General features: G+C 53.0%; 56 protein-coding genes (1 of these 56 cut by a window edge). 19 read left to right on the top strand and 37 right to left on the bottom strand.

All coding sequences use genetic code 11. From position 1 onward, the window contains the following. On the bottom strand, positions 1 to 935 hold the 5' portion of the coding sequence (locus PY990_RS12185; RefSeq protein ID WP_275271823.1) for an AraC family transcriptional regulator. The gene continues 70 nt to the left of window position 1, outside the view; only the first 935 of its 1,005 coding nucleotides appear in the window; it begins with the start codon at positions 933 to 935; the stop codon falls past the left edge of the window. Positions 936 to 1,060: 125 nt separating this feature from the next. On the opposite strand from PY990_RS12185, the gene PY990_RS12180 reads away from it, so the two are divergent. Beyond that, positions 1,061 to 1,939, top strand: coding sequence for a metal-dependent hydrolase (locus PY990_RS12180; RefSeq protein WP_275271822.1), 879 nt, complete (start codon positions 1,061 to 1,063; stop codon positions 1,937 to 1,939). Positions 1,940 to 2,002: 63 nt separating this feature from the next. Further along, positions 2,003 to 2,941, top strand: a complete 939-nt coding sequence (locus tag PY990_RS12175; RefSeq protein WP_275271821.1) for a hypothetical protein — start codon at positions 2,003 to 2,005, stop codon at positions 2,939 to 2,941. Here PY990_RS12175 and clpB read toward each other — a convergent pair. After that, positions 2,916 to 5,504, bottom strand: a complete 2,589-nt coding sequence (gene clpB / locus PY990_RS12170; RefSeq protein WP_275271820.1) for an ATP-dependent chaperone ClpB — start codon at positions 5,502 to 5,504, stop codon at positions 2,916 to 2,918. The genes PY990_RS12175 and clpB overlap by 26 nt on opposite strands. A gap of 97 nt (positions 5,505 to 5,601) precedes the next feature. Here clpB and PY990_RS12165 point away from each other — a divergent pair, with 97 nt between their 5' ends. Next, positions 5,602 to 6,153 (top strand): hypothetical protein, encoded by a 552-nt coding sequence (locus PY990_RS12165; protein ID WP_275271819.1) that lies wholly within the window; start codon positions 5,602 to 5,604, stop codon positions 6,151 to 6,153. 16 nt (positions 6,154 to 6,169) lie between these two features. On the opposite strand, the gene hemW is transcribed toward PY990_RS12165, so the two are convergent. The 4 genes from hemW to dinB are packed head-to-tail and all read right to left on the bottom strand — an operon-like array spanning position 6,170 to position 10,145. Continuing rightward, a complete protein-coding gene (gene hemW, locus PY990_RS12160) occupies positions 6,170 to 7,474 on the bottom strand; it encodes a radical SAM family heme chaperone HemW (RefSeq protein WP_275271818.1) in 1,305 nt (434 codons plus the stop codon). Between the two features lie 39 nt (positions 7,475 to 7,513). After that, entirely contained in the window at positions 7,514 to 8,143 is a 630-nt protein-coding gene (rdgB, locus tag PY990_RS12155) for an RdgB/HAM1 family non-canonical purine NTP pyrophosphatase (protein WP_275271817.1), read from the bottom strand. Positions 8,144 to 8,166: 23 nt separating this feature from the next. Next, positions 8,167 to 8,898, bottom strand: a complete 732-nt coding sequence (rph, locus tag PY990_RS12150) for a ribonuclease PH (protein WP_275271816.1) — start codon at positions 8,896 to 8,898, stop codon at positions 8,167 to 8,169. 38 nt (positions 8,899 to 8,936) lie between these two features. Further along, a complete protein-coding gene (gene dinB / locus PY990_RS12145) occupies positions 8,937 to 10,145 on the bottom strand; it encodes a DNA polymerase IV (protein ID WP_275271847.1) in 1,209 nt (402 codons plus the stop codon). A 71-nt stretch (positions 10,146 to 10,216) separates the two neighbouring features. Between dinB and PY990_RS12140 the strand changes: the two genes are divergently transcribed. The 8 genes from PY990_RS12140 to PY990_RS12105 all read left to right on the top strand — a co-directional run bounded on the left by PY990_RS12140 (position 10,217) and on the right by PY990_RS12105 (position 17,377). Beyond that, positions 10,217 to 11,146 (top strand): YicC/YloC family endoribonuclease, encoded by a 930-nt coding sequence (locus tag PY990_RS12140; RefSeq protein WP_275271815.1) that lies wholly within the window; start codon positions 10,217 to 10,219, stop codon positions 11,144 to 11,146. An 81-nt stretch (positions 11,147 to 11,227) separates the two neighbouring features. After that, a complete protein-coding gene (locus tag PY990_RS12135; RefSeq protein ID WP_275271814.1) occupies positions 11,228 to 12,133 on the top strand; it encodes a hypothetical protein in 906 nt (301 codons plus the stop codon). Positions 12,134 to 12,203: 70 nt separating this feature from the next. Next, complete coding sequence (gmk, locus tag PY990_RS12130) at positions 12,204 to 12,851, top strand: guanylate kinase (RefSeq protein ID WP_275271813.1); 648 nt, start codon at positions 12,204 to 12,206, stop codon at positions 12,849 to 12,851. Positions 12,852 to 12,860: 9 nt separating this feature from the next. After that, positions 12,861 to 13,067: a DNA-directed RNA polymerase subunit omega gene (gene rpoZ, locus PY990_RS12125; protein WP_008251793.1), complete on the top strand. Its 207-nt coding sequence runs from the start codon at positions 12,861 to 12,863 to the stop codon at positions 13,065 to 13,067. 118 nt (positions 13,068 to 13,185) lie between these two features. After that, complete coding sequence (gene minC / locus PY990_RS12120; protein WP_275271812.1) at positions 13,186 to 14,007, top strand: septum site-determining protein MinC; 822 nt, start codon at positions 13,186 to 13,188, stop codon at positions 14,005 to 14,007. 10 nt (positions 14,008 to 14,017) lie between these two features. Next, positions 14,018 to 14,830, top strand: coding sequence for a septum site-determining protein MinD (minD, locus tag PY990_RS12115; protein ID WP_008251789.1), 813 nt, complete (start codon positions 14,018 to 14,020; stop codon positions 14,828 to 14,830). A gap of 4 nt (positions 14,831 to 14,834) precedes the next feature. Beyond that, positions 14,835 to 15,089: a cell division topological specificity factor MinE gene (gene minE / locus PY990_RS12110; RefSeq protein WP_105028628.1), complete on the top strand. Its 255-nt coding sequence runs from the start codon at positions 14,835 to 14,837 to the stop codon at positions 15,087 to 15,089. Between the two features lie 59 nt (positions 15,090 to 15,148). Continuing rightward, positions 15,149 to 17,377 (top strand): RelA/SpoT family protein, encoded by a 2,229-nt coding sequence (locus PY990_RS12105; protein ID WP_275271811.1) that lies wholly within the window; start codon positions 15,149 to 15,151, stop codon positions 17,375 to 17,377. Between the two features lie 284 nt (positions 17,378 to 17,661). Here the strand turns inward: PY990_RS12105 and greB are convergent, their stop codons facing one another. Beyond that, entirely contained in the window at positions 17,662 to 18,219 is a 558-nt protein-coding gene (gene greB / locus PY990_RS12100) for a transcription elongation factor GreB (RefSeq protein ID WP_105028627.1), read from the bottom strand. Positions 18,220 to 18,321: 102 nt separating this feature from the next. On the opposite strand from greB, the gene PY990_RS12095 reads away from it, so the two are divergent. After that, positions 18,322 to 20,040 (top strand): putative bifunctional diguanylate cyclase/phosphodiesterase, encoded by a 1,719-nt coding sequence (locus PY990_RS12095; RefSeq protein ID WP_275271810.1) that lies wholly within the window; start codon positions 18,322 to 18,324, stop codon positions 20,038 to 20,040. Between the two features lies 1 nt (position 20,041). Here PY990_RS12095 and PY990_RS12090 read toward each other — a convergent pair whose 3' ends face one another. From PY990_RS12090 to PY990_RS12080, 3 genes are read right to left on the bottom strand one after another with little or no spacing between them, the layout of a single operon-like run. After that, the gene (locus PY990_RS12090; protein ID WP_171098296.1) at positions 20,042 to 21,181 is read right to left on the bottom strand and encodes a protein-glutamate methylesterase/protein-glutamine glutaminase; all 1,140 of its coding nucleotides are present in this window, start codon (positions 21,179 to 21,181) and stop codon (positions 20,042 to 20,044) included. A gap of 11 nt (positions 21,182 to 21,192) precedes the next feature. Next, positions 21,193 to 21,795, bottom strand: coding sequence for a chemoreceptor glutamine deamidase CheD (locus tag PY990_RS12085; RefSeq protein WP_275271809.1), 603 nt, complete (start codon positions 21,793 to 21,795; stop codon positions 21,193 to 21,195). Further along, on the bottom strand, positions 21,792 to 22,784 hold the full coding sequence (locus PY990_RS12080) for a CheR family methyltransferase (protein WP_240965905.1): 993 nt from the start codon (positions 22,782 to 22,784) through the stop codon (positions 21,792 to 21,794). The genes PY990_RS12085 and PY990_RS12080 overlap by 4 nt, the downstream gene beginning before the upstream one ends. Positions 22,785 to 22,964: 180 nt before the next feature. On the opposite strand from PY990_RS12080, the gene PY990_RS12075 reads away from it, so the two are divergent. Beyond that, complete coding sequence (locus PY990_RS12075) at positions 22,965 to 24,503, top strand: hybrid sensor histidine kinase/response regulator (protein WP_275271808.1); 1,539 nt, start codon at positions 22,965 to 22,967, stop codon at positions 24,501 to 24,503. Beyond that, positions 24,496 to 25,125 carry a response regulator gene (locus PY990_RS12070; RefSeq protein ID WP_275271807.1) on the top strand — a complete coding sequence of 210 codons (630 nt, stop codon included), beginning with the start codon at positions 24,496 to 24,498 and terminating at the stop codon, positions 25,123 to 25,125. The genes PY990_RS12075 and PY990_RS12070 overlap by 8 nt, the downstream gene beginning before the upstream one ends. A 625-nt stretch (positions 25,126 to 25,750) precedes the next feature. On the opposite strand, the gene flgL is transcribed toward PY990_RS12070, so the two are convergent. The 11 genes from flgL to flgB are packed head-to-tail and all read right to left on the bottom strand — an operon-like array spanning position 25,751 to position 35,300. After that, the gene (flgL, locus tag PY990_RS12065) at positions 25,751 to 26,728 is read right to left on the bottom strand and encodes a flagellar hook-associated protein FlgL (protein ID WP_171098288.1); all 978 of its coding nucleotides are present in this window, start codon (positions 26,726 to 26,728) and stop codon (positions 25,751 to 25,753) included. 20 nt (positions 26,729 to 26,748) lie between these two features. Beyond that, the gene (gene flgK / locus PY990_RS12060) at positions 26,749 to 28,482 is read right to left on the bottom strand and encodes a flagellar hook-associated protein FlgK (RefSeq protein WP_171098286.1); all 1,734 of its coding nucleotides are present in this window, start codon (positions 28,480 to 28,482) and stop codon (positions 26,749 to 26,751) included. A gap of 30 nt (positions 28,483 to 28,512) precedes the next feature. After that, on the bottom strand, positions 28,513 to 28,926 hold the full coding sequence (locus PY990_RS12055) for a rod-binding protein (protein WP_171098284.1): 414 nt from the start codon (positions 28,924 to 28,926) through the stop codon (positions 28,513 to 28,515). Continuing rightward, positions 28,927 to 30,072 carry a flagellar basal body P-ring protein FlgI gene (locus PY990_RS12050; protein ID WP_171098282.1) on the bottom strand — a complete coding sequence of 382 codons (1,146 nt, stop codon included), beginning with the start codon at positions 30,070 to 30,072 and terminating at the stop codon, positions 28,927 to 28,929. 13 nt (positions 30,073 to 30,085) lie between these two features. Then, the gene (locus PY990_RS12045) at positions 30,086 to 30,775 is read right to left on the bottom strand and encodes a flagellar basal body L-ring protein FlgH (RefSeq protein ID WP_275271806.1); all 690 of its coding nucleotides are present in this window, start codon (positions 30,773 to 30,775) and stop codon (positions 30,086 to 30,088) included. A 48-nt stretch (positions 30,776 to 30,823) separates the two neighbouring features. Next, on the bottom strand, positions 30,824 to 31,606 hold the full coding sequence (gene flgG / locus PY990_RS12040) for a flagellar basal-body rod protein FlgG (protein WP_275271805.1): 783 nt from the start codon (positions 31,604 to 31,606) through the stop codon (positions 30,824 to 30,826). A 13-nt stretch (positions 31,607 to 31,619) separates the two neighbouring features. Beyond that, on the bottom strand, positions 31,620 to 32,357 hold the full coding sequence (flgF, locus tag PY990_RS12035) for a flagellar basal-body rod protein FlgF (protein WP_171098277.1): 738 nt from the start codon (positions 32,355 to 32,357) through the stop codon (positions 31,620 to 31,622). A gap of 25 nt (positions 32,358 to 32,382) precedes the next feature. After that, positions 32,383 to 33,696: a flagellar hook protein FlgE gene (gene flgE, locus PY990_RS12030; protein ID WP_275271804.1), complete on the bottom strand. Its 1,314-nt coding sequence runs from the start codon at positions 33,694 to 33,696 to the stop codon at positions 32,383 to 32,385. A gap of 27 nt (positions 33,697 to 33,723) precedes the next feature. Further along, positions 33,724 to 34,395, bottom strand: coding sequence for a flagellar hook assembly protein FlgD (locus PY990_RS12025; protein ID WP_008251758.1), 672 nt, complete (start codon positions 34,393 to 34,395; stop codon positions 33,724 to 33,726). A gap of 13 nt (positions 34,396 to 34,408) precedes the next feature. After that, positions 34,409 to 34,831 carry a flagellar basal body rod protein FlgC gene (flgC, locus tag PY990_RS12020; protein ID WP_008251757.1) on the bottom strand — a complete coding sequence of 141 codons (423 nt, stop codon included), beginning with the start codon at positions 34,829 to 34,831 and terminating at the stop codon, positions 34,409 to 34,411. Between the two features lie 16 nt (positions 34,832 to 34,847). Continuing rightward, positions 34,848 to 35,300: a flagellar basal body rod protein FlgB gene (flgB, locus tag PY990_RS12015; protein ID WP_275271803.1), complete on the bottom strand. Its 453-nt coding sequence runs from the start codon at positions 35,298 to 35,300 to the stop codon at positions 34,848 to 34,850. Positions 35,301 to 35,491: 191 nt separating this feature from the next. Between flgB and flgA the strand changes: the two genes are divergently transcribed. From flgA to flgN, 3 genes are all read left to right on the top strand, one after another. Next, positions 35,492 to 36,196 (top strand): flagellar basal body P-ring formation chaperone FlgA, encoded by a 705-nt coding sequence (gene flgA / locus PY990_RS12010; RefSeq protein WP_105028610.1) that lies wholly within the window; start codon positions 35,492 to 35,494, stop codon positions 36,194 to 36,196. A gap of 114 nt (positions 36,197 to 36,310) precedes the next feature. Further along, positions 36,311 to 36,601: a flagellar biosynthesis anti-sigma factor FlgM gene (flgM, locus tag PY990_RS12005; RefSeq protein ID WP_275271802.1), complete on the top strand. Its 291-nt coding sequence runs from the start codon at positions 36,311 to 36,313 to the stop codon at positions 36,599 to 36,601. A 16-nt stretch (positions 36,602 to 36,617) separates the two neighbouring features. Further along, positions 36,618 to 37,133, top strand: a complete 516-nt coding sequence (flgN, locus tag PY990_RS12000) for a flagellar protein FlgN (RefSeq protein WP_275271801.1) — start codon at positions 36,618 to 36,620, stop codon at positions 37,131 to 37,133. Here the strand turns inward: flgN and PY990_RS11995 are convergent. From PY990_RS11995 to flhA, 6 genes are read right to left on the bottom strand one after another with little or no spacing between them, the layout of a single operon-like run. After that, entirely contained in the window at positions 37,108 to 37,548 is a 441-nt protein-coding gene (locus PY990_RS11995; protein ID WP_008251752.1) for a response regulator, read from the bottom strand. The two genes, flgN and PY990_RS11995, sit on opposite strands and share 26 nt — an antisense overlap. 13 nt (positions 37,549 to 37,561) lie before the next feature. After that, entirely contained in the window at positions 37,562 to 39,460 is a 1,899-nt protein-coding gene (locus PY990_RS11990) for a PAS domain-containing sensor histidine kinase (protein ID WP_275271800.1), read from the bottom strand. Positions 39,461 to 39,466: 6 nt separating this feature from the next. Beyond that, complete coding sequence (locus PY990_RS11985; protein WP_275271799.1) at positions 39,467 to 40,183, bottom strand: RNA polymerase sigma factor FliA; 717 nt, start codon at positions 40,181 to 40,183, stop codon at positions 39,467 to 39,469. A 25-nt stretch (positions 40,184 to 40,208) separates the two neighbouring features. Further along, on the bottom strand, positions 40,209 to 40,967 hold the full coding sequence (locus PY990_RS11980; RefSeq protein ID WP_275271798.1) for a hypothetical protein: 759 nt from the start codon (positions 40,965 to 40,967) through the stop codon (positions 40,209 to 40,211). Positions 40,968 to 40,990: 23 nt separating this feature from the next. Beyond that, positions 40,991 to 42,325 carry a flagellar biosynthesis protein FlhF gene (gene flhF / locus PY990_RS11975; protein ID WP_275271797.1) on the bottom strand — a complete coding sequence of 445 codons (1,335 nt, stop codon included), beginning with the start codon at positions 42,323 to 42,325 and terminating at the stop codon, positions 40,991 to 40,993. Beyond that, entirely contained in the window at positions 42,322 to 44,442 is a 2,121-nt protein-coding gene (gene flhA, locus PY990_RS11970; RefSeq protein WP_171098268.1) for a flagellar biosynthesis protein FlhA, read from the bottom strand. Before flhA ends, flhF begins: the two co-directional genes overlap by 4 nt. On the opposite strand from flhA, the gene PY990_RS11965 reads away from it, so the two are divergent. Continuing rightward, complete coding sequence (locus PY990_RS11965) at positions 44,399 to 44,818, top strand: hypothetical protein (protein ID WP_275271850.1); 420 nt, start codon at positions 44,399 to 44,401, stop codon at positions 44,816 to 44,818. The genes flhA and PY990_RS11965 overlap by 44 nt on opposite strands. 384 nt (positions 44,819 to 45,202) lie before the next feature. Here PY990_RS11965 and flhB read toward each other — a convergent pair whose 3' ends face one another. Then, on the bottom strand, positions 45,203 to 46,333 hold the full coding sequence (flhB, locus tag PY990_RS11960; protein WP_275271796.1) for a flagellar biosynthesis protein FlhB: 1,131 nt from the start codon (positions 46,331 to 46,333) through the stop codon (positions 45,203 to 45,205). A 109-nt stretch (positions 46,334 to 46,442) separates the two neighbouring features. Between flhB and PY990_RS11955 the strand changes: the two genes are divergently transcribed. Next, positions 46,443 to 46,796: an Hpt domain-containing protein gene (locus PY990_RS11955; RefSeq protein WP_275271795.1), complete on the top strand. Its 354-nt coding sequence runs from the start codon at positions 46,443 to 46,445 to the stop codon at positions 46,794 to 46,796. A gap of 47 nt (positions 46,797 to 46,843) precedes the next feature. Here the strand turns inward: PY990_RS11955 and PY990_RS11950 are convergent, their stop codons facing one another. The 9 genes from PY990_RS11950 to flhD all read right to left on the bottom strand — a co-directional run bounded on the left by PY990_RS11950 (position 46,844) and on the right by flhD (position 55,902). Then, positions 46,844 to 48,589: a methyl-accepting chemotaxis protein gene (locus PY990_RS11950; RefSeq protein ID WP_275271794.1), complete on the bottom strand. Its 1,746-nt coding sequence runs from the start codon at positions 48,587 to 48,589 to the stop codon at positions 46,844 to 46,846. 139 nt (positions 48,590 to 48,728) lie between these two features. Then, on the bottom strand, positions 48,729 to 50,567 hold the full coding sequence (locus tag PY990_RS11945; protein WP_275271793.1) for a chemotaxis protein CheA: 1,839 nt from the start codon (positions 50,565 to 50,567) through the stop codon (positions 48,729 to 48,731). 36 nt (positions 50,568 to 50,603) lie between these two features. After that, entirely contained in the window at positions 50,604 to 51,377 is a 774-nt protein-coding gene (locus PY990_RS11940; protein ID WP_275271792.1) for a protein phosphatase CheZ, read from the bottom strand. 33 nt (positions 51,378 to 51,410) lie between these two features. After that, complete coding sequence (cheY, locus tag PY990_RS11935; protein WP_105028596.1) at positions 51,411 to 51,800, bottom strand: chemotaxis response regulator CheY; 390 nt, start codon at positions 51,798 to 51,800, stop codon at positions 51,411 to 51,413. Positions 51,801 to 51,809: 9 nt separating this feature from the next. After that, a complete protein-coding gene (locus PY990_RS11930; protein ID WP_275271791.1) occupies positions 51,810 to 52,742 on the bottom strand; it encodes a chemotaxis protein in 933 nt (310 codons plus the stop codon). A gap of 28 nt (positions 52,743 to 52,770) precedes the next feature. Further along, entirely contained in the window at positions 52,771 to 53,739 is a 969-nt protein-coding gene (gene motB / locus PY990_RS11925; protein ID WP_171098255.1) for a flagellar motor protein MotB, read from the bottom strand. Positions 53,740 to 53,754: 15 nt separating this feature from the next. Beyond that, positions 53,755 to 54,618 (bottom strand): flagellar motor stator protein MotA, encoded by an 864-nt coding sequence (gene motA, locus PY990_RS11920; protein WP_275271790.1) that lies wholly within the window; start codon positions 54,616 to 54,618, stop codon positions 53,755 to 53,757. 320 nt (positions 54,619 to 54,938) lie between these two features. Then, the gene (gene flhC / locus PY990_RS11915) at positions 54,939 to 55,502 is read right to left on the bottom strand and encodes a flagellar transcriptional regulator FlhC (protein WP_105028593.1); all 564 of its coding nucleotides are present in this window, start codon (positions 55,500 to 55,502) and stop codon (positions 54,939 to 54,941) included. An 82-nt stretch (positions 55,503 to 55,584) separates the two neighbouring features. Then, positions 55,585 to 55,902, bottom strand: coding sequence for a flagellar transcriptional regulator FlhD (flhD, locus tag PY990_RS11910; protein ID WP_008253127.1), 318 nt, complete (start codon positions 55,900 to 55,902; stop codon positions 55,585 to 55,587). Between the last annotated feature and the right edge of the window lie 532 nt (positions 55,903 to 56,434).

Here is a 56,434-nt window from a genome sequence, read left to right as displayed (position 1 = left end):
CGATCAGAATAGCCAAGGTTTGCAGCGATGGTTTCAATGTCAAGCACCGAGCCTTTCAACATCTCGCAGGCCAGTTCATGGCGAACAGCCCCCAGAATTTCAGCATACGATTTACCCTCGCTTTTTAGCCTTCGCTGCAAGGTACGGGGGTGCATGTGCAGCACCTCGGCTATCGTCTGTATTGGTTCACTCAGCATACTCAAGCGCGACTTCAAAAGGCGCTTGATTTGTTTTTCAAGGGTTTGCTCCTCAACATCTGGCAACAGGCGGTTCAAAATTACAGCCTGCGCCTTGTGGTGTGCGGAAGGAATGCCGCCCGGCAAAGGCAAATCCAGTGCGGAAGAATCCACCACCAAACGGTTGTTGGCCTGCTCAAACAGCACCGTGGTTTTGAGCACATTCAGATAAGCCGACTCTTGGGTCAACGGCGCGTGACGAAATTCGATGCGCTTGATCAAGTGTGAACCGGGGCTGAGAAGGTGAATAAACTTCAGGACGGCCGACATGGCAGCTTCAACAAATCCGGGCAGGTCTTCGTTCACACCTTCCGGATCGGGTACCTTGATCTCCAGTGCAGCCTCGTCTCCCAAGTCAAGCGTAATGAAGTGCAAATTGGGGTGCAACAGCTTGGGCGACCAGTCCAGCACACGCATGGCCTCTTGCGGGGTTGAAGCGCTGGTCACAAAAGTGGCCAACTCGGGCAAGCCATCGAAGTTGAAAGAATCACCAAACACCAGCGGAAAGTGTTGGCTGGGCTCGCGTGCCTCAACCGCGGAGAACAAGGAACTGAAGCACGACAAAGACATGCGCCGACGTGGGTCCCCGCTCATGTCAATTTCCAGTTTCAGTTCTTGCATCACACTGTTCAAGTCAATGTCGCAGCGCCTTGCAGCATTAGCCAGGCTTGCAAGCATTTGAAAATTGATGGTTTCCACCAAACCTCCTGTGGCGTGATCAGATTAAATCTGTCGCGAATTCTTCCTTTTTTGTCATTTCAAATCATATCGTGTGTTGTGGTGATTCGGTAATCTTTATTCACACAATGCAGCAGGAGGCAGTCATGACAACAACATCGTTCAAAGAAGACATCGTGGTCCGGAAAGATCTGGATTTTGGAATCACTGACAAAGACATCCCTCGCTATTGGATGGGTGGCGACGCATTCAAAACCCGCGTGATTGATGGTGTTCAAATGAGTTTTCCGGACGGCGAGCGTTATTTCATCTCGAGCGTGCGGAATTTCAAAGACAAAATTACCGATCCTGATTTGTTGAAAGCAGTGAAAGACTTTTCCTTTCAGGAAGGTCAACACGGCAAAGTGCACACCGACTACAACAAGCGCCTGAAAGAGCAAGGTGTGCCCGTGGACAAAATGTTGCATGTGATTACGAAGATCATGAACCGCCGTTTGCAGGTGCTTTCGCCTGAATACAACCTGGCCATGACCGCAGCGCTGGAGCATTTCACGGCCATGATGGCCGAGATGTTTTTTGCCCGCAAAGAAGTGATGGCCGGCGCAGATCATCGGGTTCGTGCCATGTTGGCTTGGCACGCCATTGAAGAAATGGAACACAAGGCCGTGGCATTTGATGTCATGCAGAAAGTGGCCAAAGTAGGTTACTTCAAGCGAAGCCTTGCCATGGCCCACGCCATGTTCAACTTCACATTGCACACTCTGGTATTCACTTGGATCATTTTGGGCACCGATGGTTTCAAGGGCTGGACCCGGTTCAAAATGTACTCGAAAGGCCTGGTGTGGCTGTTGGGTCCCAAAGGGCTGTACAGCAGCCTGCTGCCCAAATTGTTGAACTACTTCAAACCAGGATTTCACCCCTGGCAAGACCCCACTGTTCATAACTATGGGATATGGCTTGAAACCTTTAACAAGACAGGCAACCCGGTCGCGGCTGGTGAAGCGATGTACGCTGCGGCGCATTGACAGGGAGAAACTAAAACCCGAGGCATGAACTTTTTCAGCCTCGGGTAACACAAAAAGGTATCGATGCCACTTTCTACCAGCGAAGTGATCTCCAATACCCCAGAATCCAGCCCACGCGCCAATTCCAAAGCGCTTTCCCAAAGCCAGCTTGACCAGCTTTCCCCCACAAAGCCAGCCACGGGTCAGGCCATATCCATTTCGGCAAAAGCCATTGCAAACCACTTTAACCAGCAGCAATCGAGTACAACCCTGCAACATTGCCTGGCGCAACAACCGCCCCTGCAAGAAACTGACAGCGGTGGAATCCGCGCCATGCTCTCAAAATTTGGCAGTTTGAAGGCGCTGCCCCAACTGCTGACAGCAATTGCCTGCCCGGCCCGCGTGAAACGTCACAACACCTCGTCCTGGATCACTGGAAGAATTCGCAGTGAGGATTACCGCCTCGCAAAAGTGCCGATCGACGTCATACGGTCACAGCACAGCATCGATGGAGTAGCCATTGAAAAAACTGCCCAGCGTGCCAGTTGCATACTGGAATGGTTAAAGTCCAACCCAACTGAAAAAACCATTGACCTTCAAACGATCAACTTGCTTGCTGGCTCCTCAGGTGCTTTAAAAGTTGGCTGTGCAGGACAAGACCGAATCATTACGCTGGATGGTGTGGGTCGTGTTGAGGCAATTCGACAAGCATTGAAGAGTCATCGCCTGGAAACAGGACACGATCATCCTTTGGAACATGTTGAGTGTTACGTTACGCGGCTGAAAGACGACGAGTATGAAAGCCTGTATAAAACCAGCAGGTACTTTCGAGATGATGCGGGCACTCAGCTGGAAGCACCCGAACATGATTTGATGCCCTACTCGGGCCTTCCCAGACTATTGGCAGGCCAGACAATGAATCTGGCCCGCCAATCTATAGAATCCAGCCTTTCGAGTTTATCGGATCAGTTCGACCGCCGCATTCCTGAACACTATTTCAGTGAACCACCCGCTCAAAGGTAAATGCACCTTCCTTGAAATCAACTGGCACCACATCGTTTGGCCCAAACCGGCCTTCCAGAATCATTTTTGAAACCGGGTTTTCGATGATCTGCTGAATGGCACGCTTTAAGGGTCGAGCACCGTACAGCGGATCAAAGCCAGCTTTCACCACTTCGGCCAAGGCTGCATCGCTCACCTCCAGGCGCATGTCGCGGCTGGCCAAACGCTGCTGCAAACGCTGCAACTGAATGCGGGCAATATTGGCGATGTGTGCATTGTCCAAAGCATGGAACACCACCAACTCGTCTACCCGGTTAATAAATTCCGGGCGGAAGTGTTGCTTCACTTCTTCCATCACAGCAGCCTTGATCACTTCACCATCTTGTCCGGCAAGGCGCTGAATTTCATGCGAACCCAGGTTGGATGTCATCACAATGACTGTATTTTTAAAGTCCACAGTGCGGCCCTGCCCATCGGTCAAACGCCCATCATCCAGCACTTGCAACAGCACGTTGAACACATCGGGGTGGGCTTTCTCCACCTCATCCAGCAAAATCACGCTGTAGGGTTTGCGGCGCACAGCCTCGGTCAAGTAACCGCCTTCGTCATAGCCCACATACCCCGGAGGCGCACCCACGAGCCGGCTCACACTGTGCTTCTCCATGAACTCACTCATGTCGATACGAATCAGATGGTCCTCCGAATCAAACAGGAAACCGGCCAGTGCCTTGCACAGCTCTGTTTTACCCACACCGGTGGGGCCCAGAAACAGGAACGAACCCAAGGGCTTGTTGGGGTCCGAAAGCCCAGCCCGTGAACGGCGAATAGCGTCGGATACCAAGGTGACGGCTTCGTCTTGCCCAACGACACGCATGTGCAAGGCAGCTTCCATTTGCAACAATTTGTCGCGTTCACCTTGCAGCATTTTGCTCACTGGAATGCCGGTTGCGCGGCTAACCACCTCTGCAATTTCTTCGGTACCAACCTGGGTGCGCAACAGCCTGTTCGGTTTTTTCTCGCCGCCCTCGTTGTCTTTCACGTCGTTCAGCTTTTTCTCCAGATCGGGCAATTTGCCATACTGAAGTTCAGACACTTTTTGCCAATCGCCCTTGCGTTTCCACTGCTCGATTTCTGCGCGAATGTGATCAATTTCTTCCTTGATGGCCGCACTGCCCTGCACTGCTGCTTTTTCACTTTTCCAGATTTCGTCGAGGTCTGCATACTCACGCTCAAGACGAACAATTTCCTCTTCGATCAGGGCGAGGCGCTTTTTAGAGGCGTCGTCTTGCTCGCGCTTCACAGCTTCTCGTTCAATTTTCAGCTGAATGATCCGACGATCGAGCTTGTCCATTTCCTCAGGCTTGGAATCAATTTCCATCTTGATTCGCGCGGCAGCCTCATCAATCAAGTCAATGGCTTTGTCGGGCAGGAAGCGATCGGTAATGTACCGGTGGCTAAGCTCCGCAGCCGCAACAATGGCGGGGTCGGTAATGTCCACGCCGTGGTGCAACTCATAGCGTTCCTGCAAACCACGCAGAATGGCAATGGTACTTTCAACACTGGGCTCGCCCACCAGCACTTTCTGGAAACGGCGTTCAAGTGCTGCATCTTTTTCAATGTACTTGCGGTATTCATCCAGCGTGGTGGCGCCAATACAATGCAATTCGCCGCGGGCCAGTGCAGGCTTCAACATATTGCCGGCATCAATTGCACCCTCGGCTTTGCCAGCACCCACCATGGTGTGAATTTCATCAATAAACACAATGGTTTGCCCCTCATCGGCGGCCACGTCTTTCAATACGGCTTTCAGGCGTTCTTCAAATTCGCCGCGGTACTTGGCACCGGCCAGCAACAAGGCCATGTCCAATACCAGCACACGCTTGTTTTTTAAGGTGTCAGGCACCTCGCCATTCACAATGCGCTGCGCCAGCCCTTCCACAATCGCGGTTTTACCCACACCAGGTTCGCCGATCAGCACAGGGTTGTTCTTGGTTCGGCGCTGCAGAATTTGAATGGCACGACGAATTTCGTCATCGCGACCGATGACGGGATCCAGCTTGCCCATCCGGGCGCGCTCGGTTAAATCAATGGTGTATTTTTTCAAAGCTTCGCGCTGGCTTTCACCCTCGGCGCTGTCGACAGCGGCGCCACCGCGCACCTGCTCAATTGCAGTGTTCAGCGACTGGGCATTCAAGCCCGCTTCTTTCATGACCTTGGCCAAGCCGGTGCTGTCTTGCAAACAAGCCAGCAAAAACAGTTCACTGGCAATAAACTGGTCGCCTCGCTTTTGCGCCTCTTTGTCGGTGAGGTTCAAGGCAGCCTGCAATTTGCTGCCAATCTGGATTTGACCCGCATTGTTGGCCACTTGAGGCAGGTTGTTCACTTCGGCCTCAACGCCTTTGACCAACACCTGCGGGTTACCGCCCGCTTTGCTGATGACGCCGCGAACAGACCCCTCGCCCTGCTTGAGCATGGCCAACAACACGTGTGCAGGTTCAACTGTGGGGTTGTCTTTTCCAACAGCCAGGCTTTGGGCGTCGGCCAAAGCTTCCTGAAACTTGGTGGTCAGTCGATCTAAACGCATGTGTGCAAACCCTTCTTAACAATTTTGAGTCACAATACCCATAAACCGTATGTGTGGGCGAGCGTGGTGATTTCAAGATAACGCCAACACAAATGACATGCACTATTTTTCCAAGTACGCTGCCATGCAAATCAAACAACTCCAAGTTGCTTACGCGCCCGAGCATGATCGCATCCTGATGCGAATCAATTCGGCTGAAAACCAGGAGGTACGGGTATGGCTGACGCGCCGCATGGTGCGCATGTTGATACCCAGCCTGGATGAGATGATGCAAAAACTACTGGCCAGCGACAGGCCGCTGAACGAGGCGGGCCGCAAAGCGCTGCTCGAAATGAGCCGCGAAGTGTCGCTGTACTCCGCTGATTTCAAAAGCCCGTTTCAAGACAAAAACACCACCACGCCACTGGGTGCCGACCCCCTTCTGATCACTCAGATTGAGCTGCGCCCCAGTGGCGAGGCGCACAACACCGATCTGGTGTTGAAATTGGTTGCAGGCAGTGGCAAAGGGTTCGAGATGCGAATGGCCGAACAGCTGCAGCACGGCTTTGCTGACTTGTTGATAAAAACCTGTGGGCAGGCTGATTGGGGTTTGCATTTCAAGAGTGTGCCCAGCATTATCGAGCGGCCAGAAACGCGCCACTTGAACTGAACCGGACAAAAAGCGCTTAACTGGCCAGGAACATTTCCTGAAGGTCATTCAGAAAACGAAAGCCCAATTCAGTGGGCTTGAACAGGCCAGGTTGGGTTTCAATCAAACCTTTGCTCAATGCCTGTTTCAAAGGCTTTTGCAAATCGCTCAATGGCCTGCCACAACGCTCCACGAACCAGCTTTCGGGTACACCATCGATTAAGCGCAAGGCGTTGAGCATGAACTCAAACGGCAACTCGTTCACGGCCAGGGTGCGCACCTCCAGCGGTTGCGCGGCACCCTCCATTTCTTCCATATAAGCCATGGGGTTGCGGTGGCGGGTTTCCCGTTCAATGCGGTTGGGGTAGCTTACTTTTGCGTGCGCCCCGGCACCAATACCTAGATAGTCGCCAAACCCCCAATAATTCAGGTTGTGCTGGCAGCGGTGTCCGGGTTTGGCAAAGGCCGAAATTTCGTATTGCTCAAAGCCTGCCTCCTTCGCAGCCTTGTGAACGGCCTCTTCGATGTCGATCAAGGTGTCGTCATCGGGCAGAGGCGGCGGTTTTGCCGCAAACAGCGTGTTGGGCTCCATGGTTAACTGGTACAGGCTAAGGTGCGTGCTGTCCAGCGCCACGGCCTGCGCCACATCGGCCAGTGCCTGCTCCACGTTTTGATTCGGCAAGGCATACATCAGATCAATGTTCACTTCATCGAACAAGGCCACGGCACTGCGCACTGCGGCCAAGGCCTGCCCGCTGTTGTGCACCCGTCCCAAGGCCTTCAAGTGAGAATCGGAGAAACTTTGCACACCGATCGACAAGCGGTTGATGCCCGCCTCTCGAAACCCTTCAAATCGCGCTTGTTCAAAAGTACCAGGATTGGCTTCCATGGTGATTTCGCCACTTTGTGGCATGCCCAAACGTGCACGCACTGCGCCCAACAGTTCATCAATCAACTCGGGCGCAAACAGGGAAGGTGTGCCACCACCGATGAAAATTGAGTACAACTTTCGGCCCCAGATTTTGGGCAATTGTTGGTCAAGATCGGCAATCAGGGCATGGAGGTAACGGCGTTGCAAGTCCATAGGCAGCGACTCTGCAAAACCCTGCTCACCAGCGATCGATAGATTCATGTCGACGCACTGAATATCCGACACCAGCGGTACGCCCACTTCACGCAGCTTGCTCTCCGGCGCCAAGTGACTGTTGAAATCACAGTAAGGGCATTTGCGCACACACCAAGGCAGGTGAATATAAAGAGCCAAAGGCGGCATGGCGGCAAATCGAAGTTCGCTGGGCATGAAGACACGGCCGACCAGGTTGCCAGCCGTGGTTGAAGCCATGAATCCCGGCTTGCCTGATTTGTCCTCGCCCTGCTCCACTTATGCAACCGCCTTTTTCAAACCCAGGCGCTGCTGCAATTCCTGCAACAGGGCTTGGGTGGCCAGCGCGCGGTGACTGAATTGGTTTTTCAATTCTTTGGGCATTTGCGCGGCCGTGCACTGATGCTCTGGCAACCAGAAGTGAGGGTCGTAACCAAAACCATGTTCACCTTGCGGCGTATCGATTACCTCACCCCACCACATTTTCTGGGCGATGGTGGGCGTAGGGTCATCCGCATGGGCCACCCACACCATGGCGCACACAAAATACGCGCGGCGGTCTTCAACACCCTGGAGCTTTTCAATCAAGCAGGCGTTGTTGTTGGCATCGCTTTTTTCTTGACCAAACAAGGTGGCATACCGGGCAGACAACACACCCGGCGCACCCGCAATCGCGGGCACACACAAACCCGAATCATCGGCCAGCGCAGGGCGGCCTGTAAGGCGGCTGGCATGGCGCGCCTTGGTGAGGGCATTCTCAACAAAGGTATGAAAGGGCTCCTCGGCATCGGGCACACCCAGTTCACCCTGTGCAACCCAATTCACGCCCCAAGGGGCAAACAGGTCTTGAAATTCCCGCAGTTTGCCTTTGTTGCCACTGGCCAATACCCATTCGCTGTTCGCCGCCATCGCTTTGTAATCCAACTTAGTTTTTATGCCTGTAAAGCCGCTTTCTGCAGGCGAACCAGCTCAGCAATTCCAGCTGCGGCCGAGTCCAGCATGCCATTCAATTCGTCCCGGCTAAAGGCATCGCCCTCGGCGGTGCCCTGCACTTCTACAAAGCCACCTTTCTCGGTCATCACCACATTCAAGTCGGTTTCGCAGGTGGAGTCTTCATCGTAATTCAAGTCAAGCACAACCTGGCCGTTGACCACACCCACCGACACGGCCGCTACGAACTGCTTGATCGGGTTTTCAGCCAAAGCGCCGCTGGCCACCAGTTTGCCAATTGCATCGGCCACAGCGACCATGGCGCCCGTGATCGATGCCGTGCGTGTGCCGCCATCGGCCTGGATCACATCGCAATCAATTTTCAAGGTACGTTCGCCCAGCTTGTTTAAATCGACTGCTGCGCGCAAGGCACGGCCAATCAGGCGCTGAATTTCCTGCGTACGGCCACTTTGCTTGCCCTTGGCCGCCTCGCGATCCATGCGGGAATGGGTAGAACGGGGCAACATGCCGTATTCGGCCGTCAACCAACCCTGGTTCTGTCCTTTCAAAAAGCCTGGCACTTTGTCTTCAACGCTGCAGGTGCACAACACATGGGTGTCGCCGAAACGCACCATGACTGAACCCTCGGCATGCTTTGTGTAATTGCGCTCCAGGCTGATATTGCGCAAGGTGTCAGGGCTTCGTCCATCGGGGCGGGCTTGGGTGGCGTTCATTCAAATTCTCCAGTGCGTGTGCTTTTGTAGTGCACGCATTATGGCGCATCTTCCAGGTCGAGAAACAATTGGGCTTGCCCTTTGGTTCGCCTGCTTTCCTCGGCGGCCTTTTCAAGCGCATCCTCCGCGGGGGTAATCAGATGGCTGGCTTTGATTCCCAACAGGCGAATGGTTGATCTGGCCCCTTTGTCTTCAAATGGAATTTTCTTCAGGCAAGCCCGAGTGGCTTGAAGAATTTCTTCCGCAGAGCTCACAGTCAAACCCGTGGTTATATCGCGCGTCAGCGATTTGAAATCAGCGAAGCGCACTTTCACACCGATGGTTTTTGCAAGACGCTGTTTGCGGGCAAGGTCTTGAGCAAGCTTGTCGGCAAGGTGCAGCAATACTTGCGTCAAGTTGTCGCGCTGCCGGCGCACATGCATGTCATTCTCAAACGTAGTTTCCCGACTGATGCTTTTCGGCTCTGAATACAAAGCGACTTCCCGACGGTCAATGCCATGGGCACTTTCATGCATCCAAAGCCCATAACTTTCGCCGAAACGTTCTCTCAGCAAATCGACAGGTTGGGCAGCCAGCTCGGCAATGCTGTTGACACCCATGGCTTTCAGCTTTTCCTGAGCCTTGGGCCCCACCCCATTGATTTTGCCCACCGGAAGCGGCCAGATTATTTCCTGAAACTGGTCGGGACGCACCACGCTTAGGCCATTTGGTTTTTGCAAGTCGGAGCAAATCTTGGAGGTCAACTTGTTCTCTGACAAACCCACTGAACAGGTCATGCCGCCAGTAGCCCGGGTTACCGCAGCCTTCAATCGGCGCGCCAGTTCAATGGCCGCCTCAAAATCCCCCCCGGTTTCCCCGGTCAAATCAATGTAGATTTCATCGATACCGCGATCTTCAACGTTGGGTGCCAATTCCCGCACGGCGGCCTTGAACTGTCTTGACAGGGTTTTGTACCAGTCGAAATCGGCAGGAAGTAATACAGCATGGGGTGCCAACTTGGCGGCCTTCATGGTCGGCATGGCCGAATGTAAACCCAGCGCACGGGCCTCGTAGTTGGCGGTGGTTAACACACCCCTGCCCTGGTACTGCGCCAAGGTCGGGAATTGCTGCCCGGGCAGCGGCTGCATGCCTCGGCGCCCTCCAACGGCCACCGGCAAACCCCGCAAAGCCGGGTTGCGCACCAATTCGGCATTGGCGTAGAAGGCGTCCATGTCCAAATGGGCAATGATTCGACCCGACAAAAACACCCCCGAATAAAACAAGCACCAGCCCAGAGTTTACAATCCATGCACCACTGACACACACGCACAGGCCGCAAATGAGCAAGGACAGCAAAAACACCGCAGCAGTACACAGCATGACAGGCTTTGCCAATGCACAAAGCACCACCCGTGCTGGCACCCTGAGCATGGAGTTGCGCAGCGTGAATTCCCGTTTTCTGGACCTGAACTTTCGCATGGCCGATGACCTGCGCATGGTGGAACCACTGATTCGCGAAAAACTGATGAACGCGCTGAGCCGTGGGAAGGTGGAATGCCGGATTTCCTGGGGACGTGCAGAGGGCGAAAAACGGATTCCGAAGGTTGACCTGGAACAAGTCAAACAATTGGCTGCGCTTGAGGCCAGCATTCAAAGCGCCTTGCCCAAGGCCAACGGCTTTCGCATTACCGAGGTGCTGAACTGGCCTGGTGTGGTCGAAGACAACAGCCTGAGCGGCGAAGAGTTGCAAGAGACCATTTCAGCCTTGTGCGACCAGGCCATTGTTGCCTTAAAGCAAAGCCGCGAACGTGAGGGTGCAGGCCTTGCTGCGGTGCTTCTGGAAAAAATCGACGGAATGGAAGCGATCGTGAACAGCCTGCTGCCGATGTTGCCCCAATTCTTGGCCCACTATGAGGGCAAGATTCGGGAACGCATGACCGAGGCCTTCGACAAAATCATTTCCGACAAAGCCAGCCACCTGACCGTGGAAGACCTTGAAGAACGCATCAAACACGAGGTGGCCTTGCACAGCGTACGCATCGATGTAAAAGAAGAAGTCGAGCGGCTGCAAACGCACTTCACTGAGGTGCGCCGTATTCTGAAAAAAGGCGGGGTTATTGGCAAACGGCTGGATTTTGTCACTCAAGAGCTAAATCGCGAGGCCAACACACTGGGCAGTAAAGCCCACGCAATTGCTCAAACCCAGGCCAGTATTGACTTGAAAGTACTGGTGGAACAGTTCCGCGAACAAGTTCAGAACATCGAATAGAATCCGAATACGGGGATACATTGAACCAATTTCAATCCTTGGGCACCCAATCGAACCTGTCCCTGTTCGAGACTTTGCCCAATGACAACTCCTATTTCTTCGCTGATCAACCAGCTCCTGAAACACGTGTTACCTCACGCAGCCAAGGACCCGCGCATTGCCGGTCTGCTGTTGGTCGCCAAAGGACAGTCAGTCTGTGCACAGGCCTTGTTGAGCCACCCCACACTGCGAATGCCACGCGGCGAACTCGCCGGGTTCAGGGTCGGTCAGGAAAAGCTGGCGGACATGGACCTCATCAAAAGCGGTCGGCTGGAAATTGGCAATTCCAGCGAGGGCGAGATTCCAAGAGTCAAAGTCGGGGGACACTACAAACTTGAGAATACCTTGACGGTCGAGGAACGAATCGAGGCACTTTCAGCACCACAAGCCCTACCCAATGCGCCTAAAGAGGGTCAGCAAGCGCTACCGGTCAGTGCAGCAGAGCGGTGCGTGCTTCGGGACTACATTGCAACTGACGGATATTCACAAGCCATGAACGAATTTTTGCGCGGTGATTTCAAAGGTTCCCCTCAATCACACTCGGACCTGCGAGAAAGAAGCCTGATACTGGTCAGCTTTTTGAATGCCTTGCCCGTGCAGTCTGCCGAGGCCCAGCATAACCTGAACCCTGCATCGCCCATGTTCCAAGCCATGTTGCAATCCGAGAAAACTGGCAAACCTTTTGTACCCGACTATTTTTTGAGCATGAGCAAGCGCAGTGACTGCTCAACCCCACTGATACCAAGCGTCTTTGGGGCAGTCAGCTGTATTGTTCAATCCGAGCTGGCCAAAGACATTTCTGTGTCAAATGCCTTGCTGCCCAATGAGCGAGAATTGATCGCCGCTCCCATTTCAAGCTACAAAGTCAGCAAAGGAAGTGGATTCGGCGATGAAAGTTCTACAAAACCGTGGTTTGTTCTGACCGAGCAGACGAAGCCTGCTGAATAAGCAATCGACATGGCGAGTCAAGAGGAAATCCCATAGAATCACGGCTTGTTGATCTTTGTTCGAGCGCTTCATGACCGCCTTGGCCCAACCCCAACACACGCCACAGTATTCCGGCAGCCTGTTTATCGTCAGTGCACCCTCTGGCGCGGGCAAGTCGTCTTTGGTGAAAGCGCTTCTGGCTGAAGTTCAGGGCATTGGTTTGTCGATCTCCAACACCACCCGCAACGCCCGCCCAGGCGAGGTGGACGGCAAAGACTATCATTTTATCTCCCAACCCGAGTTCGAAGCCATTCGCGATCAAGACGGATTCCTTGAGTGGGCACATGTACACGGCAATTACTACGGCACATCCCGCGCCTGGGTTGAAGGGCAAATGGCCATTGACCGTGATGTGCTTCTGGAAATCGACTGGCAAGGTGCCGAGCAAGTGGTGCGCAAGGTAGACAACGTGGTGTCCATCTTTATTCTTCCACCCAGCATGGAAGAACTCGAAAAAAGGCTGCGTGGGCGTGGCACAGACAGCGAAGAAGTCATTTTGAAGCGAATGGGTGCCGCACAACTCGAGATCGAGCAAGCGAGACGCTTTGATTATGTTATCCTTAACGATGATTTCACACAGGCTCTTTTGGAGCTGAAATCGATCGTCTTCGCATCCCGTTGCCGTTTCAACCAGCAAATGGCGCGCCACGGGGCGCAACTCAAAAGTATTGGACTGTAAGGACACCAGATGGCCCGCATCACCGTTGAAGATTGCTTGAAAAAGATCCCTAACCGTTTCGACATGGCCCTGTGCGCCACTTACCGCGCCCGCATGCTGGCCCAAGGCCACACACCCAAAGTCAAATCTGACAAAGACAAGCCCACCGTGACCGCACTGCGTGAAATAGCAGCTGGGGAAATTGGTATTGAAATGCTGAAACGCGTGCCCATCTAAGATCGGGCAATTGCGCATCTCAAAAAGCCCGAGACCGGCACACGGCTCGGGCTTTGTTCGTAAAATTGACTGAAAACTCAGCTGGCTGAAAACTCAGAATTCCCGGACCTCGATTACCTTGAACAAACCTTCCTCAGCATTGCTGGACATCAAATTTGCCAAAATCAAGGCAGTGACATTCGCTTTGCGCCCTGCTCCGCTGCAAGAAAGTATTGAGGCATTGAAGAAGCGCTTGGGCCCAACGCCCGGGGTGTATTCCGCCGAGCCTGCCGTGCTCGACTTTTCTGGCTGGAACAATGCTGAACTGAACGAACATGGCGTTGAATTGAAAGCCTACGCGGAAATGCTGAAGGCTGCTGGTGTGCTGTTGGTTGAAGTACGTGGCCAAAGTGAGGCCCTTGAAACCCAGGCAGAAGAATTGGGGGTTCGTTTCGAAACTGCAGAAGCTGATCAGGCTGAACCCGAAGCGGAATTGAAATCAGCACCACCGCCTGAAACACCTGAAGCAGCAATCACCGAGACACAAACGGCGGATGAGTCCGATTCCACCCCGGTCAGCCACCCGGCTGTGCCCAGTTTCGACAACCCCCGCCGAACCATGGTGATCGACCAATCGGTACGCAGCGGCCAGAAAATTTATGCCCAGGGAGCAGACCTGATCGTGATGGGCCAGGTGTCAGCCGGTGCGGAAGTCATCGCCGATGGCAATGTGCACGTTTACGGAGTATTACGTGGCCGCGCTTTGGCCGGCGCAGCGGGCGATACCCAAGCCAGAATCATCTCCACTTGTTTCGAAGCGGAACTGGTGGCCGTGGCTGGTTACTATTTAACATTCGAGGGCGGTTTTCCCGAAGAGAACCGTTCCAAACCCACATTAATTCATCTTGACCATGGCACTGAGCCGGCAGTATTGCGACTCAAGGCCATCAACATCCGCTAGGAGACCATTTGTGAGTCGAGTCATTGTTGTTACATCCGGTAAGGGTGGCGTTGGTAAAACTACCACCAGCGCAAGTTTTTCCGCAGGCTTGGCCTTGCGTGGTTTTAAAACAGTGGTGATCGACTTTGACGTGGGTTTGCGAAACCTGGACCTGATCATGGGTTGCGAGCGCCGGGTGGTTTATGACCTGGTCAACGTGATCAATGGCGAAGCGAGTCTGCAACAAACTTTGATCAAAGACAAACATTGCCCCATGCTGTCCATCCTTCCCGCCTCGCAAACACGCGACAAAGACGCTTTGACCGAAGAAGGCGTGGAGAAAGTGATCAAGGACCTAATCGAAATGGGGTTCGAGTACATTGTGTGCGACAGCCCGGCTGGCATTGAGCGTGGCGCCGTGATGGCCTTGACCTTTGCCGATGAAGCAATTGTGGTAACTAACCCGGAAGTGTCCTCGGTTCGCGATTCCGACCGGATCATTGGCATTCTGCAAGCCAAGAGCAAACGCGCCAAGGAAGGCGGTGAGCCGGTAAAAGAACACCTGCTGATTACGCGTTACTCGGCCAAGCGCGCCGCTGACGGCGAAATGTTGAGCTACACCGATGTGGCCGACCTGCTTCGCGTGCCTTTGCTGGGCGTAATTCCTGAAAGTGAAACTGTATTGCAGGCCTCAAACCAGGGCATGCCAGTGATTCACGCAGAGGAAAATGACGCTGCACTGGCCTACCAAGACTGCATTTCACGCTTTTTGGGTGAAACCAAACCCTTGCGATTCGTAGACTATGAAAAGCCAAGCCTGCTGAAGCGCTTGTTTGGAGGTTAAGGCCATGTCACTACTGAGCATGCTGTTTGGCGAGAAGAAAAAATCGGCCAATGTTGCAAAAGAACGACTGTCTTTGATCATTGCGCGCGAGCGTGTTGACCAGGACGGTCCCGACTTTTTGCCCCAAATGCGGGACGAATTGATGCAAGTCATTGCCAAATACGTCAAGATTGATCAACAAGACGTGAAGTTTAACCTTCAAAAACAAGGCAATATGGAGATGTTGGAAGTCAATATCGTCTTGCCGGACCAGAAGTAAGACTGCACAATAGAAGATCGTAGTTTTAGTTGTAACAGTGGTACAAAATGCGGGGGGCAATGCAAGCCAGAGAACTTCAACCTGAGCCAAACCGACCCGATGTGGTCTCTATCGCACAGCTTATCGGACTAGCCTCGACTTATCTGCCCGAGGCTGAGATTCGGCGCGTTCGCGAGGCTTACAAGTTTTCTGACGTTGCGCACCTGGGGCAGTTTCGCGCCACGGGTGAACCCTACGTAACCCACCCCATCGCGGTGGCTGAACTCTGCGCCAGCTGGCGCCTGGACAGCCAGGCCATTCAAGCCGCCCTGCTTCACGATGTGATGGAGGACTCGGGCACCACCAAAGAGGATTTGATCGAGCGCTTTGGTGGCTCGGTGGCCGATTTGGTCGACGGGCTTTCGAAGCTCGACAAAATGGAGTTTTCTTCCCGGGAAGAAGCCCAGGCTGAAAACTTCCGAAAAATGCTGCTGGCCATGGCCCGAGACCTGCGGGTTATTTTGGTGAAGTTGGCCGACCGTTTGCACAATATGCGAACGCTCGACATTATGAGCCCCGCCAAAAAACGCCGCATTGCACTTGAAACCCTCGAAATTTACGCCCCCATTGCCCACCGACTGGGCTTGAACGAAATTTTCCGCGAACTGCAAGAACTCAGCTTTCAGCATGCTTACCCCATGCGTTATGAAGTGCTAAAAAAAGCGGTGTTGGCAGCACGAGGCAACCGCCGTGAAGTGGTGGGCAAAATTCTGGAAGCTGTTGAAAAGTGCCTGAGCGACGCGAACATTGATTGTCAGGTGTATGGTCGCGAAAAAGCCCTGTACGGCATTTACCGAAAAATGATTGAAAAGCGCCTGAGCTTTTCTCAGGTGCTGGATGTGTATGGTTTCCGCGTGGTGGTGAAAGACATGCCTGGTTGTTACATGGCCATGGGTATGCTGCACCAACTGTTCAAACCAGTTCCAGGCAAGTTCAAAGACTACATCGCCATTCCAAAACTGAACGGTTACCAAAGCCTGCACACCACCTTGCTGGGTCCGTACGGCACGCCAGTCGAGTTTCAAATTCGCACTGAAGAAATGCACCAGGTGGCCGAAAAAGGCGTGGCATCGCATTGGCTGTACAAAGGCGAAGGCGAAGCGCTGAACACCATTCAAACGCAAACCCACCGACTGCTGCAAAGCCTGCTTGACATTCAAAACCAAACCGGCGATTCAGCCGAGTTTCTGGAACACATCAAGGTAGACCTGTTCCCGGATGCCGTGTACGTGTTCACGCCGAACGGCAAGATCATGAGCCTGCCCCGTGGCGCAACCGTGGTCGACTTTGCCTACGCAGTGCACACCGATGTGGGCAACCATTGCGTGGCTGCACGCGTGAATCAAGTGATTGAGCCATTACGTACCATTTTGAAAAGTGGCGATGTGGTTGAAATTATTACTGCACCCCACAGCCGCCCCAATCCGGTTTGGCTTGGTTTTGTGCGCTCAGGAAAGGCACGCTCCGAGATTCGGCACTATTTGAAGTCCATGAATCTTGAGGAAACCGTGCGCTTGGGCAGCAGATTGCTGGAACAGGCGCTTGAAGCCGACCAGATCAAGCTTGAGCACCTTACCAACGAGGTGTGGGACCGTTTACAAAAAGACTCGCAAGTGAGCACCCGAGACGAATTGCTGGCCGACATTGGCGCAGGCCGCCGTGTGGCGCCCGTCGTGGCGCGCCGTGTACTGATCGCCATGGGCCGTGCTGATGCAAGGGTGGATGCACCTTCAGGCAATGTGGGTGAAGCCCGTGCGCCTATCATGATTCACGGTGGTGAAGGCATGTCGGTTCAACGCGCCCCCTGCTGCTTGCCAATTCCCGGCGACAATATTATTGGATATGTGCGCAAGGGCTCGGGCTTGATCATCCACACCGACGAATGCGAAACGGCCCGCAAGCAGATTCGCAAGGAACCGGAGCGCTGGACCGATGTTCAATGGTCGCCTGAAATTACTCGCCCCTTTGACGTGAATGTAGATTTGCAGGCGGTGAACGAGAAAGGCGCACTGGCTACCATTGCGGCCACTTTGTCAGATGCCGGGGCCAACATTACCAACCTGACGATGAGCGATGAAACGGCATACCGCAAACTGTTGCATTTCACCATTCAGGTGACTGACCGTGTGCACTTGGCGCGCATTTTGATGGCCTTGCGCAGGCTTGAATACGTGGAGCGGGTGACCCGTGTGAAGGGCCGAGCTTTTGCGAAAGTGCGTTTGCCGGTGGCTGACACGGCGACACACTGATCCGCTTGGGTTCCGATATCTCGCCGCTTTCTTGGTAGCCCAATCAGCTTGGATTTCGCTCTCTCGCCAGAAAACCTGTTGATCCCTTTATGATATTCACCCTGACTCTCCTCGCTCGGCAAAATACACGGCCGAGTCTCGGTGCCGGCCTAAGGCCGACCGTGGCGGGTGAATTCAAACGGGCAGGTTTTCTTGAAGGCGAGGCGATCGAAACACCGCCGCCGATTGGGCTTTAAAAGCAGCGGTGACCCTTCAAGTTCAGATCAAAATGCACCCTCACTGGGTCAATCAATCACATACCGCACTTCGACAATTTCAAGCTCATCGCGCCCAGCCGGTGTCATCAATTGCACAACATCGCCCTCTTTTGCTTTCAACAAAGCACGGGCCACCGGAGAAATCCAGCTGATGTGCCCTTTGGCGGTATCCACTTCGTCAACCCCCACTATTTTCACGGTCAGTTCCTCACCTTTTGAATTGATGTAGGTGACTGTAGCGCCGAAGAAAATACTCTCAAGCTCCTGCTGCGTGGCAGGATCTACCACCTCGGCAATTTCAGTGCGCTTGGTGAGAAAACGAATTCGGCGATCAATTTCACGCAGGCGTTTTTTACCGTACAGGTAATCGCCATTCTCGGAGCGATCTCCATTGGACGCCGCCCAAGACACCACAGACACCACCTCGGGCCTCTCGGTTTTCACAAGGTGAGTGAGTTCGTCGCGCAAGCGGCGGTAGCCCTTGGGTGTGATGTAATTTTTCAGGCCTTGAGGTAAGGCTGGGGCGGCGTCGGGGCCGTCGTCCTCGAATTCTGAATCGTTTTCTTTGGTGAAAGCCTTGCTCATGTCTTTTCTCGTGAATTGCCCGACTAGACAGCCTCTGCAGAAGTGTGCAGGATACAGGAAAGCGGTCGTTTCTTTGCCAATTACACAATCATAAATCCTTCAATGACGATAGAACAGGAAGCGCCCAGAATCATTGTTGTCGACGACAGCGACGACGATTTTCTATTGATCAAGCGGCAGCTAACCAAAACCTGGCACACAGCAATTGTCCGGCACGCCCACAGCGAGGAAACGCTCCGAACAACGCTGGACGACATCGAACCTGACCTGGTGATTTGCGACTATTCCATGCCGCAACTGACGCACGAGAGGGCCATTGAAATGGTTCAGACCCTGCGACCAGAAACACCCATGATTCTGCTCTCAGGACTGGCCAACGACGCTTTGGGCGTGCAGGCCATGCACGAAGGTGTGCGCGATTATGTGGAGAAGTCCAAACCCGAGCGCCTGATTCCTGCGGTACGCCGGGAAATACACACACACCGGCTTCGCCGTGAAAAACTGCTGCTTGAGCAAGCCCACAGGCGGGCGGTGTATTTTGATTCAGCCACTGGTTTTTTAAACCGCCAGGGTTTGGTGAAAACCTTGTCGGGCCTAAGCACAAATTCTGGCGAGGACAACGACCTGTGCCTGCTGAGTGTGAACGTGTCGAGGAACCAGGCACGCCGCCCGGAAGTGGACCCGCGCATTCGGCGCAACATGCTGGAAAAAATTGTAGAGAGAATTCGGGACACATTCAAACAGGACATTATTTGTCGCTGGTCTGACAATGTGCTGGTGGTGCTGACCAACAAGCTGGACTGGAGTGCAGACCAAACCTTGATTGCTGACACTCTGTGCGAGTTTGAAGCCAACCTGAACCGTGTATTCACAGTGGACAACATTGCGGTACGCCCCAATATGCGCCTGGGGTTGGCGCGCCCAGGTGTGCATGGCCAACACGCAGCCGAGTTGGTCACACATGCACAGTCAGTGGCGCATGTGATCGAGTCGTGCGGCTTGGAATTGTTGAATGTTCTGGATGCGGAAATTCATGATCTCGCCAAACGCCGAAAAACGATTGAACTGGGCTTGGCCAAAGGCATTGAAAGCAACGAGCTGGTGCTTGACTTTCAGCCTATTGAAGACCTTAAAACGGGCCGCATTTGTGGTCTTGAGGCCCTGGTAAGGTGGACCCACCCAGAACTGGGCCGGATCATGCCCAGCGAGTTTATTGGCGTTGCCGAAGATTCGGGCTTGATTGATGCACTGGGTGACTGGGTGATTGAATCGAGCAGCAAAAAAGTGCTGGAGCTGCACCAGCAAGGGCACATGCTGTGGTGCGCGGTCAATTGCTCGGCTGGTCAGTTGTTGAATCCGGAGTTTCCGGCCAAGGCTCAGCAAACCATTCGAAATGCGGGGCTTGACCCGAAATGGATTGAGTTTGAAGTCACTGAATCTGCAGCGATTGATGACATGACCCGTACCGTGGACGCACTGAACAAACTGAAAGCGCAGGGTTCGCAAATTGCCATGGATGATTTTGGTACTGGCTATGCCTCGCTGAACTACCTGCGCCAACTACCCGTGGATGTACTGAAAATCGACAAAAGCTTTGTGATGGATTTGCTGGAGGACAAAAACAGCCACATGATTGTGAAAGCTGTGATCGACCTTGCACATGCATTGGGCCTGATTGTGCATGCCGAAGGCATTGAGACCGCAGCGCAGCGAGAAAGCTTGATCCAGATGGGATGCGACAGGCTGCAAGGCTATTGGTTTTCACGCCCCATGGATATGGACAGCTTGAAAAACTGGCTGAATAAAACCACGCTTGACTAAGTTAAATTCGAACGGCTGAGCGCCCGCCAATTTTTGAGAGGTAATCGAGCAAACGCTTGGCAATCAGGTTCAGCGGCACCACTTCATCGGCAGCGCCGAGGGCGATTGCCTCCCGCGGCATGCCAAACACCACAGAGCTGGCTTCGTCCTGGCAAATATTGTAAGAACCCGCTTTTTTCATGTCAGCCATGGCTTGTGCACCGTCTTTGCCCATGCCAGTGAGCATGATTCCCACGATGTTGCGCGGCGACACTTCCTGACCTGATTTGAACAACACTTCCACCGACGGGCGGTGACGGTTGACTGGCTCAGAATCAGAGAGCTGGCAAATGTAGTTGGCACCACTGCGCCCCAACAACAGGTGTTTGTCACCGGGCGCAATGTAGGCATGGCCTGGCAATACGCGCTCACCGTGCACAGCTTCTTTCACGGTGATATTGCACACCTGGTTTAAGCGGTCTGCAAAACTTTTGGTAAAACCGGCAGGCATGTGTTGGGTAATCAGAATTGCAGGGCTGTCTTTGGGCAGCTGCTCCAGAATGACTCGAATCGCTTCGGTGCCACCTGTAGATGAGCCAATCAATACAAGCTTCTCGGTGGCTGCAAATCGATTGCCCAATGCATTGTTGGTGGGCGCGGGCTTGGCCACTTCTGCCGGTACCACCATGCCAGTGACCGGGTCAGTTTGCGCTGCGGGAGCTTGCGCAGCAGGTTTCGGTGGCAGACGGTTTAAACGAAAACGGGCGGCATACGCAGCACGAATTTTGTCGGTAATTTCGTTGGCATAGTCGATCATGCCTTGGCTGATGTCCAGTTTCGGTTTGGTCACGAAATCAACTGCTCCAAGTTCAAGGGCGCGAAAGGTTACGTCGGTTCCACGTTCAGTCAATGTAGACACCATCAACACCGGCGTGGGCCGCAAACGCATGATTTTTTCCAGAAACTCAATGCCATCCATTTTTGGCATTTCTATGTCCAGTGTAATCACATCGGGATTGAATTTCTTGATTTGATCTCTGGCAATGAATGGATCGGGTGCCGTGGCCACGGTTTCCATGTCGCGCTGCGAATTGATGATCTTGCTCATCAAGTTTCGGATCAAGGCCGAATCATCCACCACCAACACTTTGATTTTATTCATCTCATGGGCCCTTAGAAAAACACAATGTCGCCATTGACGGGGTCTTTGTTGATCTTTTCGCTGTAGCGCTTTTCCTGCTGCAAGGCGGCTGAATTGGCACTGGCCACTCGCTCAACACGAACGGCACTGGTTTGGGTATTGAAACGAATGCGGCGGCTGTGTGGCCCACCCAAATCGGATGCCACCACTTTGATTTTGTCTTTCTGTAAAAAATCGATCACGAATTCAGCATTTCTGCGACCCACGTGCTGGGTATTCAAGGCACCAGTAATATTGGCACCGCCAAATACTTTGGCGCTGAGGTGTTCTCGCTTCGCGCCCATGGTCAACAAGTCGTTGATCAAGCATTCCATGGCGTACAAGCCGTAGCGCAAAGACTTGGTTTTGTCGCCAAGGCTGCGGGCCTCAGAGGGCGAATCGGGCAACATGAAGTGATTCAGCCCCCCGATTTTTCGATGGCTGTCCCACACACATGCGGACACACACGAGCCAAGCAGGGTGGAAATTTCAGCAGGTGCCCACGATACAAAATAATCGCCGGGCATGATGATTTTCTTCACTGGCAACGTTGCGCAGTGCGCAGCAGCAGGCGAGGTGAGAAATCCTGTGCTCATGCAGTAACCTGACGCGCCTGACCTTCACCACCAGTGCCGGTTTTCGCGGCCTTGTCGGTGTTGACGGTATACACGGTTTTACCACGCAAGGTGAAATAGTCTCGCGCCATGGCGAAATTCTCGGAATGGCCTGCGTACAACAAACCATTTGGATTCATCAAGGGGGCAAACCGCTTGAGAATTTGCAGCTGCACATCTTTCTCGAAATAGATCATCACATTCCGACAGAAAATGGCATCAAAGCCTGGGCGCAGGGACCACACATTCTCCATCAGGTTCAGCTTTCGGAATGTCAACAATGCTTGCACCTCGGGGCGTACACGGATCAAGCCTTCGCTTTCGCCTTTTCCTTTCAAAAAATACTTGCGCAGTATTTCATCGGGAATTTTGTCGACCTGGTCCATGCGGTACACCCCTTTTTTGGCATGGTCCAACACCTTGGTGTCAATGTCGGTGGCCAGAATGCGCACAGGCGGATTCATGCTGTTGAAGGCCTCCATCGCGGTAATGGCCATGGTGTAGGGTTCTTCGCCGGTGGAAGCTGCACTGCACCACATCTCGATTCGTGCGTTGCGCGAAAGCGATTGCAACTGCTTTTTCAGAATATCGAAATGATGTGCTTCACGGTAAAAGGAAGTGAGGTTGGTGGTGAGCGAATTGGTGAAGTGCTCCCATTCCGGGTTGCTTGAGTTGGACTCCAGCGCATCCAGATAGGTAGAAAAGCGGCTGTGGTTGCATGCGCGCAAGCGGCGGGCCAATCGGCTGTACACCATGCTTTGCTTGCTGGGTGCCAGTGAAATACCTGCTATTTTCAGGATGAGCGCGCGTACACGGGCAAAGTCCTTGTCATTGAATTCAAACTCCCGGTCTGCATTGTCATCGCTTAACAAACTGCGATTGACCGCTGCGGCAGCCTGTTTGGCACCGGCTACAGCATCATTGGCATACTGTGCTTTGGAGAATTCAAATTTCACGGGGGGTCGGTTCATCAGGGCCTTTGTCGCGGGGTTAACACAATTTGGGAGGTGCCCCGACGCGAATGAGTTCTATACCCTGATATGTTCCGATACTATGAATAAAATAATGCAAGGATTAAAACCTTGAAAGGGCGTTATCTCTCGCTTTGATCCTGCACACAACAATAAAAACCAACAACAAGCGAATAGACAATGAGTGAATCCAAAGGACTACCCCCGTCATTGCTGGACATCAGTAACTTTTCAGATGGTGGATTGAAAGTTCTGGTGGTTGAAGACAATGATTCGGACTTCGAGCTAATGTGTTACCGCTTGAAACAAGGCGGTTTGAAGTACACGGCAACGCGGGTAGACCGCATCGAAGACCTTCGAAAACGTCTGGAACACGAAGAGTGGCAAGTGGTGATTTCTGACCACAATTTGCCTGGTTTTGGTTCAGAGGAAGCCCTGCGTGTGGTGCGCGACTCAGGGCTGGATATCCCTTTCATTATTGTGTCGGGCAGCATTGGCGAACATGTGGCTGTAGAGGCCATGCGTGCCGGTGCCGACGATTATTTGATGAAAGACAAAATGGCACGTTTGGTGCCTGCGATTGAGCGCTCACTGCGCGCCGCAAATGAACGGCGCAGCCTGGCTGCTGCCGAGCTTGCGCAGCGGGAGTCCGAGCGGCGATTTGCCGCCATCGCCGAAAATATTCCTGGCATTATTTTTCAGATGCAATCAGGCCCCTCAATGCAGCGGCCTACTGTGCCGTTCGTGAGCGAGGGCGTGGTGCGTCTGTTTGGCGTGCCACCCAGGCTGTTTCTTGAGAATCCGCATTATTTCTTTGAGCAGTTTGAACCCGACGATGCCGCAACCCTTTTTGAGCTTTTGATGGATCCACCCAAACCAGGTGTGCCCGTGAGCTGGGAGGGTCGAATCAAAAATTACGGCAAACGCGAATCGCGTTGGGTTTACATGAATGCAGTAGCCAAACCACGTGGAAACATGTTTGTTTGGGATGGCGTGTTGCTCGATATTTCCGATCGAAAACAGGCCGAAGAACGTTTGCTGAATGCACAGACCGAGTTGCGCCTTGTGACGACCGAGTTTGAGAAAAGACGTGAACAGGAACGCGGGGCAATAGCCCGTGAAATTCACGATGACATGGGTGGATCACTTACCAAGCTGAAAGCGGATGTGGCCTGGCTGAACAAGAACATGACTCTGGATGCTGCAGCGCAAGAAAAACTCGATGACATGCTGGAACTGATTGAACATTTGCTGGCGAGTAGCCAGCGGATCGCCAAGGATTTGCGCCCCGGCATTCTGGACTATGGCTTGATTCCTGCCCTGGAGTGGCAGATGAATGACTTTCAGAAACGCACCCAGATTGAGGGCGTTTTCCAGTGCAATGTCGATGAACTGGATCTCGATGGCGAACAAAGCACGGCCTTATTCAGGATTTTGCAGGAAGCACTGACAAACATCGTGAAACACGCGCAAGCCACACGGGTAGACGTAGAACTGTTTGTAACAGAAAGTGAATTAACACTGGAGATTCGTGACAATGGTCGCGGAATCGAGAATACTGATAAATTAAAAGAAACATCGTTCGGCCTTCGTGGCATGCAAGAACGGGTTGCAGCCTTCGAGGGTTGGGTCGATGTCAGCGGATCCTTGGGATCCGGGACAACGGTCATGGTGTCCATACCAAGAAGCATTCAGACAGGTGAGGCGGGAAATGATTAAGGTGCTGCTGGCAGATGACCATGCATTGCTTCGGGGAAGCCTGAAGCAATTGCTGGATGACACGGGATTTGTGCAGGTGGTGGCCCAGGCGGGCGAATATTCGGAAATCATGAAAGCCATGACATGCCACACGATTGACCTGGCGATTCTCGATATTTCAATGCCTGGCAAAAACGGGGTGGACATTGTCAAAATTCTGAAAGACAAATACCCGGCCCTGAAAATCCTGATGTTGTCGATGCACCCGGAAGATCAATATGCGGTGCGTTGCCTGAAGGCTGGCGCGTCGGGGTATCTGACCAAAAATACAGCCCCTGAAAAACTGGCAGACGCGATTCAGGTGATTGCAGCGGGTCGCAAATACATTACGCCTGAGCTGGCAGAATCGCTGGCGAGCCACCTGACTGAAGATTCCGAAAAACCCCTGCATGCCTCGCTAAGTGACCGTGAGTTTCAAACCATCCGCATGATTGCTGCGGGCAAGAAGCTAAGTGAAATTGCGGATGAACTGTCACTTAGCCCCAAGACTGTGAGCGTGTACCGGGCGCGGATTCTTGAAAAAATGCGCATGAAAACCAATGGTGAACTGACGCGCTATGCGTTGGAGAATGGGCTGATCTAAGCTTGCTCGGCCGTTCGTTAGCTGCCCGATCATCGGCTTGGGTTCAACTCTCTCGCAGCTTTCTTAATCGCCCAATTGGCTTGGGTTCCGATCTCTCGGAGCTCATTAGTCGCCCACTCGGCTTGCGTTCCGATCTCTCGCCAGAAAACCTGTTTCTCCCTTGCTGAGGCTCGCGATGCCTGAGAACGACCCTCCTAAACTGCGGGTCGGGTTCGTTCACTGTCGCCCATTCTGGGCGACACCGGCCCTGCTCGGCACACAAGGGCAGGTTTTCTTGAAGGCGAGGCGCTCGAAACACCGCCGCCGATTGGGCGATGAAACCAGCCGTGAGTTGCGTGGTGGTGAAAGCGCGTTGGTCGGGAGATTCGGGAGCTGAGCTTGCAGGTGGGCGCGCTCTGCGGGTTTGAGCCAACTCGGTATTGGGATTTTGGGACGCACTTGAAGAAAACCGCCCCGTTTGAGTGGATCCGCAGCGGTCGGCCTCATGCCGACACCGAGACTCGGCCCGCCCTTTTGCCGAGCGAGGCGAGCAAGAATCCATTCAACAAGGGATCAAGCGATTTTCTGTGCGGAACAAGTAACCCATGCCGAGTGGGCAACAAACAGCAACGGCGCCCCTTCAAGTTCAACCAATAAAGTTGAACAAGGTCAACTGCGAGGTACTCGCAAAGCTCTGTTGCGCAGCCTGAAGCTGCAATTGGCCCTGTGACAGCTCACTGATGGCCTTGGCATAATCCAGCCCCACCGCCTCGCCAGCAACGCGCTCAAGCTCTAATTGAGCCGATTGGTTGATTTGCTGCAGGGTTTCCACTTCACGCAAACGAACGCCTACCTTGGTGCGGGAAATTTGAACCTGGTCAAAAATCTCATCCAGTTGTGCCCCCTTGTCATTGAATGCTCTCAGGTAAGTGTCTTGCGGTGTGGCGCCCTCTTGCCCATTTGGGTAGGCAGGATTACGCAGCAAAGCCACTGCATCGCGAAGGATGGCAAAGGCGTCTTCGTTGGTATTCGGGTCAACAAATGCATCTTGACCGGTAATGCTCAGGTTGACAAAACGGCCGCTGGCCACTTGAATTTCACGGCCAATCACAGCCTCACCGGCTGCCGCAGTGGTGGTTTCAAGGAAAGTACCGGTGACTGCGCCGCCAGGCGTCTGAAATGGCTCCTGATCCTGGAAAGTACCGGAGAACATGTAGTAACCATTGGCGTCGGTGCGGTTGGCGATGCCACGCAACTCTTCCATGCGGCCTTCAATGTCCTGCGCAATAATTTCACGGTCGGCCGGGCTAAGCGCGGCGTTACCCGCCTGCAGAAATGCTTCCTTGATGGACACCATGATGTCGGAAGCGGACTGCAAGGCCACATCCATCTGACCCAGCTGGTTGTTCACGTACGTGATGTTGCTTTGGTAGCTGTCGATGGTTTTAACACCCGCCTTCGCACCCAAGGCCACCGACATGGCCAAAGGGTCATCCGATGGTTTCAACACGCGCTGCCCGGTTGCCAACTGCCCCTGTATTTTTACCAGTTCAGACTGCTGCTTGCTCATGCGATCTGTGCTGAGCTTGAAGTACTGGTTGGTGCTGATTCTGCCGATTGCCATAATTTTTCCTTGAAACCCGATCAGAACATGCTGAGGATTTGATCAAACAATTCTTTGGACAATGAAATCACCCGGCCCGAGGCTTGGTAGGCCTGCTGAAACTTGATCAGGTTGGCGGCCTCTTCGTCCATGTTCACGCCCTGCAAGGCATCGCGTGAATCGGCCACCTGGTTCAACACGGTTTCGCGCGACTCCGCGGCCAAATTAAATTCACGTGTTTTGTTGCCTACACGGCTGACCAGTTGGTTAAAGCCATCCGAAATGGAAACACCTGCCGAGTTGTTGGACTGAAACAAGGTGCGTGAATTTTGTAATGCGGCCACCGCCAGAATGTTTTCGTTGTTACCGATACTGGGATTCACGGCCGACGAGGCTGCAACTTCCGATGGACGGTCAAGTGCTGTGCGCATATTCAATGCGGCTTCGCGCACTGGCATCAACACGAAACGATCACCTTCCTGAGGTGTGGCATTGTTCAACTGAAAGCTGAGCAAGGGTGCACCGGCAGGATCGCGAATTTCATAGTAGTCACCACCGGGATCGGTCACCAGGTTGGCGGGAACAAACGGGCCATCCGAGCCCACTTCGCGATAGCGTGGTTGGCTACCCACAATTTGAACTTCGTATTCGGCGGGACCCAGCTTGGACAAATCAAGACCACGCAAGGTAACCTGCGTGGGGTTCACCGTGCTGTTGTTCACATTGGGAACAACGCGGGAAATGTCGTCCACAAAACTGCCGCTGCTGCCGAAGCTGAACAGTGCACTGGCCGGATTGTTGTCCAGGTCGACACCCGCTGTTTGAATGTCGTTGACGGTTTGGCCAATTCGCGCAGCCAACAAGCCAATGGTGTTTTGGTATTCGGTCAGCTCATCTTCCCGGAAACTGAGAAAACCAGCCAAGGCACCATTGCCCAGGCTGCTTGAATCGAACGCCAACAGGCGATCTTGGCCATTCACATTGGTGGTCATTCCCACCAGCAGGTTTTGTGGGTCTTGAGGATCCACCTGAGTTTGTACTTTGAACTGTGTAGTACCAATCACCAACGACTGGCCATTCGCCAGAAACAGGTTGGTCGAACCATCCGCCATGTCCACGCGGGTAGTTTGCACCTGCTCGGACAATTCAAGAATCAATTTGTCCCGGCGGTCCATCAAATCATTGGGAGGCCCGCCGTTGGATGTTTGGTTCTGGGCAGTCACAATCTGGTTGTTCAAGGCAGCAATTTGCGATGTGGCGTTGTTCAGTTGCTCAACCGTGTCGCGCACCTTCAAGTTGGTGGCACTGCGCAGTTCGTCCATCACCGTGTTCAAACCGTTGAAGCGTGAACTCAGGGTTTCCGCAGACGACAAATAGTTTTGGCGGGCAGCCAGGTCGGCCGGGTTGGTCGACAGCGTTTGTGCCGCACCAAAAAAAATACTCAAAGCGCTTGATAAGCCCGAGGCATCATCTGCGATCATCGCATCTACACGCGCAATTTGCTGCGCCTTGGCGTTGTAAAAAGCAGCGTCGGACGTGGCTTTCTGTTCCTGCGAGTTGATGAAATCGGAATACACCCGCTGCACGGATGCGATATCAACACCTTGCCCAATGAAGCCAATGTCGCTGCCTGTAGACGGGCGCGACTGCTGGATCACCTGCTGGCGATTAAAACCAACGGTGTTGCTGTTCGCAATGTTGTGCGAGGTGGTGGATAGCCCTGCCCGGGCCGCATTCAGGCCGCTGAGCGCAATTCCGTAGACCGAGTTCGACATAATTCAGGATCCTTTGGTGTCTTGAACGACTTAACGGTCGGTTTTCGGGAAAGTTGAGGGGAAGTCTTTTTTAACTTGTCCCGGCGGGAAAATGGTTTGCTCACCACCCACGCCGGCACCGGCTTTCAACTGCCTGGCAATCTCACTGGCCAGCCCCAAACCCTTGCCCGACAATTTTTGCACCAGTTCCTGGTCGTACATGCCTTGGTAAGTTTTGGTGCTGGAGTCGGTGAACAAGCCACCTTCCGGGGTGGCATCCCGCATGCTCTTCAAAGCCATTTGTAAAAAAATAGACTCGAACTGAACAGCCACTTTGTCGATCGCCGCATTGAATTCCTCGCTGCCACGCTCTGCGCGCGCGCCACGCTTCAAACCCTCCAGGCTGCGGGAATCCATTGACAGCATTTGTTGGGTATCCACCGGATTGTTCGACAATGGCGTCATTTAGATCACCTCGAGTTCGGCTTTCAGGCTGCCAGCAGTTTGCATGGCCTGCAAAATGGAAATCAGATCGCTTGGGGTTGCGCCCAAAGCGTTCAGTGCTTTGACCACATCAGACAGCTGCGCAGCGCCCTTGATTTCGATCAACTCGCCACCGGCTTCGGAAATTTGAATATCGGCCACTTCAGTGACCACGGTTTCACCCTGACCAAACGGTGCAGGCTGGGAAATGACTGGGGTAGAAGTTATTTTCACGGTGAGGTTGCCGTGCGCCACAGCACAGCTTTCAAGCATCACGGCCTGGTTCATGACCACAGACCCCGTGCGTGCATTCACAATCACCTTGGCGCTTCCCATGGCTTTGTTGATACTCAATTCTTGAACACGCGACAAAAATGCCACGCGGTCGTTGGGGTTGGAAGGTGCACGAACCTTGATGGTGCGGCCATCCAGCGCTTGAGCCACATTCGGGCCCATGTTGTTGTTGATCGCCTCGGCCACGCGAATGGCGTTGGAGAAATCGGTGCTGGTCAACTCAAGCTGCAAGGTTTCACCAAGCAGGAAAGGCGAGGCCACCTCACGTTCAACCAAGGCACCCGCTGGAATGCGACCTGCCGACAAATGGTTGATCACGGTTTTGGAGCCCCCCGCAGAGGCACCTGCACCACCCACAATCAGTTGGCCTTGGGCCAAGGCGTACACCTGGCCATCAGCACCTTTCAAGGGGGTCATGAGCAACATGCCACCACGCAGGCTTTTTGCATTGCCGATTGACGAGACAGTTACATCGATCGCTTGGCCGGGCTGAGCAAAGGCTGGCAAATTGGCAGTGACCATGACTGAGGCCACATTTTTCAGCTGCAAATTGGCGCCTGGGGGCAAGGTAATGCCAGATTGCTGCAGCATGGACACAATGCTTTGACTGGTAAACGGCGTTTGCGTGGTTTGATCGCCAGTGCCATCCAGACCAATCACAATACCGTAGCCATACACCGGGTTGGCGCGCACGCCAGAAACAGTGACCAAGTCACGAATTCGGGTTTGTGCGTCTGCCTGCGTACCAAATGCCATCACCGCAGCCGCGGTCAGTGCCAACACGGCGGCTTTGATGATTCGGTCTTTCAGTTCCGGGAAGGAAATGCGTTTCATGGTGTGGTCCAGTTCAGAAAGGCAATACGGTCAGGAAAAAGCGGCTTAGCCAGCCCATGGCTGTGGCAGAGTCCAAAGCTCCTTTTCCGCGGTATTCAATGCGGGCATCGGCCACCTTGGTGCTGGGCACCACATTGCCGGGCAAAATGGTGATGGGGTTTACCACACCACTGAATTTCAAATACTCCACTTCGCGGTTGGTACCAATCTGTTTTTCGCCCACCACCTGTAAATTTCCATTGGGCAACACGCTTGCAACCGATACTGTGATGGAACCGGTCAGGGTATTTGCGGCGCGGCTGGAGCCTTCGCCAGAAAAGTCTTTGTCGCTACTGGCACTGCCATTGATGGCGCGCAAATCTCGACTGCCAAAGAAACCCTGAATGAGTGGTACATCAATGCTGGCAGAATCGCTGCGGGAGGCACTCATGGAGTTGGTTTGTGCGGCATTGATTTGTTCGATGATTTGAATGGTGAGCGTGTCACCCAAAAAGCGGGCGCGCTGGTCTTCAAACAAGGGGCGATAAGTGGCCGGGCTGTACAAGCTGCCTGTGGGTGCAGCCATGGCCACCTGGGCTGGCTGCTGAACCGGCTGCGGCACGGTGGTTTGAGCAGGCATGTCTACTTTCGGTGCGAAAGTTGAACAAGCCCCTAAAGTTATCGAGAACGCTGCCGTTAAACCGATTAGTACCAATCTTTTCATGCCATACACTCCATCAGAACACATTCAGTGTGCCCAATGTTTCAAGAATCAAAGCTGAGATAAGCGCTGTAACATCTGGTCTGATGTCGAGATTGCCTTGGAATTGATTTCGTAAGCACGCTGGGCCTGGATCAAACCCACCAGCTCTTCCACCACGTTCACGTTGGATGTTTCCACGAAACCTTGGGACACAAAACCCACACCGTTGGTGCCCGCCACCGCCTGGGTGGGTGTGCCAGAGGCTGCTGTTTCGGAGTACAGGTTTTGGCCCATGCTGAACAAGCCCGCCGGGTTTACAAAACTGGCCAATTGGATTTGACCCAATTCCTGGGGTTGAACCTGACCCTGCACCACTGCGGAAACAACACCGTCTTGAGAAATCGAGATTTCCTGAACGCCTTGCGGAATGGTGACCGGGCCAAGAATTGGGTATCCGTTGGAAGTGACCAGTGTGCCGTTGGCATCAATCTGAATGCTGCCATCGCGGGTGTAGCTGGTGGTGCCATCGGGCATTTGAACCTGGAAAAAGCCCTGACCGTTAATCGCCACATCAAGTGTGTTGCCGGTTTGCTGCAGGTTGCCCTGCGCAAAATTTCGCACGGTAGAAACAGGCTTTACGCCGGTACCAATCTGCAAGCCGGATGGCACCTGAGTTTGCTCGGTGGTTTGTGCACCGGGCTGTCGAAGTGTTTGATACAGCAAATCTTCGAACACGGCACGCGAGCGTTTAAAGCCGTTGGTGGCTGTGTTGGCCAGGTTGTTTGAAATGACATCCAGCTGGGTTTGCTGGGCATCCAGGCCTGTTTTTGCAATCCACAAAGAACGCATCATGATGGTTTTCTCCTTAATTCATGCCAAACAGGCTGTTGGCGGCCTGGCCGTTTTCTTTAGCCGTGCTGATCATTTTCATTTGGGTTTCATACTGGCGGGCAGCGGTGATCATTTGCACCATCATGTCCACTGCATTCACATTGCTCGATTCAATAAAGCCACCAGCCACACGCACATTCAAATCTGCTTCAGCAGGATCGCCGTTGGCGGCGCGGAACAAGCCATCGTCGCCGCGATTGATTTCACCTTCGGGAATGTTGACCAGCTTCAATCGACCCAGTTGAACTACATTGGTGTCGCCACTGATGGGAATTGCAGAAACGGATCCATCGCCTTCAAATGACAAGCGATGGTCGGGCGGCACGTTGATGGGGCCGTTGCTGCCGATGACTGAATAACCTTCCTGGGTCACCAAATTACCCTGGCCGTCGAGTTGAAAAGAACCATTGCGGGTGTACGCTTCGTTGCCTTTCGCGTCGTTGACTGCAAACCAGCCCTCGCCTTGAATGGCCACGTCCATTTCCCGGCCGGTGGACTGAATTTGTCCCGGCGTGGTGTCAAAGCCAATGCTGGTTTCCACCGCAAAGCTTCTGGAACCACTGCCCTCGCCTGTCACAGGCGCGCTTTGAAAAGCCATAAGTTGTTGCCGAAACCCGGGCGTGTTCACGTTGGCCAGGTTGTTGGCAATGTTCTCTTGGCGAGACATTGTGCCTTTGGCGGCTTGGGCGGCCAGGAAAATCAGTTTGTCCATTCTTGCGATCCCGCTTCAGTTCACATTAACGAAGGTTGGTGATGGTCTGGAAAATTGAATCTTGCGTTTTAATGGTCTGTGAGTTGGCCTGATACACGCGCTGTGCGGAAATCATGGCCACCAGTTCAGCCGTCAAATCAATGTTCGATTCTTCCAAAGCACCCGACTGGATAATGCCGAATGCGGTGTCTTCACTCAGCGACACCAATTCAGGTCCCGAGGAGTTGGTGGCCAACCAGCCATTCGAACCCACTGGCTGCAAACCTTCGGGATTCGGGAAACGATACAAACCAATTTGTGCATGATTCACCAACTGACCGTTGGCGTAGCTGATGGTCAACATGCCGTCTGCGCCCACATCAAAACCTGCAAATGGAGAGGATTCAAAACCATCCTGACCCAGGTTTTGCACCACAAACGAGCTGCCGTACTGGGTGGTGTTGCTCATGTCGAACGTGTATTGGTTTGGGGCTGTGCCAGTCGAAGAGAAAGGCACACCACTTGCGGTCACGAAACGTGACATGTCAACTGTCAGATTTCCGCTGTTGGGGGTAGTCAACAGACCGTCAACGCCATATTGCAAGCTGGCCGCTGTGGATTGCGCGGGTGCTGTGGTTACAGCCACGGGCGCGGTGCCAACGTCGACCTGAGTACCGTCGACCGTTGCAAACACCGACCAGTCATTCGAGGCTTCTTTGCGCATGTAAATGGCCATGATGTGTGCACCACCCAATTCGTCATACACCGTCATCGACGTTGAATTGTTGAAGGTGTTCAAATTTGCCGGATCGAAAGCCAATGCAGGATCAATTGCCGTGGCACGTGCATCCAGGTTCAGGTCAAGGTTGGCGGAACGGGTGGCAGCAGGCGGAATGCTGCCGCGTGGCACCAGAATATCCTGGGCAACATCGGAGGGGCGGCCAGTGGCTGCATCCACGGGGAAGCCTTGCAGTTTGTCGCCACGGGAGTTCACGATGACGCCTTCATTGTTCAAAGTGAATTGACCGTTGCGGGTGTAAATATTGTCACCATTGCCAGCCTGCACCTTGAAGAAACCGGTGCCACTGATGGCCAGGTCCAGGGGGTTACCGGTCACATTGATATTGCCCTGCTTGAAGTTTTGCGTAACCGCTGCAAGGCTGGTACCCAAGCCGATGCCGTTGGTGGAACGTGCGCCATTGAACGCGCGGGCGAACACATCGGAGAACTCTGCCTCTGATCCTTTAAAGCCGACCACACTGGCGTTGGACACGTTGTTTGCAATGACTTCCAAACCGCGCTGCGCTGCGTTCAGACCACTCAAACCCTGCTGGAAACTACCACCTGCTGAAAAAGCCATGCTTGACTCCTTGGAAAAATCTTTAAATTAGAAAACCTGCTTGATGTCGGCGAATGTAATTTCGCTGCCATTGCTGGTTAAAAGTTTGGTGCCTTCTGCGCCGGCATTGCGCACGCCTTGAACCACAGAAAGGGTCAGTGGAGTGACGCTGGCGTCTTTGCCTGCTGCTTTTGCTTCGATCTCAAACTTGTAGTTGCCGGCGGGCAAGGTGCTGCCGTCGTTGCTTTTGCCGTCCCACTCAAACTCATGCGTACCTTTGGATTGCGGGCCCAATTCGATGGTGCGCACCACATTCGCCCCGGCATCCAGCACATTCACGCGCAGAATGTCGGCACTCTGGTTCAGTTCCATGGATCCCACGGCCTTGCCATCCACCAGTTTCAGATCATTGCCTTCGGTCAATACTGCGCGACCCAGCATGCTGGTGGCCTGTACTGTTTGGTTGGCATTGATCGACGCTGCTACGCCTTCCATGGTGGCATTCAGTGTGTTAATGCCGGTAACGGTGTTTAACTGAGCCATTTGACTGGTCACCTGGGCATTGTCCATGGGGGCCAGTGGATCCTGGTTTTTCAACTGGGCCACCAGCAAAGACATGAACCGCTCCTGAATCGCTTCGGGGCTGTTTTCATCGGTTTTCTTTTTTGCTGCTGTGGTGCCGCTGTTGTTACCCAGTGCGGAAGTTACGTCAATCGTCATTTTTCATTGCTCCTTACTGGTTGCCCATGTTCAAGGTTTTCAACATCAACTGTTTGGCTGTGTTCATTACTTCTGCGTTGGTTTGGTAGCTGCGCGAGGCGGCCAGCATGTCGACCATTTCTTCCACGGCATTTACGTTGGGCATGTACACATACCCGTCTTCGTCGGCCATGGGGTGCTTGGGGTCGAACATTTTTTTTGCTTCGGTTTTGTCTTCCACGATGTCTTTCACCTGCACGTTCTCAGCCAGCGAGGCCTTGCCAGGCGCAGCTTTTTGAAGGACGGCTTCGAACACCACTTTGCGGGCCTGGTAAACAGAATTGGGATCGCCGGCTGCCGTGTCGACGTTGGCGAGGTTGCTCGCCACTGTGTTCAGGCGTGTGGTTTGCGCTTGCATCGCGCCACCGGCCAGTTTGAAAGAATTGAATAGCGACATATTGTTCCCCTAAGCCTTATTGGTTACCAGAACCCATGGCCTGCTTCAACGTGGAAATTCTTCCGTTGATGGCACGCAAGGCGGCTTCGTATTTCACTGTGTTTTCTGCAAAGGCAGCACGCTCGCGGTCAATGTCAACCGAGTTGCCATCAATGGCCGCGTTGTTGCCACGACGAAATTGCAACATCTCGGCCGTGCTCATGCCCGCATTGCCTTTGCCGGTGATGTGGCCCTGGTGAGTGACGGCCAATGCGCCAGCACCATTGCCCAAGCCGGGATTGACCGGAGCAGTCATGGATCCTTTCTCGCCCGTGGCTGCTTTCAGTGCGCTTTGAAAGTCGAAATCGACTGCTTTGTAATTGGGGGTGTCTACGTTGGAAATGTTGGAGGTCAATACCTCCTGCCGACGCGCTCTGAGCTTCAGGGCTTCGGCAGAAAACTGCATTGCATCAGTGAGTTTGTCCAACATCTTTTAATCCTTCATACACGGACGGATGAATGGATTATTGAATTGATGCTGTCAAATCAAAGTGGAGAGAAAGGGGGGAAAGGGCGCTCTTTTTCTGCTTAGGGTGCAGCAAGCTCCCGCCTAGGATGTTGTCATCGAGGCAGGAATTGTTTCTTACAGTGACATTTACGGCGGCTACGCCCAAAACTTGAATGAAATTTCACACTTTTTTTAACATCGCATTTCAAGTGCTTTTTGGCTTGGGGCTTACTCAGGCCACCGCAGCACAAGCCGACAGTTCTCGCTGGGTGACTGAAGCCCAGCTAAGTGAACTGGTGGACCCCGCCCTGCTGCCACCTGGCGCAAGTGTGGATGTGAAGTTTGTAAAAGCCGATGAACGAATCGGTAGCCTGCAATGCCCCGCTGCACTGTTTGCCAATTCGGCAGGCAACAAAATGTGGGGGCGTACTTATGTGCGCGTGCAATGTGTGGGCTCAGACACAGCTCCCTTTTTTGTGGGCGTAGACGTGAAAGTGTGGGCGCCAGTGCTGGTGGTGAAAGGCACTGTTCAATCGGGCCAAACGCTGGGATTGAATGATGTTGAATTTCGAACCATGGATTTAAGCCAGCTGAGCCATGGCTGGGTCAGCGAGCTTGCACATTTAAACAACAAAACAGCAGCCCGCCAATTGTGGCCAGGTACCCTGTTGAAACATGACCATTTGCGCGGGCAGGCCTTGGTGAAAAACGGCGACACGGTGAAAGTGATGATGAAAGGCCCCGGCTTTGCAATTGGTGGCACTGCGGTGGCCATGGGTGAAGCCGAGCTGGGCGAGGTGGTAAAAATCAAAACCTCGCAGGGCAAGATACTTCACGGTGTGGCGCGAGATGCACTACTGGTTGAGGTTAGTTTGTAGGGGGGATCCTCAAAAAGTAGGAATTCTTTCGAGAATTCGTTAAAGTTAGGTGGAATCGAGCCGTTAAGAAAACATACGAAACCCACTTAGGCTCTGCCCAACGCGGAGGACATCATGAGTATTAACAGAATAAACCCGGGAAGCAACCCGATTGACAAACTGACCAAGCCACAAGGTGGCAGCAAGTCAGCATCGGTTGGTTCCACAGAGAAAACCAGTTCGGAAGGTGCGGTAACCAAGCTTTCTGGACAATCCAGTGAGCTGAGCGCTGCAGGTGCTCCGTTCAATGCCGAGAAAGTGGCCGAGATCAAAGAGGCTATTAGCAAAGGCGAGTTCAAGGTCAATGCCGAAGCGGTTGCCGCCAAGGTGATTGAAAGTGCTCGCGAGTTGCTTGGTCAAAAGTAACCGAGGATTGAAGATTATGTCGCACGCTGACGCAGCAAAAAATTTATACCGCAATCTGGCTTATGAATGTGACATGGCCATGGCGCTGGTTGATATCTTGCTTGAAGAACAGGCGTGCCTTGTAAAACTGCAAACCACTGAGCTGAACAGCCTGGCCCTTCGCAAGGAAGCCATGATGCTGGAGCTTGAAAAACGTTACCTGAACAACGTTCAATTGGCCAAGGCTGAGGGCTTTCAGCCCAATATGGACGGTATCGCGCTCTGGGTTGACGTACTTGCTGCCTATGAGCCCCGCCTGTTGGGCACTTACTCCACACTGCGCACTACACTGGCCCACGCACAGCGTTTGAACAAAACAAACGGGGAGCTGGTGACTGAGCAACTGGCTGGACTGCAGGAAAGAATTTCGATTTTGACTGCGGCTGCGGTGGCTGAACAAAAGCCAACCGCCAGCGACACCTACGGCCCCAAAGGCGGCATGAGCCAGTCAGCCCTGACCGGTGGCGCTATGCCCCGCGCGGTAATTCGTTGATCGTTAACCAATACGACACCAGTGCAGAAATTCGGGTCAGGTACTGATCGAATTGCACTGGTTTGACCGCAAAGCTATTTACTCCCAATTCATAAGAACGTTTCACATCGCTGATTTCGCGCGATGAAGAAAGCACCACGATGGGCATGGTTTTGAACACATCGTGTGAACGCAGAAACTTCAACACTTCCAGACCATCCAGCTTGGGCAGTTTCAGATCGAGCAGTACCAACTTGGGCAAATTCAGGGCCGCACTGTCTTTGGGGTGATCTTCCATCAGCTGTTTGAAATATTCGATGGCCCGTTCGCCGTCCTCAAGCAACACCGTGGTGGAGCTTGAGGATGTTTTGCGAACCACGCGCAAGGCGAGATCTGCATCATTGGAATTGTCATCAACCAGTACTACGTCAGCCATGGCAAATATCCTTTTAGTCGTTCAGGTCGGAATGCTCAGGCAAGGTGAATGTGAAGCAGGCCCCCTGGCCCAGCTCACCCTTGGCGCTGATTTCGCCGCCGTGACGTTCAATAATTCGTTTCACAATGGCCAGGCCTACCCCGGTGCCATCGAAATCTTTTTTGTGGTGCAAACGCTCAAACACGTTGAACAGTTTGTCGGCGTACTTCATGTCAAAACCAGCGCCGTTGTCTCGCACACTAAAACTGTAAAAACGACCTGTTTTTTCGCAGTCAATGGTGACCTTTGGCTGCGCCGCCTTGCTGCTGAACTTCAGGGCGTTGTCGATCAGATTCATCCACACCTGCTTCAACAATACGGGGTCCGCATACACGGGAGGAAGCTCACACAACTCCACCACGTTCTTTCGCCGGGCATCGAGTTGATCCAGAATTTGATCCAGCAGCTGCTGCTGGTCTACTTTGACGCGCGCAACATCGGTGCGCAGCAAACGCGAAAAGTCGAGCAAGCCATCAATGAGACCACCCATTTGACGTGCGTTGTTGCTGATTCGATCAAGCAAGCCACGAGCATCTTCCGGCAGGCTGTCGGCGAAGTCTTCCTTCAGAATGCTGGAAAAACCATCAATGGCGCGAAGGGGCGCACGCAAATCATGCGATACCGTGTAGGTGAATGCTTCAAGTTCGGAATTGCTGCGGGTGAGCTCTGCAGTCCGGTCGTTGATTCGCTGCTCAAGCGTTCCATTCAGACCCTGTAAATCGTCTTCGAAAACCCGACGCTCTACACACAAACCAAGCAGGCGAATGGCCGTTAAAACACGCAACACATCATCGTGACCAGTGTTGTTGACGCCCTGCTGGGCCACCATGATCCAGTACTCCGGTTGATTGGGCTCGATGGCTTTGCGCAGAGCAAACCACACCGCAGTAATGCCAAGTTCGCTTGCCCAATTGTCTTCAAAATAATGCTCGGGTTTCATTTTGGCGATCCAGACCAAACCATGCTGGTCGTGACCTTCCAGAGGCTCACAGAGTTGCTCGGCCTTGTCCCAAAATGCCTGCCCTTTTTCAAGTGGCATGCGAAGCTTGGGGTTGGTACCGCGCACACGCCAGTGGTTGTGCTCGGATTTGTCGCGAAAACCCAGCACCACTTCGGCATGCACGGTGAGGCAGTTTTTCAAACCACGCGCATACGACGACGCCAACTCGGGAATGGGTGCAGAAAGCAACACACCCTGCAACAGCGAACGTTGCAGGGAAAGCAACTGTTCATTCAGGCGTTTCTGCGTGCGATCGGAGGACACGCCCATGTAGCCCATGAAATCGCCGTTGGCGTTGTACAAAGGCCGGCCAGTGGATTCAAAAATAATACGCTCAGAGTTTTGAGGCCAATACTCAAAGCAAACCCTGTCAAAGGGTTGGTGACTGTCCAGCAGCTCTTTGAAAGTGTCCCAATTGTAGCGCGGATCAATACACTTCAAGCCTTCGACGTCCCAACGGGCTAAACCATCAAAAGGCAATTTGAACCCGCTTTTGGCGTTACTGTTTTGATCTTTGCCACGGTAGATGATACGCACAATGGTGTGGGCCGAATCCTGGTGCCAGTACCAATCGCCCGAGAGTTCCATGAGGCGGCGCAACTGGCTTTCAGACTGGATGGACGAGCGAATAATTTCAAGCAGGCCCGACATGAGCTTGTTGCCCATGAACCATGCACCCAACACGCCAAGCACCAAGGTGAAAAGTACAGTTAAATTCCAGTTGGCAGGATCGGAAGTGGTGGCTGCCATGTAAAAGGCGGCCAAAGCAAGCGGACCGATGCCAGTGAAAATCACCAAGATCAAGGAACGATTGACCCGGGTGCGGGATTGCTCGAAAGTTTTCGGTTTTCCCGGGGCTTTGGGATCAGCCATGTGTGCTTAGTGATCGCGAAGCTTGGCTTTGAGGCGACTAACCGCCTGTGTGTGCAACTGACACACCCGGGATTCAGTCACGCCAAGGACAGCGGCGATTTCACGGAAGTTTAACTCTTGCTCATAATACAGGCCCATAAGCATTTTTTCACGCTCGGGCAGGTCTTCAATGGCTTGGATGAGGTTTTCCCGGAAACGTTGATCACCGAGCATTTCAAGCGGATTGGCTTCTTCGTCACCGCCAATCTGGCGATCCAGATAACCTTCACCATCGCCGTCGTCTGCGTAGTCGTCGTAAAAAACCAGCGATGCACCGCGCGAATCAAACAACATTTCCTGGTATTCGTCCAGACTCACGCCCAAGACTTCAGCAATCTCTTTCTCAGAGGCGGAGCGCCCCAGTTTTTGCTCGGCTTTCAGGGTTGCGGTTTCAATTTTTCGTTGTGCCTGGCGAACGCCGCGCGGCATCCAGTCGGCTGAGCGCAGTTCATCGAGCATGGAGCCACGAATTCGCTGACTGGCATAGGTTTCAAACTGGGCGCCCTGCCCTTCTTCAAATCGGGTAATGGCGTCCATCAGGCCGATCAGGCCGGCTTGAATCAGATCATCGATTTGCACCGATGCGGGCAACTTGGCAATGAGGTGATGCGCCAACCTGCGAACCAGAGGGATGTACTGGTCCACCTGCTTTGATTTGTCTAAAGTGCCCTGGGCTGTGTACATGGAGTCTGTGCTTCCTGTCTTGTTATTACGCCAGTGCGTGTTCGTCGAAAGAGCAAATGACCTTTGCGATTCTCCGACCTGCCGCAATCATCTCCCGACCGACCTGGTTCAAGGCTTTGCCCGAGGGCAAGGCTGGCAAATGCCCCGCATACTGCAGGGGATTGACCAGAAAGCTTGAAGTGCTTTCCAGCAAATTTGCGAACACGTGATCGGCTTCATCTGTGCTTCTTACACCCGCAACAATAACACGATGGTGAATATTTTCGTCTACCCCTTTTGAAGAACGAATGGCCTGAAAGGCGCGGGTAACGGATCGTGCGGTGGGTTGCACTACCCAGTACCAGTCGTCTTGCGGAGAAAATGCCTTGGCCAGTTCCACTGCCTCGTAAGGCAAGGTGGCATAAAAGCGGTCACAGCTTACCGGCATGCGGTGAAGCTTGCCCAGCAGGGCCCGGGATTGAGCCGGCTTTTTGGCCAGGGCTTCAAGACCGATTCGGGCCACCACCAGGTATTGGGATTCAGCAAGCTCGATGACCTGGTCTTCCAGATTCAGCTTGCCATTGAAAAATTCGATCAGATCGGTGCTGGCATGCGCAGGCAATAGTTGTGGAAGGCCCGCTGCTGAACCGTCGAATAACACGGCTGAGCGGTCAGATCGCGCCTGCTGTTCCAATACAAAACGGGCCAGGCAGGCTGCATAATCGCTCCCCATGTCACCAAGAATCGGGTGAACAGTGGCGGCCTTGCGGCCCAACAAGTGGCGAAGTGTTTTGGCTTGATCCATAGGATTCAGTAGACCATGAAACTTTAGATTCCAGTCGCAGAGACTTGGGCCATTTTCCATTTCAATTCCTCGCTCGAGGCTTGAAACGCCTGGCTGCTGCGCGCGCGCATGGCGCGGTGTACCAACACACGTGGGTCGGCCGGGAAAAGATCTTCAGGTACGCGCTGCCCGGTGGCAATGTAGTGCAAGGCTAGTTTGTGGCGCATGACAACATCAAGCACTCCGCCAATTTTGATGGCTTCATCCAGTTTGGAGAGAATGGCACCATTCAGGCCCGTGCTTTTGTAATGGCGCACCACGTCATCCAGCGTTTCTGGCTGGCTGGTGGCGTTGAGCAGCAAAACGCGCTTTACATGGCTGTCAGTCAGAATTTTGGTTTGCTCGGCCACGCGCGAATCGCGTTGCCCCATGCCCACAGTGTCAATCAAAATAAGCCGCTTGCGCTGCATGGTATTGCGCAGCTGGGCCAGGTCGGCATGGGTTTGTGCGGTGTACACCTGCACGCCCAGAATTTTGCCGTAAATGCGCAGCTGGTCTTGCGCGCCAATTCTGTAGCTGTCGGTGGTGATCAAGCCCAGCGAGTCGGCACCGTACTTCACCACGCAACGCGCGGCCAGTTTGGCGGTGGTGGTGGTTTTTCCCACACCGGTGGGGCCAACCAAGGCAAATGTGCCGCCGGTTTCAACAATGTCTTTGTCGGCCGGAACTACGTTCAGGTTTTTCTTGATGACATTCATCACCCAGTCTTGTACCTGGCTGTCGGAAAGATCCGCTGGCAGTTTTTCAACCACTGTGCGTGCAAACAGGGGGGAGAATCCGGATTGGGTTAGCTGATTCCACAACTCGCCGCGCTGGGGATTTTTCTCCAAGGCATCGCGCCAGGTAATCATGGCCATTTGGTCTTTCAACAACTGGCGCATTTGCTTGATTTCTTCCAGCACTGCATTTTGCTCGCTGGCCATGGAATCGCTAGCCGCTTGTGAACGGCGCTTGGCCACGTCCGAAATCATGTCATGTTCAGGCAAGGTTTGCGGTATTTGATGCACAGCGGGCGCGCGGTTAATCAGTACGTCACGCTGCGCGGCCACCTGCTGCGCAATTTTCTCCGCAGGTGTAGGCTGACGTGTTGTCTCCTGAGCGGCAAATTGTGTGCGCTCAGCCTTGGTCCACGACAGCGGCGCCGACTGGGCTGCTGGTTTCTCAGTCACAGTGTCCAGGTCTTGCGAGGATGCGGCCAGCACTTCAGTGCCCGCAGCAGTTTGCTTGGTGGACAAAATGATGGCGTCTTCACCCAGTTCAGCACGCAGCTTTTGCAAGGCCTCTCTTGTGGTGGGGGCTGTGAATTTTTTCAGCTTCATGCTTTCGCTCCTACGACTTGCGCAACGCGGATAGTACGGTTTTCAGGAATTTCACTGTGCGACAACACCCGAAGATTGGGTGCTGCACGCTTTAACAATCGAGCCATGGACAAGCGCAGTGCATCGGGCACCAGCAGCACGGGGCTTTGGCCCAGTTGCTCTTGGCGACCAGCCGCATCGGCAGTCTGGCGGGCCAGGTTTTCTGCCAAGTTAGGGTCAATGCCCACTTGGTCTTGCCCTGCCGCGGTGTGAGCATGGGTGATCATTTGTTCCAACTTGGGTTCCATGACCAGTACATTCAGGTCCTCGGTGGTACCAGCCAGGGCCTGCACAATGGCACGGCCCAAGGCAATGCGCACTGCGGCTGTCAATTCAAGCGGGTTTTTGGTGCGAACGCCGTTCTCAAGCAGGGTTTCAAAAATGGTGCGCAAGTCGCGAATGTGAACGCTTTCTTCCAGCAGGTTTTGAAGCACTTTCTGAATCACGGCAACATCCAGCAACTTGGGGGTCAGGTCTTCCACCACTTTCGGAGAACTTTTCGCACAGTGGTCCAGTAGCTGTTGGGTTTCGGTTCGGCCCAGCAATTGGGCTGCTGATGTTTGCAAAATATGTGAGAGGTGCGTGGCCACCACAGTGGAAGCATCCACAACGGTGTAACCCGCTGCATTCGCTTTCTCTTTTTGATCATCTGAAATCCACACAGCAGGCAAACCGAATGCCGGGTCGGTGGTTTGCGGACCTGGCAACTGCATGGTGACGCGACCGGGGTTGATGGCCAGGTGTTGGTTCGGGAACACTTCACCTTCGCCCATGCACACGCCTTTCAGCAAAATACGGTACACCGAGGGGCGCAATTCCAGGTTGTCGCGCAAATGCACGGCCGGTGGCAGGAAACCGATTTCCTGTGCAAACTTTTTGCGAATGGCCTTGATTCGTTTGAGCAAATCGCCGTCTTGTTTGTTGTCCACCAAGGCGATCAGTCGGTAACCCACTTCAAGCGCAATGGTGTCGATGGGCACCAGGTCGTCCCAAGTGGCTTCTTGTGCTTCGGTGGTGGCGGCCTTGATTTTGGCCTGGTCGTCAGTGGTAGCCACCACTTTCTGTATGTTGCCTTTCTGGGAAAGGTGATATGACAAATATCCGAAACCTCCTGCAAGCAACAGGAACACCAGTGTGGGCATACCCGGGATAATGCCCAACAAGGCCATGATGCCAGCGGTAATGCCCACAGCCTGTGGAGATTTCAGCAATTGGCTGGCCAGCTGGGTGCCAATGTCTTGCCCCTGCCCCACGCGTGCCACAACCAAACCTGCGGCAATTGAAATGACCAGTGCGGGTACTTGCGCCACCAGACCATCACCAATGGCCAGCAGCACATAAGCCGTACCAGCATCAGCAAAGGTCATGTCGTGCTGCATCACACCCACCGCGAAACCGCCAATGATGTTGATGATCAGAATCATGATGCCAGCCATGGCATCGCCACGCACAAACTTGCTGGCACCGTCCATTGAACCAAAGAACTCGGCTTCCTGACTCACTTCTGCACGCCGCTTGCGGGCTTCGTCTTCAGCGATCAAGCCGGCATTCAAATCCGCATCAATTGCCATTTGCTTGCCGGGCATGGCATCCAATGTGAAACGCGCAGACACTTCGGCAATTCGGCCAGCACCTTTGGTGATCACCACAAAGTTGATCAACATCAAGATGACGAACACCACAATACCAACTGCAAGGTTGCCGCCGACCAAAAAGTGACCAAAAGCTTCAATCACTTTGCCTGCAGCATCTGGACCCTCATGGCCATGCATGAGCACCACACGGGTTGAGGCGACGTTCAGGCTCAAGCGCAACAAGGTAGTTACCAGCAGAATGGTAGGGAATGCAGCAAAGTCGAGTGGACGGGTAGTGTACAAAGCAGCAACCAGCACCATGAGGCTAATTGCAATATTGAAAGTGAAAAACAGATCGAGGGCGAAAGGTGGTACAGGCAAAATCATCATGACCAGGATCAGGATGATGAAGATTGGCGCGCCCAGGGTTTTTACCTTGTCGCCGGCCAGGCCTGCTTTTATGAAGTCCAAAGAGAATGCGGTGGAGGCCACAATTCCGCCCATCAAGTTGTTAACGGTTCAATTATGGAAAACTTTAGGTTTTCTCAACGGTGGAATTGAAGGCGAATTACCGTCTTATTGTGGATTGGGTTCCGATCTCGCGCCGCTTTCTTGGTGGCTCAATCGGCTTGGGTTCCGATCTCTCGCCAGAAAACCTGTTTCTCCCTTGCTGAGCCTTGCGATGCCTGAGAACGACCCTCCTAAACTGCGGGGCGGGTCCGTTCTCTGTCGCCCATGCTGGGCAACACCGGCCCTGCTCGACACACAAGGGCAGGTTTTCTTGAAGGCGAGGCGATCGAAACACCGCCGCCGATTGGACGATGAAATCAGCCGTGAGTTGCGTGGCGAGGGAGATTCGCCAGTGCCGATTGACCAGTGAACACCGCCGTGAGTCGCTCGGTGATGGCGAAGCGCTGCACTGGAGAGCTGGGAGCTGAACTTGCAAAGGGGTGCACTCTGCGGGTTCAAGCCAACTCGGCAGTGGGATTGCTTGGGGCGCACTTTAAGAAAACCGCCCCGTTTGAATGGATTCGCAGCGGTCGGCTACAAGCCGACGCCGAGACTCGGCCCGCCCTTTTGCCGAGCGAGGTGAGCAAGAATCCATTCAAAAAGGGACTAAGCGGTTTTCTGTGCGGAACAAGTAACCCATGCCGAGTTGGCCAGAAACTACAACGGTGACCATTCAAGTTTGGCTCCCAAGTCACCCATCCAGTTCGGAACTAGTAACCCACGCCGAGTGGGCAACACACAGCAGCGGTGATCCTCAAGCAGCCGGCCCCGGATCCATGCCTTTCGGAATATCCGCTTCACCCGGCACTTCCACCATGTGGCCCTTGCCTTCCGCAAGTGCATAAACATAGGCCAGCAACTTGGCCACTGCCGTGTACAAGGCACCCGGAATTTCCTGCTCAAGCTCAACATTGGAATACAAGGCACGGGCCAGTGGCGGCGCTTCCACCATGGGTACTTTGTTATCCTTGGCCACTTCCCGAATTTTCAAGGCCAGCGGGCCGATGCCCTTAGCCACCACGCGGGGCGCACCTTTGCCATCCTTGTCGTATTTCAAGGCAACAGAGTAATGCGTGGGGTTGGTGACAATTACATCGGCATTGGGTACCGAAGCCATCATACGGCGGCGTGCTGCTTCGCGCTGCATGCTTTTGATCTTGCCTTTCAGGTGGGGGTCGCCCTCTGATTCTTTCGATTCTCGCTTGAGCTCTTCCAGATTCATGCGCAAACCTTTGTAATAGCGCCAAAGCTGATAAGGCACATCAATCGACACAATCAACAGAAATGCAATCGCAAGAATAAGCGCATCCTTGATGGTAATTCGCGCGGTCTCGGCCATCCCATGTTCAAGCGGCATGGCTGACAACTGAGTGAACTCACCCAGATCCTGCATCAAGAGCAGGTAGCCCACACCGCCCAGTACCACTGTTTTCAAAATGGCTTTGACGAGCTCGGCCAAACCGTTGACCGAGAATATGTTTTTCAAACCCTTGATTGGATTCAGCTTCGAGAACTTCGGTTCAAGCGGTTTGGTGGACCAGTTAAAGCCGCCCACTGCAATGTTGGAAACAATTGCGGCAACCACCACCACAAGAAAAAGCGGAACGAGAATAAACAGACTTTCCTGCAACATGGACACCCATTTCAAACCCATGTGTTTGGTGTCAAAAGCCTGGGCGCGATCCAGCACCAAACCCTGGCGCATCAGCTTTTCACTTTGACTGACCAGTTCGCCGCCCATGGTATAAAGCAAACCTACACCGGCAAGCAGTACCACGCCTCCGCCCAGCTCCCTGGAACGGGGCAAGTTACCCTCTTCTCGCGCTTTACGGATCTTCTGTTCCGACGCGGGTAAGTCTTTTTCCTGATCGGTTTCTTCTGCCAAAGCAGCACCTGCAGTGTTGGAATGTTCTTATTATGAAAAGGATACACGCAATTCAAAACCCCGATTTGAAGAGGTAACATGGGATTCTTCTGAATTCAAAACTCAAGCCATGCAATACAACCCCACCGAGGCACTAGAGCGAATCGACAACGACATTGACCTGTTAATCATGTTGATCGACGTATTTATCAAAGAATGCCCAAGCTATATTGGAAAGCTACAAACCGCATGCGAAAGACAGGACTTGAACGCCTTGGGTGACGCTGCGCACAACATCAAAGGTGCAAGCGCCGCGATTGGTTTTGAGGAGTGTCGAAATTTGGCAGAAGAACTGGAGGTGGCTTGCAGGCAATCCGGGGTAAAAAGTATTGCGTACTTCGAGAACAGCACCGCAAAACTGATTACCGTACTGAACGCCTGCGAAGCAACCTTGAAAGACTGGGCAAAAAAAAACCGCGCCTGAGCGCGGTGAGAAACGGACCCCTATCCGTTTTTTTGAATTGCTGGTATTTAATCCTTGATCAACAACTCGGGACTGAAGCCCAAGCGCAGCCCTCCCCAATGGCGTCCGTTGATTTCGATGGGCAGTGACAAATCGTTCAACACCTCGCCGGTGTCACGTCGATAAGTTTGCAACAACCAAGGCGACAGGTTTTGCGCTGCTCGCAAACCCACCGGGTCACTGAACATGCGTTTGTCTCGGCTTTCCACCAAATCTTTTTTCAAGTCGCCAGTCAAAGGGCGTGAATACTTGCTGTTGTGCGTCGGGGCATAGCCTTTTCTATCCACGCACAAGGAGAACACCGAGCCGGGCACACTGGCCACCAACTGATCGTAGGCATTTTGCAGTGGACGCTCCACAGCTTTGTCGTAGCGGGTGCTGTATTTTTGCGGATTGGAGTTGGGCACAGCTTTGTAAGCTTCATCAAAAATATCATGGCCATTGTCCAGGGCCTCAATCAATATATTCTTGCATTGCTCGCGTACCAACATGGCTTGCTCAATAATTTGTTCGTAAGCACCCTTGCCAATTTTGAATCGGGCTACCAATTCCTTGATCCTGTCAGTGGCTGCTGCAAGTTCTGAACTTGATTTCTCGGACTCGCTGGTTTGATTGATGACAGACTGGGCAGTTTCGCGAATTTCAGAGGCCTTGCCAGAGACTTCCATATTGATCTGTTTGACCGATTGAACTTGCTGGGTCACATCGTTGATCTGGGTGCTCATTTCCTCAAAGCTGTGGACCATGCCAGAGAACTTGGCCGATGAGGTGCTCACCGTTTGCTGACCTTTCAAAATGCTCTGATTAATTTCACGCGTTTCTTGCTGAGTGTCGCCAACCAAGCGAAGCATGGACGAAATATTGCCCCGAATTTCACCGGTGGCTGACTTGACTCGCTCGGCCAAGCCGCGCACTTCGTCGGCAACCACCGCGAAACCGCGACCCTGCTCACCAGCGCGAGCGGCTTCAATTGCAGCATTCAAGGCCAGCAAATTGGTTTGATCTGAAATGTCATTGATCAGCTTGACGATGTTTTCAATACCTTTGCCGGTTTCGGCCAGTTTCTCAACAGTGTGCCCAAAACTGTTCAAACTGCCCGAGGCAGCGTTCATTTCATCGGCCACCGTGAGCAGTTCACGGTAGGAGGAATTCACCGTGTCTAGATGTTCTTCGGTGGCACGCGACAAGTAGTTTGCACTATTGGCGACGTTCTCCATCGCATGAGAAGCCTGATCTGCCGCCTGGAAAATTTCGGAAGTGATGTTGCCTTGTTTGTCAGCGGTGCGGCTGGCGTCTTTCAAACTGCCGGAAACGCGAACAGATTCCATCGAGACTTGGGCAGTCATTCGGCGAATTTCGTGAATCAAGTCGCGCAAACGGACCATGAAGGCGTTGTAGTTTTCTGCCAAACCACGCAGTTCGTCTTCAGTCACCGTGGGCAAGTTCACAGACAAGTCGCCCTCACCATTTGCAAGTTGATCCATGCGCTCGCTGAGCAAGTGCACAGGTCGCACGATTAAGTGGCGCAGGTACGCAAAAGCACCAGCGCAGGCAATCAAGGTAAACCCAAGGGAAATACTGAGAATGAGACGAAAATCGCCCATTTGTTCGGGGGCCAGCTGACCCATCGCCCAGTTGTAGATGACCAGGTAACCGATTAAAACAACCGACGCAATACCGGCCACATTGCCAAACAGTTTTCGACTGAGTGTGTAGAAAAAACTTTTCTCAATCGAACGGTACAGTGAATTCATGAGGTCAACTCCTTGCCCCTCGCTTGGTGCGCGAGGTGTTTGTGAATGTCATTGGCATCTTGTGCCGATGATTCAATTGTCCACGCAAAAGGAGTCAACCATACGGGTTATAAAACCCTGAAAAACACCTTAGTTCTGGTTACAGCTTTCCTTCAATCAACTCACGAAGTTCAAGTACCAACACCAGCAAACCCTCGCCTGACAAGGTGGCACCAGCCACACCTTTAGGCTTGACACCATCCAGAGGTTTGATCATGACTTCGTCCTGGCCCACCAGCGAATCAACCGCCAAAATACAGGCCTTGTTACCACTGATTGTGAGTACACCCACCTTCGGAGTCGGCGCACTCTCGCGGCCAATCAAAGTGGCCAGATCAAGCAATGGAATCACTTCACCACGCACCACCATGGTGGGCTTACCCCCAACGTATTGCACCTTGTCTTCTTCGATCGGAATGATTTCCCGAACACAGGACAAAGGCAGGGAATAAATTTGCTCTTCAAGCTTCAACATCAACACTGGCAATATAGCCAGGGTCAATGGCAACGAAATAGTGATGGTGGAGCCATGACCAGGTTCAGACTGAATATCAATCCGACCGTTCAGGCGTTGAATGTTGGTTTTCACCACATCCATACCCACGCCGCGGCCTGAAATATCCGAAATTTGGTCTTTGGTTGAAAAACCAGGCAAGAAGATTAGTTGAAGGCTTTCTTGCACGCTTAACTGTCCGGCTTCCTCGGCGGAAATCAAACCTTTTTCAACTGCTTTCTCGCGAATGATCTCAGGGCGCATGCCTCGGCCATCATCCTGAATTTCAATCACGATGTGATCACCCGTTTGGCGGGCGGACAAATTGACGATGCCTTTCGGATTTTTGCCGCAGGCTGTGCGATCTGCAATGGTTTCAATACCATGGTCAACTGCGTTTCGCACCAGATGAATCAAGGGGTCATTCAACTCTTCGAGGATGGATTTGTCCACCTCGGTTTCTGCACCTTCAATCACCAATTCAACGTCTTTGCCCAGCTGACGAGAAACATCACGGGCCAGGCGACTGTATTTCTGGAATACGCGGCCCACTGGCTGCATACGGGCCTTCATCACAGCCGATTGCAAGTCGGAAACAAGCATATCAAGTTGGCCCACTACCGTGTCGAGCGACTTGATCAATTCTTCATTGCTGGCACCGGATGCAAAAGCCTGGAACAGGCAGTTCAGGCGGTTCTTGGTCAAGCCGATTTCACCGCTGAGGTTCAGGATTTGATCAAAACGCGCTGTGTCCACACGAATGGTATTCTCTTTTTGCACGGCTGCTGAAGGCTGAGCAGCTTTGGTTTTCGGTGCAGGTGCTTTGGGGCGAACTGCAGCAGCAGCCTGCCTTGAAATTGCCTCGGTGGCCATGCCTGTGCTCAGTGCAGCCTGTTCAAGCTCTCGGGGTGGCACACCTACCACAGCTTCATACAAACCAGCCCAATCCAGATCGTCCTCCGAGATTTGCGCAAGTTCATTCAATGTTTTGGCTTGGCTTGGCGCGTGTACTGCCGCAGCCACTTGCGCAACTGGCGCTGCGGCGGGTGCCATAGTGCGCCCTTCAATGGCGGCATCCAGTGCTTCCAGCAATTCTTGCGGTGCTGCGCCTGGCTGGTGCCCGTTGCGCATTTCACCAAACATGCGGTGTACTTCCCCGGTGGCGGCCATGATGGAGTCCATCATTTCAGCATCAAGAACAAGCTTCTTGGAGCGCAACAGGTCAAACAGGTTTTCTGTTTTGTGGCATAGCTCCACCAGGTGTGTTGCTTCCAGAAAACCGGCGCCACCCTTGATGGTGTGAAAACCGCGGAAAACAGTGGCCAACAAATCGGCATCTTCCGGGCTTTGCTCCAGTTCGACCAGCTTGCTGTCCACGTCCTCCAACAAGTCTCCTGCTTCGGTCAAGAAGTCCTGTAGCAGTTCGACATCACTGAATGCGCTCATTTGTATTCTCCCACGTCAGCCCGGTTGTTTGTGTTGTTAGAAGCCTAGGCTTTCCAGCAGGTCATCGACCTGGCTTTGATTGCTGCACACATCGGTACGACCTGCTGCATTGATGGCCGGACCATTGAGGAATGTTTCTTCAACCTGCTTACGCTGATCGGGTGGCGTGGTGTCGAGCAACAGCTGAACCAGTTGCTCTTCAAGACCCTGCGCCATGTTGCCGATGCGGTTGACCACCTGGCCTGTCAGGTCATGGAAGTCTTGCGCCATCATGATGTCGGTGAGGTGCCCCCCCAGTTGCCCGCTACACTGACTGATCTCTTTCATGAATTCGCGATTTTCACGAGCGTGCGACTTAAACTCTTCAAGACTCATCTCGTTGTTGTAGAGGCGATCCCACTGTCTGTCCAGTTCTGCGGCACGGGCTGAAACATCGTCATTCAGTTTTTGAGAGGCCTCCACCGCAGCCAGCACTTTCTCGGCGGCTTTGCCTGTCAGGTCAGCGATGTAGTTCAAGCGAGCGCGTGCATCAGGCAAGGCGTTCACCGCATGCTCAACACTTTTGTCGTACCCCAGTTCACGCAAAGCATCGTGCAGTTTGCGAGTGAGGGAACCTACGCGGCGAAATACATCATGCGGCTCTTCATCGGCCGGGCTGGAATTCACTGGTGCTTGAGCGGCGGGTGCGACAGAAGACGATGCCTGCGGGACGGCAGCGGGTGCATCATCCCAAACACGTTGCTCTGCGATTTCATCAAACAACGCTTCCAAATCGTCGTTGTCACCACTTTTCAGATTATCTGGGCTCATCGTTGCGACCTCTCCATTTCTGATTCTTTGTAATTAGACAGACATCTTCGCGACAATCTTGCCCAGCTTTTCTTCAAGTGTTGCCTTGGTAAAAGGCTTGACGATGTAACCATTCGCACCCATTTGGGCTGCGGTCACGATGTCCTCTTTCTTGGCTTCTGCGGTCACCAACAACACGGGCAAATGCTTGAGTTCGGCATCGGCACGAATGTTTTGTAGCAACTCAAAGCCATTCATATTGGGCATATTCAAATCACTGACAACAAAGTTGAAATTGCCGGCTTTCAGTTTGGCCAGGGCCACTGCACCGTCTTCCGCTTCATCGGCGTTGTTGTAGCCAATTTCCTTGAGCAGGTTGCGAACAATTCGACGCATGGTCGAGAAGTCGTCAACAATCAGGATTCTTAAATCTTCGGGGTTCATGCTTGCTCCTTACGCTGGCTGAAGCATTGAGGTAACCATCTGCGCCAACTCCTCGGGATGGAACTTGCCCACATAGGCGTCCACACCAACCTGCTGACCCAACTTCTTGTTTGCAACTGAGGACAGTGAGGAATGCATCACCACAGGAATACCCTTGAAGCGAACGTCTTCCTTGATGTGACGTGTCAACGCATAGCCGTCCATTTCAGGCATTTCCGCATCCACCAGGATGAGAGAAACCACATCTCGAATGTCTTTGTTTTCCTGTTCGGCGCGGTTGGCAATGTTGCGCAGTTTTTCCCAAGCCTCTCGACCGTTGATGGCGCTTTGGTAAGGCAGGTGAAGTTTCTCCAGTACCTCAGTGATTTTCTTGCGGGCCATGTTCGAATCGTCTGCAAAGAACACTGGGTATGGGTGCTCAGGGCGCATGCTGTCCATATTGGGCACATCGCCTTCACCAATCACTTCACCCAGAATTTGCTCAACATCCAGAATGGAGACCAGCTTGCCATCGGGCAGTTCTGTCAGGGCAGTGATCATTGCACTTTGCGACTGGCCAATACTCTGGGGCGATTTCACCTGCTCCCAGTCCACTCGCACAATTCGGTCTACGTCTTGCACCAGAAAAGCCTGGGTGTGTGAAGAAAACTCGGTGATGATCAGCTTGGTCCGCGCTTCACCATTGCCCATGCGCAGGCACTGTGCAAGGTCGATTACCGGCAAAATACTGCCACGCAGTGAAATGATTCCCTCCACACCAGCGGGCATATTGGGGGTTCGCGTGATGGGCAAGGTTTCGCACACTTCGCGGACCTTGAATACGTTGATACCGAACACTTCAGTAGAACCCAACGAAAAGAGCAGCAACTCCATTTTGTTGGAGCCTGCAAGCCTTGCCTTTTCGTCAATCATGTTCATCAAGCGATAATCGTTTTGCATCATGTTGCTCCTGACAAATAGTCTGTTTCTTTCAATTCGTACTTGGCCCGTTTTTTGGAAACGGCAAGCCTTCAACTTTGGGTACGGGTGGAAGCTCTATCAAGCCAGGATCTTGTCCGTCATCCAGGTTGGCCAGCGCCCGCACTGCTTCTTCTGCGCGTTTGTTCATCACCACAATCGCAATTCTTCGATTTACTGCGGCGTAGGGGTCTTTTTCATCCAGCGACACCGAGGAGGCCAAACCCACCACCCGCAATATTTTCTGGTCCGGCATTCCTGCCGTGTACATTTCCCGACGACTGGCATTGGCCCGGTCTGCCGACAATTCCCAGTTGCTGTACCCCTTGTTGCCAGCTGCATAAGGCGTTGCATCCGTGTGGCCTGACAAGGTCAGCTTGTTGGGCACTTGGTTCAACAACTTGGTCAAATTCCGCAAAATGTCTTTCATGTAATCTTTCAACACCGCACTGCCAGAATCAAACATGGGGCGATTTCGCTCATCCACAATTTGAATTCGTAAACCTTCAGGCGTAATGTCGAGCATGATTTGATTTTTAAACTGTTTCATCAAATCTGATGCGTCGATTAGGCCCTCTATTTCCCCCTTTAATTCAAGCAAGCGCTTGGACTCTGCGCGCTCGAGCGCCTCTGCCGTGGCATCGGAGGTACTACTGTTGGTCGCCTTGTCGGTACTTCCGCTTTTGATTTGCCCCACAGAGCGTGACAAATCAGTACCACCTGCGTCTATTACACTCGTTGCAGTGCCAGATCCGGGACCCCCAACCAGTGCCACCTTCAAGGGTGAATTGAAGTAGTCAGAGATGCCTTTCAGGTCACCTTCCGAGGTAGAACCCAGCAGCCACATCAATAGAAAAAAAGCCATCATGGCAGTCACGAAGTCGGCGTACGCAATTTTCCAGGCGCCGCCATGGTGACCATGGCCACCTTTCTTGATCTTCTTGACTACGATGATTGGACGTTCTTCGTCAGACTTCGCCATGGTGCTTGTTTGCCTTTATTTGCCTTTGGTGCTCTTCACGTGCTCTTCCAGTTCAATGAACGTTGGACGCTCTGTGGAATAAAGAACCTTTCGGCCGAACTCGACAGCCAGTGCGGGTGAATAACCATTCAGGCTTGCCAGCAAGGTGGTTTTTACACACTCGAACGGCTTGGATGACTCAGAAATTTTGTGGTTGATGATGCTGGCCAAAGGGCCCACAAAACCGTAGGCCAGCAAAATACCCAGAAAAGTACCCACCAGGGCAGCAGCAATCATCACGCCCAGTTCGGCGTTACTGACCTGCCCCACTGAGCCCATCACGTGCACCACGCCCATCACCGCAGCAACAATACCGAAAGCGGGCAAACCATCAGCCATTTGCTGAACGGCAGATTGGGGGGTATGTGCCTCCTGGTGGTGGGTTTCAAGCTCGCCATCCATCAGGTTTTCAATTTCCATGGGGTTCAGGTTGCCACTGACCATCAAGCGAAGGTAATCGGTCAAGAATTCAACAATGTGGTGGTCGGCCAATACCTCGGGATATTTCTGAAACAAAGGGCTTTGTTCGGGTTCTTCCACATCGCCTTCAATCGACATCAAACCTTCTTTGCGCACCTTGGTCAAAATTTCATACATCAAGGCCATCAAAGACATATAAAAAGCCTTGGTAATTGCGCTGGGTTTGAATGCACCACCCAGGGCCTTGCCGGTGGCCTTCAAAATGCTGGGCGTATTGCTCACCACAAACGCACCCAGAGCACCACCGCCAATAATCAAAATTTCAACTGGCTGCCACAGCGTTACCAGGTGCCCCCCCATGAAGGCGAAACCGCCCAGCACGGAGAAAATCACGATCACGAATCCGATTGCTACTAACATGGGTTGAAGTTCTCTGTCGATGAATGGTTTTTCTGTTTTCTGTATAGGTATTGTCGGCAGAATTTGTAAAATCTTTTGTCCGAATAAAGTGGCTTTTCTGGGTGATTTCAAGGCATGGCCAGGATTTCACAATCCTTGGTGATAGCCATTTTTGAGGGGGGTTTAATAAAAATGACCAGCAACATGGGCTGGTCATTCGGGAGTGAGAAACCCCCACTGCAGACCCGGAAGAGACAGAGGGTGGGAGGATGCAACCGGACCTTTTGGTGCAGCGGGGGTAAACGAAAAGCCCTTCTCCCTGGGCTTTGTAAACTGAATACTTAAGCTTCGATACTGGCTTCTTCGTTGAAGAAACGGTCTGCTGCCGACTGTCGCGTTTTACCGGCGCGAGAAGGCATGTGGCACAGGCCGCACACATAATCGTTCACCAATTCATACGTGTGCACCACAAAACGGCCTTCGCAGTCTTTGCACTCGGTTGTGGTCAACATGCCGGCATCAAAAAACTTCACCAAGCGCCATGCGCGAGTCAGCGACAGCACCTCGGGCAAACCCAACTGGGTAATTTGCTCCAGGTACATCCTGTAAGCTTTGATGATGGCTTCAATGTCTTCAATGTCTGTGCTCTTGATCAGCGTTTGATAGATATTGATAAACAGGGAAGAGTGAATATTGGGCTGCCAGGTCATGAACCAGTCGGTTGAAAAAGGCAGCATGCCTTTGGGGGGCGACTTGTGTTTGAGTTCTTTGTACAGCTTCAACAAACGTTCACGAGACAACTGCGTTTCGGACTCGAGAACCTGCAAGCGCGCATCCAGGCGAATCAGCTGCGTGGCCAATTGAATTTGTGCTGCTTCGTCGATGATTGATTTAACTTTAGCCATGATTTTTTTGACCCCTGTCTGATGTCAATGTTGGATGCCTGAGTTTTTCTTGTTACATCCTGAATAGTTACCGAGTCTTTGATTAAGCAGCAGCGTTCACTGCCTTGCCAGACATGATGATTGCGGCATGCATGCCGGAAACACTGCGGTCTTTGGTGTGACTGGTCAGCAAGTTCCAAACCACTTCGTCGTCGAAACGGAAACGGCACATCAGCATGTTGCTTGAGGCAATACGCAGCACTTGCGCGGTGGTCAGTTGGTCGATCAACTCGGCCACTTCGTCGGAAATGCCCAAACGGAAGGTTGCTTCGGCGCGGTCTTCGCGAATCAGTTGCTGAGCCAGCAACAAATAAGACAGGTTGGTTTCGCGAATTTCATCTAGTAGACGGGTACTTTTCATTTGAACATCCTCCAATTCAATCTCTGTTGTACTGCATCCTCAATTTGCGCTGCTTTGTTAATCGCAGCGACACTTCCCTCATACGTATCTTCGGCCTCTCGCCCAATTACCTGAATCATCCAACGTCCAAACATTGAGTCACCGAGCTGGAATTCGACGTGTAGGGAACTGCCTTACATGGACACACTGTCGCTCAATAGGCCCGATGGAAGAATCACAGTTTGGGGGGATCCCCCCATTCGATTGACCCCCACTTCGTGCTGCCCCTAGCGGCAGGGGCCCTAATTGTTAAGTGCCTGCTGAAGATAACGGACACCTTTAAAGAAAACTTGAGGAGGCAGCGGCATTCTTTTTCAGGAAAAATCGCCTCATTACGACACTGATTCGGTGAACTTGAGGGAGCAAAAACAATATTTTTTATTTGCGAATGAAGGCCTCAAGTTTTATTTCCAGGCATCGATAACAGGGCATAAGGCAGCGCACCAGATGACGCAGCCAACTTGAATCAACGAAATTGCTTGGAGAATTATCA

The organism is Limnobacter olei (genome assembly GCF_029087225.1).
GTDB lineage: Bacteria > Pseudomonadota > Gammaproteobacteria > Burkholderiales > Burkholderiaceae_B > Limnobacter > Limnobacter olei.
Note: the sequence above shows the minus strand (reverse complement) of the source record. Positions and strands in the feature narration are given on the sequence as shown.

What these genes read in the sequence shown, in the direction of transcription:
- PY990_RS12180 (WP_275271822.1), top strand. Translation starts at nt 1,061, where the DNA reads ATGACAACAACATCGTTCAAAGAAGACATCGTGGTCCGGAAAGATCTG.
- PY990_RS12175 (WP_275271821.1), top strand. Translation starts at nt 2,003, where the DNA reads ATGCCACTTTCTACCAGCGAAGTGATCTCCAATACCCCAGAATCCAGC.
- clpB (WP_275271820.1), bottom strand. Translation starts at nt 5,504, where the DNA reads ATGCGTTTAGATCGACTGACCACCAAGTTTCAGGAAGCTTTGGCCGAC.
- PY990_RS12165 (WP_275271819.1), top strand. Translation starts at nt 5,602, where the DNA reads ATGCACTATTTTTCCAAGTACGCTGCCATGCAAATCAAACAACTCCAA.
- hemW (WP_275271818.1), bottom strand. Translation starts at nt 7,474, where the DNA reads ATGGCTTCAACCACGGCTGGCAACCTGGTCGGCCGTGTCTTCATGCCC.
- rdgB (WP_275271817.1), bottom strand. Translation starts at nt 8,143, where the DNA reads ATGGCGGCGAACAGCGAATGGGTATTGGCCAGTGGCAACAAAGGCAAA.
- rph (WP_275271816.1), bottom strand. Translation starts at nt 8,898, where the DNA reads ATGAACGCCACCCAAGCCCGCCCCGATGGACGAAGCCCTGACACCTTG.
- PY990_RS12140 (WP_275271815.1), top strand. Translation starts at nt 10,217, where the DNA reads ATGAGCAAGGACAGCAAAAACACCGCAGCAGTACACAGCATGACAGGC.
- PY990_RS12135 (WP_275271814.1), top strand. Translation starts at nt 11,228, where the DNA reads ATGACAACTCCTATTTCTTCGCTGATCAACCAGCTCCTGAAACACGTG.
- gmk (WP_275271813.1), top strand. Translation starts at nt 12,204, where the DNA reads ATGACCGCCTTGGCCCAACCCCAACACACGCCACAGTATTCCGGCAGC.
- rpoZ (WP_008251793.1), top strand. Translation starts at nt 12,861, where the DNA reads ATGGCCCGCATCACCGTTGAAGATTGCTTGAAAAAGATCCCTAACCGT.
- minE (WP_105028628.1), top strand. Translation starts at nt 14,835, where the DNA reads ATGTCACTACTGAGCATGCTGTTTGGCGAGAAGAAAAAATCGGCCAAT.
- PY990_RS12105 (WP_275271811.1), top strand. Translation starts at nt 15,149, where the DNA reads ATGCAAGCCAGAGAACTTCAACCTGAGCCAAACCGACCCGATGTGGTC.
- greB (WP_105028627.1), bottom strand. Translation starts at nt 18,219, where the DNA reads ATGAGCAAGGCTTTCACCAAAGAAAACGATTCAGAATTCGAGGACGAC.
- PY990_RS12095 (WP_275271810.1), top strand. Translation starts at nt 18,322, where the DNA reads ATGACGATAGAACAGGAAGCGCCCAGAATCATTGTTGTCGACGACAGC.
- PY990_RS12090 (WP_171098296.1), bottom strand. Translation starts at nt 21,181, where the DNA reads ATGAATAAAATCAAAGTGTTGGTGGTGGATGATTCGGCCTTGATCCGA.
- PY990_RS12085 (WP_275271809.1), bottom strand. Translation starts at nt 21,795, where the DNA reads ATGAGCACAGGATTTCTCACCTCGCCTGCTGCTGCGCACTGCGCAACG.
- PY990_RS12080 (WP_240965905.1), bottom strand. Translation starts at nt 22,784, where the DNA reads ATGAACCGACCCCCCGTGAAATTTGAATTCTCCAAAGCACAGTATGCC.
- PY990_RS12075 (WP_275271808.1), top strand. Translation starts at nt 22,965, where the DNA reads ATGAGTGAATCCAAAGGACTACCCCCGTCATTGCTGGACATCAGTAAC.
- PY990_RS12070 (WP_275271807.1), top strand. Translation starts at nt 24,496, where the DNA reads ATGATTAAGGTGCTGCTGGCAGATGACCATGCATTGCTTCGGGGAAGC.
- flgL (WP_171098288.1), bottom strand. Translation starts at nt 26,728, where the DNA reads ATGGCAATCGGCAGAATCAGCACCAACCAGTACTTCAAGCTCAGCACA.
- flgK (WP_171098286.1), bottom strand. Translation starts at nt 28,482, where the DNA reads ATGTCGAACTCGGTCTACGGAATTGCGCTCAGCGGCCTGAATGCGGCC.
- PY990_RS12055 (WP_171098284.1), bottom strand. Translation starts at nt 28,926, where the DNA reads ATGACGCCATTGTCGAACAATCCGGTGGATACCCAACAAATGCTGTCA.
- PY990_RS12050 (WP_171098282.1), bottom strand. Translation starts at nt 30,072, where the DNA reads ATGAAACGCATTTCCTTCCCGGAACTGAAAGACCGAATCATCAAAGCC.
- PY990_RS12045 (WP_275271806.1), bottom strand. Translation starts at nt 30,775, where the DNA reads ATGAAAAGATTGGTACTAATCGGTTTAACGGCAGCGTTCTCGATAACT.
- flgG (WP_275271805.1), bottom strand. Translation starts at nt 31,606, where the DNA reads ATGATGCGTTCTTTGTGGATTGCAAAAACAGGCCTGGATGCCCAGCAA.
- flgF (WP_171098277.1), bottom strand. Translation starts at nt 32,357, where the DNA reads ATGGACAAACTGATTTTCCTGGCCGCCCAAGCCGCCAAAGGCACAATG.
- flgE (WP_275271804.1), bottom strand. Translation starts at nt 33,696, where the DNA reads ATGGCTTTTTCAGCAGGTGGTAGTTTCCAGCAGGGTTTGAGTGGTCTG.
- PY990_RS12025 (WP_008251758.1), bottom strand. Translation starts at nt 34,395, where the DNA reads ATGACGATTGACGTAACTTCCGCACTGGGTAACAACAGCGGCACCACA.
- flgC (WP_008251757.1), bottom strand. Translation starts at nt 34,831, where the DNA reads ATGTCGCTATTCAATTCTTTCAAACTGGCCGGTGGCGCGATGCAAGCG.
- flgB (WP_275271803.1), bottom strand. Translation starts at nt 35,300, where the DNA reads ATGTTGGACAAACTCACTGATGCAATGCAGTTTTCTGCCGAAGCCCTG.
- flgA (WP_105028610.1), top strand. Translation starts at nt 35,492, where the DNA reads ATGAAATTTCACACTTTTTTTAACATCGCATTTCAAGTGCTTTTTGGC.
- flgM (WP_275271802.1), top strand. Translation starts at nt 36,311, where the DNA reads ATGAGTATTAACAGAATAAACCCGGGAAGCAACCCGATTGACAAACTG.
- flgN (WP_275271801.1), top strand. Translation starts at nt 36,618, where the DNA reads ATGTCGCACGCTGACGCAGCAAAAAATTTATACCGCAATCTGGCTTAT.
- PY990_RS11995 (WP_008251752.1), bottom strand. Translation starts at nt 37,548, where the DNA reads ATGGCTGACGTAGTACTGGTTGATGACAATTCCAATGATGCAGATCTC.
- PY990_RS11990 (WP_275271800.1), bottom strand. Translation starts at nt 39,460, where the DNA reads ATGGCTGATCCCAAAGCCCCGGGAAAACCGAAAACTTTCGAGCAATCC.
- PY990_RS11985 (WP_275271799.1), bottom strand. Translation starts at nt 40,183, where the DNA reads ATGTACACAGCCCAGGGCACTTTAGACAAATCAAAGCAGGTGGACCAG.
- PY990_RS11980 (WP_275271798.1), bottom strand. Translation starts at nt 40,967, where the DNA reads ATGGATCAAGCCAAAACACTTCGCCACTTGTTGGGCCGCAAGGCCGCC.
- flhF (WP_275271797.1), bottom strand. Translation starts at nt 42,325, where the DNA reads ATGAAGCTGAAAAAATTCACAGCCCCCACCACAAGAGAGGCCTTGCAA.
- PY990_RS11965 (WP_275271850.1), top strand. Translation starts at nt 44,399, where the DNA reads ATGAAGTCCAAAGAGAATGCGGTGGAGGCCACAATTCCGCCCATCAAG.
- flhA (WP_171098268.1), bottom strand. Translation starts at nt 44,442, where the DNA reads ATGGGCGGAATTGTGGCCTCCACCGCATTCTCTTTGGACTTCATAAAA.
- PY990_RS11955 (WP_275271795.1), top strand. Translation starts at nt 46,443, where the DNA reads ATGCAATACAACCCCACCGAGGCACTAGAGCGAATCGACAACGACATT.
- PY990_RS11950 (WP_275271794.1), bottom strand. Translation starts at nt 48,589, where the DNA reads ATGAATTCACTGTACCGTTCGATTGAGAAAAGTTTTTTCTACACACTC.
- PY990_RS11945 (WP_275271793.1), bottom strand. Translation starts at nt 50,567, where the DNA reads ATGAGCGCATTCAGTGATGTCGAACTGCTACAGGACTTCTTGACCGAA.
- PY990_RS11940 (WP_275271792.1), bottom strand. Translation starts at nt 51,377, where the DNA reads ATGAGCCCAGATAATCTGAAAAGTGGTGACAACGACGATTTGGAAGCG.
- cheY (WP_105028596.1), bottom strand. Translation starts at nt 51,800, where the DNA reads ATGAACCCCGAAGATTTAAGAATCCTGATTGTTGACGACTTCTCGACC.
- PY990_RS11930 (WP_275271791.1), bottom strand. Translation starts at nt 52,742, where the DNA reads ATGATGCAAAACGATTATCGCTTGATGAACATGATTGACGAAAAGGCA.
- motB (WP_171098255.1), bottom strand. Translation starts at nt 53,739, where the DNA reads ATGGCGAAGTCTGACGAAGAACGTCCAATCATCGTAGTCAAGAAGATC.
- motA (WP_275271790.1), bottom strand. Translation starts at nt 54,618, where the DNA reads ATGTTAGTAGCAATCGGATTCGTGATCGTGATTTTCTCCGTGCTGGGC.
- flhC (WP_105028593.1), bottom strand. Translation starts at nt 55,502, where the DNA reads ATGGCTAAAGTTAAATCAATCATCGACGAAGCAGCACAAATTCAATTG.
- flhD (WP_008253127.1), bottom strand. Translation starts at nt 55,902, where the DNA reads ATGAAAAGTACCCGTCTACTAGATGAAATTCGCGAAACCAACCTGTCT.